Raw genomic sequence first — 57671 nt, forward strand, 5'->3', positions numbered from 1 at the left:
GCGCCGAGGGGAACAGCTCCGTCAGGTCGGCGATAAAGGGAATGGACCCGCCCATTCCCGATTCCACCGGTTCGACGCCGCCCCAGGCTTCGCGCAGTGCCCACAGGGCGGTGCGCGCCGCCGGAGCGGAGGTGTCGGTGGCGAACGCCTGCCCCTGCTCCCCCGGGGTGAAGGTGACCTTCGCGCCAAACGGGGCATGTGCCTGGACATGGCGCTCGACGGCGGCCATGGCCGCTGCGGGGTCCTGTCCCGGCGCCAGGCGGAGACTGAACCTGGCACGCGCCTTGGGTGCGATGGTGTTGGAGGAAACGTCCACGGGCGTCACGTCCATTCCGATAATGGCCAGGGCGGGCTTGGTCCAGAGCCGGGAGGCAATGGATCCGGTGCCGGCCAGCCGGACGCCGTCGAGCACTGAGGAATCTTCGCGGAAGTCCGCTTCCTCGTATTCCACGGCGGCGGTGTCGGAGGCCACCAGGCCCTCAACGGCCACGTCGCCGGCGTCGTCGTGGAGGGTGGCAATCAGGCGCGCCAGCAGGGTGGGCGCATCCAGCACGGGTCCGCCGAACATGCCCGAATGCACGGCATGGTCCAACACCTGGACTTCGAAGGTTCCGTCCACAACTCCGCGGAGGCTGGTGGTCAGCGCAGGAACGCCCACCTTCCAGTTGCCGGAGTCTGCCACCACAATGACGTCCGCTTCGAGCAGGTCGCGGTAGGTTTCGAGGAAATCGCGGAACGTGGGCGATCCCGCTTCTTCCTCCCCTTCGATGAAGAGCGTGATGCCGACGCCGGAGTCCTCCCCCAGCACCGTATCCAATGCCCGGAGGGCGCCAATGTGGGCCATGATGCCTGCTTTGTCATCGGCCGCTCCGCGACCGTACAGCCGCCCGTTGCGTTCGGTGGCGACAAACGGTTCCGTTTCCCAGAGGGACAGGTCCCCGGGGGGCTGGACGTCGTGGTGCGCATACAGCAGCACGGTGGGCAAGCCGTCCCTGGCCGGACGGCGGGCGACGACGGCGGGGCCGCCGGGCTTGCCGTTGTTGTCCACCCGCAGGATCTGCACATCCGTGAGCCCGGCCCCGCGGATCAGCGCAGCCACTGCTTCGGCACTCTCATTGAGGCGTTCCGGATCAAAGGAGTCCCAGGCGATGCCCGGGATCGAGACGAGGGACTTGAGCTGCTCGACCGTGCGGGGGAAATCGGCCGCCACGGCGGAGCGCAGGGCATCCACATCGACTGACGGCGAAGGGGTTTCTGGTATCAAAGTCATAACAAAACAGTACATGCGCAACGCCGGGCCGCGCAGGGACGGTGAACAGCCTCCGCACGCGGCCACCATCCGCCGGCGTCAAGGTATCCTAGAGGGGTGTTCGGACGAAAGAATGAAGCGCCCACCGCGCAGGAAACTGTGGACCAGGCTGCTGCGGCAGCCCAGACCAGCTCAGCCCGCACGGCCGCGGGGAAGGGAGTTCCCACCCCCAAGCGCCGGGACCAGGTCGCAGCGCGCCAGCGCCCGCTGGTTCCCACGGACCGCAAGGCGGCCAAGAACGCAAGCCGCGAAGCCATGCGCGAGGAACGCCTGAAGACCCGTGCCGCGCTCGACACCGGCGACGAGCGCTACCTTCCGCTGCGTGACAAGGGACCGCAGCGCCGGTTCATCCGCGACGTAGTGGACTCCCGCTGGAACCTCGGCGAATTCGTCATGATCGCCGCCCTCGTGTTTGTGGTGGTCAGCTTTATCCAGAACCTCACCGTGCAGAGCATTGTCATGCTGGCCTTCTGGGTATTGATCCTGGCGGTCATCCTCGACAGCTTCATCCTGCGGGCACTCATCCGCCGCCGCCTGACCGACAAGTTCGGCGGCCCCAATTCCGGTGACGTCTGGTACGGCGTCTCCCGCGCCCTGCAGCTGCGCCGCTTCCGTCTTCCGAAGGCACAGGTCAAGCGCGGCGAAAAGCCCGCATAGGCACTGCCTTCAAAGGCAGTTTAGGACTGCACAGTACTTCAAGATTGAACACAGGAAGGGCTGCTCCCCCGGATCTCCAGGGGAAGCAGCCCTTCCTTTTGTGTTGCTTCCGGCCTTTGGCGTTACCTCCGGGTGCGGGCCAGTTCCCGGTTGATCCGGGCGGCCCAGAACGGACCTTCATAGAGGAAAGCGGTGTAGCCCTGCACCAGGGTTGCCCCCGCTGCCAGGCGTTCGCGCACGTCCGCTGCGGTTTCCACACCGCCCACGGAAATGATGACGGGACCGTTGGGACCCAGAGCCGCGTGCAGCCGTTGAAGCACTTCCACGGACCGGCGGCGCAGGGGTGCACCGCTGAGTCCGCCCACTCCACAGTCCGTGACCTTGTGCGGATCAGTCACCAGGTTTTCGCGGGTGACGGTGGTGTTGGTGGCGACCACGCCGTCGAGGCCGAGATCCAGGGCCAGCCGGGCGACGTCGTCAATATCCTCATCGGTGAGGTCGGGCGCAATTTTCACCAGCAGGGGCACATGCCGTCCGGCCGCGTCGTCGGCTGCGGCAGCCACGGCTGACAGCAGCGGCCGCAGCGACTCAATGTTCTGCAGCAGGCGCAGTCCCGGCGTATTGGGCGAGGACACGTTGACCACGAGGTAGTCGGCCTGCGGGGCGAGTTCCCGCGTGCTGGTCAGGTAATCGTCCACCGCATCGGCCAGGTCCACGGCCTTGGTTTTGCCGATGTTGACGCCAATGACCGGCCGCTTGGCACCCCAGGCCCGCTCGAGCGCGCGCCGGGCACGCGCCACGCGGGGGGCGACGGCGGCGGCGCCGTCATTGTTGAAGCCCATCCGGTTGATCACGGCACGGTCCTCCACCAGCCGGAACAGCCGAGGCTTGGGGTTTCCCGGTTGGGCGCGCCCGGTCACGGTGCCGATTTCCACGTGGCCGAAGCCCATGTTGCCCAGCGCGACAATGCCCGAGCCTTCCTTGTCGAAACCGGCAGCCAAACCAAACGGGGAGGGAAAATCGAGCCCGAGGGCCTGCACACGCAGCTCCGGCGAAGGTTTCATCAGGCGGCGCATCAGCGGCGCGGCAGGGGTGAACGCCGCAGCCTTGATCAGGTCGAAACCAATTTTGTGGGCCTTTTCGGGATCCATGCCGGCAAAAACGACACGGAAGAAGGCGGGGTAGACGCGCATGATTTCATGCTTCCACTGCGGGGACGCTGCACCAAATTCCGGGTCGGTACACCGTCTCGGGTTACGCTCCGGACCACTCCGCCGCAGATGGACGCCGCCGGCTCCTGTAGGAAGATGGAGGGATGGATGCGCAGTGGAGAACGGATTTTCTGGGGACAGGCTACCAGTGCCTGACCCTGGAACTGGGTGAAGACGACGAAGGTCCCATTGTCGCCACTCTGGTCTCCCACGCTCCCAAGCCGCCGCCTCCGCCCACCGTTGCCGGCCGCGCACGGGAACTCCTGCACCGACTGCGCGCTCCCGTTGCGCCTGAACCGGTGCAGGCCGTCCTGTACATCCACGGGTGGACCGACTACTTTTTCCAGACCGAGCTGGCGGACTTTTGGGCCGGACTGGGGGTGGCGTTCTACGCACTGGATTTGCGCAAGTACGGCCGCAGCCTCCGCCCCGGGCAGACCGCGGGGTACATCACTGACCTGCAGGAGTACGACGCTGACATCGAGGCGGCGATGGCTGCCCTCACGGACCACATACGGTCCAGCCGGGAAGCGGACACCCCGGTGCGGATCAGCCTGATGGCCCATTCCACCGGCGGGCTGGTTGCCTCGCTCTGGGCGCACCGTCACCCCGGACGCATTGAGGCACTGATCCTGAACAGCCCCTGGTTGGAGCTGCGGGGTTCGTGGATCGTGCGCACTGCCACCGCCGGACTGCTGGAGCCGCTGGCGCGCCTGCGGCCCAAGGCTCGGCTGAAGGTGCCCGAGCTCACCAATTACTGGCGCAGCATCAGCCGCCAGGGCGACGGTGAATGGGACCTGGATCCGCAGCTGAGGCCGCCCTCCAGCTGGCCGATCCGGGCCGGCTGGATCAGTGCGGTGCTCAACGGGCATGCCCAGGTGGCGCGGGGGCTGGATATCCGGGTGCCGATCCTGCTGCTGGCCTCAGCCACGTCCACGGTGGCCGTCTCCTGGACTGAGACGATGAAAACCTCGGACAGCGTCCTGGACGTGAACCTCATGGTGCAGCGGGGACTGCTGCTGGGGCCGCAGGTTACCGTCTGCCGGTTCGACGACGCCCTGCACGATGTGCTGCTCTCTTCGCTGCCGGTGCGTCGGCGGGTGTACGGCAAGCTCGAGCAGTGGGCGCGGGCGTTTGTCCTGAAGCCGGAGAGAAGCGCACGGTCCTGACAAAAACAGCGCAGGCCTAGGCCGGAGCGGCCTGATCCACCGCTCCTCCATACCGCCGGTCCCGGCGGGCGTAGATTTCCACCGCTTCCCAGAGGGTGCGGCGATCCACATCCGGCCAGAGGGTGTCCATGAACACCATTTCCGCATAGGCGGACTGCCAGAGCATGAAGTTGGACAGCCGCTGCTCGCCGGAGGTCCGCAGGAACAGGTCAACGTCCGGCAGGTCCGGTTCATCCAGATATTTTTGGATGGTCTTTTCCGTGATGGAGCCGGGGCGCAGCTTGCCGCGCGCCACGTCGGCGGCAATCGCGGACACGGCATCGGTGATTTCGGCCCGGCCGCCGTAGTTTACGCACATGTTCAAGGTGCACACGGTGTTGTCTTTAGTGGCCTCTTCGGCGATTTCCAGTTCCTTCACCACGGACTGCCAGAGGCGCGGACGGCGCCCCGACCAGCGGATCCGCACCCCCCACTCACTGAGCTGATCCCGTTGCCGGCGCAGCACGTCGCGGCTGAAGCCCATGAGGAAGCGGACTTCTTCCGGGGAACGCTTCCAGTTCTCGGTGGAGAAGGCGTAGACGGACACGTGCCGGATGCCCATCTCCACGGCGCCGGCCATCACGTCCAGCAGCGCCGCCTCGCCTGCCCGGTGCCCTTCGGTGCGCGGCAGTCCGCGCTGGTTGGCCCAGCGTCCGTTGCCGTCCATCACGATTGCCACGTGCCGGGGCACCAGATCGGCGGGCACGGCCGGGGGCACCGCACCGGAGGGGTGCGGTGCGGGACGGACCGGTGCTGGGGACTTTGAACGCACGTTCAGACACGCTCCACATGTTGAAGGGATTTGACGACCCGTTCCAGGTGCCATTGAAGGTAGCCGCCCACGAGGCCGGCGGATTCACGGCGGGCCTGCTGTCCGGCGGCATCGGCGGTTGGCCAGTCCCCGGAGAGCAGGGCAGCCAGCAGCACCATGGTGTCGGGCGAGGGTGATGCCGATCCGGGCGGACGGCAGGCGGAGCAGACGGCCCCGCCCAGGGCGGCCGAAAACGCAGTGTGCGGGCCCGGCGCACCGCAGCGGGCGCAGACGGTGAAGCTGGGTGCCCAGCCGGCGGTGGCCAGGGCCCGCAGCAGGTAAGAGTCAAGGATGAGTTCCGGAGCGTGGGCTCCGCGGTTCAGTGCCGCCAGGGCGCCGATGACCAGGCGATAGTGGGCGTTGGCTGACTCGCCGTCGACGTCGGTCAGCCGCTCAGCAGTTTCCGCAATGGCGGCCGCCGCAGTGTAGCGCGCATAGTCCGAGGCAATGCCGTGCCCGTAGGCGCCCAGCGTTGTTGCCTGAGTGACGATATCCAGGTTGCGTCCCGAAGAGAGCTGCAGGTCCGCCACCATGAAAGGTTCCAGCCGGGCACCGAACTTGCTGGAGGTGCGGCGCACACCCTTGGCCACCGCCCGTACCTGTCCGTGGCTGCGTGTGAGCAGCACCAGGATCCGGTCTGCTTCGCCCAGTTTGTGGGTGCGCAGGATGACGCCCTCGTCCCGGTACGTCCGGGATGCAAATGATTTTCCTGCCACGGACCCTATTTTCCCACGTTTAAAGGCTGCAGCGGCGCACCCGGGCCCACAGGCTCCGGGCGCGCCCGCTGCAGGGAGTGCGTCAGGCCCGGTCGCGGATGGCCCGGTTCACGGCAGAAATGACTGCCTTGAGCGCTGACATGGTGGTGTTCGCATCGATTCCGACGCCCCAGAGCACCCGCTCCCCCACAGCCAGCTCCACATAGGCTGCCGCCGCCGCGTTGCCGCTGGCGGAAAGCGCGTGCTCGGTGTAGTCGAGCAGCCGCACGTCGATGCCGTCCTCGCTGAGGATCTCCAGCAGGGCGGCAATCGGGCCCGTGCCGGATGCGGTGCGCTTCTGCTGCAAGCCGCCGTTCATCAGCGAGGCCGTCAGCTTGAAGGTGCCGTCCTCAGCAGTGTCCGCGTTGACCGACGAGAGGGCGTAGTGTCCCCAGGGTTCGCCGTCGGCCTCCGGGGTGGTGGGCAGGTACTCGTCCTGGAAGACCTTCCACAGCTCGGCGCCGGTGATCTCGCCGCCGGCGGTGTCGGTGCGGCGCTGGACCACGCCGGAGAATTCGATCTGTGCACGGCGGGGCAGGTCCATGTTGTGCTCGTTCTTGAGCAGGTAGGCCACTCCGCCCTTGCCGGACTGACTGTTCACGCGGATTACGGCCTCGTAGGTGCGGCCGATGTCCTTCGGATCGATCGGCAGGTACGGCACGGCCCACGGGATGCCGTCCACGGTGGTGCCGGCAGCGGCGGCATCCTTTTCCATCGCCTCGAAGCCCTTTTTAATGGCGTCCTGGTGCGAGCCGGAGAAGGCTGTGAAGACCAGGTCACCGCCGTACGGGGAACGCTCGGGGACGGGCAGCTGGTTGCAGTATTCAACGGTCCGGCGGACGTGGTCGATGTCCGAGAAATCAATCTCGGGGTCGATACCCTGGCTGAACATATTCATGCCCAGCGTCACCAGGTCTACGTTGCCGGTGCGCTCTCCGTTGCCGAAGAGGCAGCCCTCAATGCGGTCGGCGCCTGCCAGGTAGCCGAGTTCAGCGGCGGCGACGCCGGTGCCCCGGTCATTGTGCGGGTGCAGGGACAGGATGATGGAGTCCCGGTTGGCCAGGTTGCGGTGCATCCACTCGATCGAGTCGGCGTACACGTTCGGAGTCGCCATCTCCACCGTGGCGGGCAGGTTCAGGATCATCTGCCGGTCCGGGGAGGCTTCCAGGACTTCGGCGACGGCGTTGGAGATGCGCAGGGCGAACTCCAGTTCGGTGCCGGTGTAGGACTCGGGCGAGTATTCGTACGTGACATCGATGCCGCGCAGCTGCTCTTCGTATTTTTTGCACAGCCGGGCGCCGGAGAGCGCAATGTCAACGATTCCGTCCTGGTCCGTGTTGAAGACGACCTTGCGCTGCAGGACCGAGGTGGAGTTGTACAGGTGGACGATGGCCCGGTCGGCGCCTTCGAGGGAATCATAGGTGCGTTCGATCAGGTGTTCCCGCGACTGGGTCAGGACCTGGATGGTGACGTCGTCGGGGATCCGGTCGCCTTCGATCAGCTGGCGCACAAAGTCGTAGTCCAGCTGGGACGCGGACGGGAAGCCGACCTCAATTTCCTTGTAGCCCATCTTCACCAGCAGGTCGAACATCTTGTGCTTGCGTTCCGGGCTCATGGGGTCGATCAGGGCCTGGTTGCCGTCCCGAAGGTCCACGGCGCACCAGCGCGGGGCCTTGGTGATGAGCTTGTCCGGCCATGTGCGGTCCGGCAGTTCAAAAGCGATCTGCTCGGAGTAAGGAACGTATTTGGAGATGGGCATTCCCGAGGGCTGCTGTGCATTTCGCATGTCTGGTATGGCCTTTTCTAGGAGTTCAGAAGAGCGGCCGGGCAACACAAACTCCGCAGCGAGGGGTCGGCCTATATGTTGAGCATGGCCTCGCCGCGGCAGCTAAGGAGAAGAAGCTCTGCGCGCACGTGACCACCCTAACAGCGGGGCAGGGGGCAACCCAATTGTTAATTGCCGAACGCGCTCTGGCACGTAACCTGGGCGGCTGTCTGTCCGGTCAGGCCGCCGACGTCGCCGGCATCGGGCATGGTGTTTCCGGTGGCGAAGTCCTGGCCGACCTGCACGCTCACGCCGTAGACCAGGTTGCTGGCAACCACCTGGACAGCCGGAACCGCGAGGGCGGCGGCCACCTGCTCGGCCATCTCCTGATAGCCGGGCGCGTAGAAGATCTGGGTGGCCGGGCTGGCTGCTGCTGTCTGTCCTCCGGCGGATGCCTGGGCGTAACCCAAGGAGAGCAGATGGGCGGCCAGCGCCTGGTCGCGGCTGTCGGTACCGGTGTCTGAGGTGCTTCCGGTGGCATCGAGGATGGTGACCGGGATGGCCGCTGGGTCAATGGCGGGAGCAGGGTCGGACGGCGCAGCCGGATCGGTGGTTCCATCCGGAGACGTGCTCTCCGGCTCCGGCGCGGGTTCGGTGATGTCGCGGTCCTCCGCCAGTGCGGCGAACAACGGTGCGGAAAGGGCTTCGTCCAGGACGAGGCGGTTGTTGTCGTATTCGTAGGGAACCACCGGCGCCGTCACGAAGGCCACGCGGCCCAAGTCAACGTCCTTCATCCTGCCGGCCAGGGCAATCAGCGAGGAGACTTCGGTCAGTTCCTTGTCCACCGTGAGGTTGCGGGTCACGGTTTCCGCGATGGAGTACAGCTTGGGCAGGTTGTTCAGCGTGCCCTCCTCGTTGACCTTGCGAACCATGGAGGCGAGGAAGCTCTGCTGGGCACGGATGCGGCCCTCATCTCCGCCGTTTCCAAAGCCGTGGCGGGTCCGCAGGAAGGCAAGGGCCTGGTCACCCTGGACGCTGCTGACTCCGGCCGGAAGGCTCAGCCCGGACAGCTCATCTTCCACCGGCTGGTTCACGCAGACCTCGACTCCGCCCAAGGTGTTGGACAGTTCCTTGACTGCGTTGAAGTCGGCCATCATAAAGTGGTCGATGCTCAGCCCGGTGAGCTCGTTGATGGCGGCCACGGTGCACCCGGGACCTCCGTTGCCCAGCGCTCCGTTGAGCTGCCCCAGTTCCATGGCCGGGTAGACGGCACCGGTTTCCGGGTCCAAACACTCAGGCAGCGGCACCAGCAGGTCGCGCGGGAAGCTCACCACCGTTACATGGGACCGGTCGGCTGCCATGTTGACGAGCATCATGACGTCGGAGTTGTTGCTGTCCTGTCCCTCGCGGTTGTCCGTGCCCAGGACGAGGATCTGCAGCGGATCGGTGTTGGCGTCCACCGGCAGGGCGGACTCCTGTTTCGAGCCAAGGTTCAGCGGACGGGTCTCGAAGTTCTGCTGCAGCCGGATCGCCTGCACTGCCACGAAGACCAGACCCGAGACAAGGGTCAGCGACAGCGTCAGGGCGATCGCCCGCAGCACCGGGTGTCCGACGCTTCCATGGCCGAGGTGTCGTCCGCCCGGAGCGGTTGCCCGGGAGGGTACGGAAGATGAGTTCCCGGAGGGACCGGCACCTGTGTCGGCACGGCGAGATGACATGAGCCGGTCCCCTTCAATAATTCGTGATTCAGCAGTTCAATAGGTGATGCCAACGGTTGCACTCCCGTTGGCGGCAGTTCAAAGTGTACGCGGCGCCCCTGAGAATCGTGTCCAGTGGTGCTGCGGTGGTGCAGTGCTAGAAGCCCAGCTTTACCAGCTGCTTGGGGTCGCGCTGCCAGTCCTTGGCGATTTTCACGTGCAGGTCGAGGTAGATCCGCGTACCCAGCAGCGCTTCGATGGCCACACGGGCATTGGTGCCGACCTCCCGCAGCCGGGCGCCTCCCTTGCCGATAATGATGGCTTTCTGTGAGGAACGTTCCACGTACAGGTTCACCCGGACGTCCAGCAGCGGGTTGTCGTCCGGACGGCCCTCGCGGGGAACGATTTCATCCACCACCACGGCCAGGGAGTGAGGCAATTCATCCCGGACGCCTTCCAGGGCAGCCTCGCGGATGAGTTCGGCAACCATGACGGCTTCCGGCTCATCGGTCAGTTCACCGTCCGGGTACAGCGGCGGAGAGGACGGCATGAATCCGGCGAGCACTTCAGCCACGGTGTCCACCTGGAAACCGTCGGCGGCGGAGACGGGAACCACGTCCGCCCAGCCTGCTTCGCCCAGGACCTCATTGCCCAGAGCTGTGACCGACATCAGCTGTTTGGCCAGTGCGGCGCGGTCCACCAGGTCCGTCTTGGTCACCAGCGCCACGACGGGCTTCTTCTTCAGTGCCGCCAGCTGCTTGGCAATGTAGCGGTCGCCGGGACCCACGGCTTCGTTTGCCGGCAGGCAGAAACCAATGGCATCCACTTCAGCCAGGGTGTCTGCGACCAGGTCATTGAGGCGCTTGCCCAGCAGCGTGCGGGGACGGTGCAGCCCGGGAGTATCCACGAGGATCAGCTGGGAGTCTTCGCGGTGCACAATGCCGCGGATCGTGTGCCGGGTGGTCTGCGGCTTCGCCGAAGTGATGGCGACCTTCTGGCCGACCAGGGCGTTGGTCAGCGTGGACTTGCCTGCGTTGGGCCGGCCCACCAGAGAAACGAAGCCGGCTCGGAACTGTGGATCAGTCATTACGTGGTACCAATTCTGTTGAGGAGACGCGGGAGAATGATGTCCTGCCGTCGTCGGAATGTGTTTCTGGTTCGGCGGCGTCGTCGGGCTGTTTCCAGGCGATGATGTGGGACACCCTGTTGCGGCGGCCTTCGAGGCGCTCGGCGTGCAGGACGATGCCGTCAACCACCACTTCGCTGCCGACGATGGGCACGCGGCCCAGCGCCTTGGCGAGCAGGCCTCCTACGGTGTCCACTTCGTCGTCCTCGAGGTCGACGTCGAACAGCTCGCCCAGGTCATCGATGCCGGCACGGGAGCTCACGCGGTAGCGGCCTCCGCCGAGGTTTTCGATTTCGGGCCGTTCGGAATCGTACTCGTCAACGATCTCGCCCACAATTTCTTCAATCAGGTCCTCGAGCGTGACCAGGCCGGCGGTGCCGCCGTATTCGTCGATAACCACGGCCACGTGGGTGGATTCCCGCTGCAGTTCCTGCAGCAGTTCACTGACCGCCTTCGATTCCGGAACGTAGCGGACGCCGCGGGCGAAGTCCTCCACGCGGAGGGTACTCGGATCTCCGGAGCCGGAATGCATCTGCGCCGCCACGTCCTTGAGGTAGAGGATCCCCACAATCTGGTCCGCGCTGTCCTCGATTACCGGCACCCGGGAGTATCCCGACCGCAGGAAAAGGGACATGGCCTGGCGCAGGGTGGATCCGGCCTCGATGCATACCATGTCGGTCCGCGGCACCATCACGGACCGCACCTTGGTGTCCCCGAGCTCGAAGACCGAATGGATCAGTTCGGCCTCGGTATTCTCGATCATGTCGGCCTCGGAAGCGCGGTCCAGCAGTTCGCGGAACTCTTCTTCGGTGAAGAACGCGGCGTCCGGTCCCTGGGTTCCGGGGGCGACGGCGGTGCCGAGCCGAACGAGCCATCCGGGAATCGGGCCCAGGACAACACGCAGGAAACGCACCAAACCGGCGGTTAGGACGACGACGGCGGTGACGTGCTTGCGGCCGATTTGGCGGGGAGAGACTCCCACCAGGACAAATCCGATGCCTGCCATCACCACGGTGGCCAGCAGTCCTGCCAGCCAGATGTTGTCCAGGAGCATCTGGAACAGGGTGGCCACAGTGACGGCGGTGGCCATTTCGAACCAGACACGCCAAAACCGGAGGGCGTGCATGTGCGCCACCGGATGCTGCAGAATCCGGCGCAGCGGCTTGCCGGCCTTGCCCTGCAGCAGTGCTTCGGCCTCATGCCGCGGCAGGTATCCGTAGGCAGACTCCGCAGCAGTGAGCAGTCCGGCCAGGACCATGAAGGCCACGGCCATAAAGATCAGCAGGGCCACGCTCAACTGCGCGTCTCCTTCGGAGCCTCACGGCCCAGGTAGGCGGACAGAAGGTCGCGCTGCAGGCCAAACATTTCCTTTTCCTCTTCGGGTTCGGCATGGTCGTACCCGAGCAGGTGCAGCACACCGTGGGTGGTCAGCAGCAGCAGTTCTTCCTGCATGCCGTGGCCGGCCGTTTTTGCCTGCACGGTGGCCACCTGCGGGCACAGGACAATGTCGCCGAGCACCCCTGCGGGTGTGGGGCGCCCGGGAACTCCGGGCCGCAGCTCGTCCATGGGGAAGGACAGCACATCGGTGGCGCCGGGAATGTCCATCCATTCGATGTGCAGTTTCTCCATGGCTTCCTCGTCCACCAGGATGATGGACAGATCCGCTTCCGGATGCACGTAGAGGTTTTCCAGGAGGTAGCGTCCCAGCCGGGACAGCTCCTCTTCGTCGACCGCAATGGTGGATTCGTTGTTCACTTCAATGCTCATTTGGCGGAGCTCCGTCCTGCACCGGTGCGGGGGTTGCCTGCCGGCGGGGCACTGCGCCGGGACTCGTCCCATTCGCTGTACGCCGTCACGATGCTGCTCACGAGGGAATGCCGCACCACATCGGAGGCATGCAGTTCGGAGAAGGCCACGTCATCGATGTCGCCAAGAATGTCGTGGACGATGCGCAGGCCGGAGGCCGTGCCGCCCGGCAGGTCCACCTGTGTCACGTCACCGGTCACCACCATCTTGGAGCCGAAGCCCAGGCGGGTCAGGAACATTTTCATCTGCTCGGGAGTGGTGTTCTGCGCCTCGTCCAAAATGATGAACGCGTCGTTGAGCGTGCGCCCGCGCATGTAGGCCAGCGGAGCTACCTCGATGGTCCCGGCTGCCATGAGACGGGGAATGGAATCCGGGTCCATCATGTCGTGCAGGGCGTCGTAGAGGGGCCGCAGGTACGGGTCGATTTTGTCGCTGAGCGTCCCGGGCAGGAAGCCGAGCCGCTCTCCGGCCTCGACGGCAGGGCGGGTCAGGATGATCCTGTTGACTTCCTTCTGCTGCAGCGCCTGCACGGCTTTTGCCATGGCGAGGTACGTCTTGCCGGTTCCCGCTGGGCCAATCCCAAAAACAATGGTGTTCTGGTCGATGGCGTCGACGTAGTTCTTCTGGTTCAGCGTCTTGGGGCGGATGGTGCGGCCGCGGGTGGAGAGGATGTTCTGGGTCAGGACTTCAGCCGGGCGCTGGGCACTCTGGTCCCGCAGCATGGTGATCAACTGTTCCAGCAGCTGCGGAGTGACCTTGGTCTGGCTCCGGGCCAGGATCCGGACTTCGTCGACAAGGCGGAGGGTCAGTTCAACTACCGCAGCCGGTCCCGAAATGGAAAGCTCATTGCCGCGCACATGAAGGTTGGCCTGCGGATATGCGGACTCGATAATCTTGAGCGCCTCGTCGTTGGCACCCAGCGACTGGACCATGTGTTCCGTGGAATCAAAGATGATGGTCTGGTGATCCAGCCCGATGGTGCCGGTTCCTGAGGATTCAGTCATATATTCGGCCTTCCCAGGCCTTTCATCGCCCCTTTGCAGAGTGAGTTCCGTGTCTGCACCCACAGAGCCGGCGGCCGAGCGAGTTAAGACAGACACTTCAATATTACTTGATGCCGCCGCGGCCGTCTCGCTCCGTTGGCGGCGGTTTCCGCCCGCTCACCTGCGGGATCCGGTGCATCCGAGGGCCGCTGCGGGCGCCCCGCCGGGTCCGGCGGCTGGTCTCAATCGGGTCTCAGTCCGGTAGCAGGACGGTTAAGACTGCAAATCCGGTGTTTCCCGTGTGCCAAGCTGGGAAGCGAGCTTTCAGCGAAAGGAGGACAGAAATGGGCGAAGCCCCGCAACACCGGCACCTGCCTCACCGCCGGAACATCCTGGGCCTGCTTGCTGTTTCTGCACTTCTTCTCAGCGGCTGCGGCGTAGTGGCCGCCACCCCCACCACCTCCATGCCCACGCCGTTCGACGAGGCTGCAGGGTCATTGTCCGCCTCCCTGAGCGTCACCGCCCCCGCTGAAGGAAAGCCTGCGCCTGGACGCCTCCCGGTCTACTGGCTCGGAATCAACGGTTCCAATGTGCACCTTTACCGGGAATTCCAGCCGTCCGAAACGAGCGGCGACCCCATTGTTGAAGCGGTCACGGCGATGACCGCGGGCAAGCCGTCGGATCCGGACTACTTCAATCCCTGGAGCAAGGCCGGCAGCGTCACCGCCTCGATATCCGGCAAGAACGTCATCACCGTTGATATTTCCTCGGATGCCTTCAAGACCTCACTTGATGCCGGCATGGCACACCGCGCCGTTCAGCAGCTGGTTTATACGGCCACTGCGGCGGCGTCAAACGCCGGACTCATCACAGTGGGGCACGCACCCTCCGTGGTGCTGCTGGTGGACGGCAAGGCCGGCTATCAGGCCTTCGGGCAGGAACGCCTGGAAGGACAGCTGGAGCGCGACGCTTCCCTGGTGGCCCCCATCTGGATCATTGACCCGCAGGAAGGCGGCGGAACCCAATCGGTCCTCACCGTTTCCGGATCTGCGGTGTCGGAGGGCGGGCAGCTGTCCTGGCGGGTGGAACCGATTGTCGACGGCCGGCCCGCCGAGGATGCCGTCCAGACCGGCTACGCCGAACTGGAAGCACCCACCGGCGGAACGTCCCTCTACAGTTTCGCTGTTGACCTGGCCCCCGGCGAATACAGCGTGAGCGTATTTCACGGAACTGACCGGGCGGATGAAGACTCCAAACGCGTGACCGTGTACTCCGACGCGCACTAGTCGGATAACCGTCCGGCCCGCAGTCCTACCAGCGGCCGAGTGCGGAATTCAGGACCGCAAGGGCAGCCGGCCCCGCCGTGGAAGAACGCATGATGTGCCGGCCCAACCGGACCGCCACCGCCCCTGAAGAGCGCAGCTGCTCGACCTCAGCGCCGCTGATTCCTCCCTCGGGCCCCACCACGACGGCGATGCTCAACGGTCTGCCGCCGCAGCGGCGGCGCGCTTCAGCCAGCGCCGGCACCAGTGCGCCGTCGGCCTCTTCATGCAGCACCAGCACCAGGTCAACGTCCTTCAGCCGGCTCACCAAAGCTTTGGAATCCAGCATTTCTTCGGCCACCGGGACCTGCGACCGGCGGGACTGCTTTGCCGCAGCCGTGAGGATGCCCTGCCATTTGGCCTGGCCCTTTGCCGCCTTGTCGGCGCGCCAGCGGACGATGCTGCGCTCGGACTGCCAGGGAATGACGCGGTCCGCGCCGAGCTCAGTGGCAGCTTCGATGGCCTGCTCGTCCCGGCCGCCCTTGGCGAGGGCCTGAACCAGCATCAGGGTGTCAGCCGCTTCATTTTCCTCGGCGACAGACTCCACTGAGAGCTCCAGCCGTGCGGGGTCCGCAGCAATAACCGAGCCCGTGAGCCGGCGTCCGGCCCCGTCCACGATATCCACGGATTCCCCCGGGGCCAGGCGCTTTACGGCGACGGCGTGGTGAGCCTCGGCTCCTTCAAGCACAAAAATGGAACCAACCCCGGCGGCCCGGACAGCGTCCGGGTCGCCGAAGAAAATCGGGTTGGTCATGTCAGTGGTTGCCCAGGCGGTCCCGCAGCCGGGCGAAGACGCCGGTGCCGCTGCCTGCCAGGCGGCCTTCGGCGTATTCCTCGCCGCGCAGCTGCGCCAGTTTGCGCAGCAGTTCTTCCTGCTCTGCATCCAGCTTCTGCGGGGTCTCCACGTGCAGGTGAACCAGCAGGTCTCCCCTGCCGTAGCCGCGCAGATGCGTCACGCCCAGGCCCTTGAGGGTGGTGATCTCACCGGACTGGGTGCCGGCCTTGACCGCAATTTCGCGGTCGCCGTCGAACGTCTCGAAATTGATCGTGGAGCCCAGCGCCGCGGCCGTCATGGGCACCGTCAGCGTGGCGTGGAGGTCATCGCCCTCACGGACGAACGTGGGATCGGCATTAACCCGGATTTCCACGTACAGGTCACCCTGCGGTCCGCCGGCCGTGCCGGCTTCGCCCTGTCCGCCCAGCTGGATGCGGGTTCCGGTGGCTACACCGGCGGGGATCTTGATGTTCAGGGTGCGGCGGCTGCGGACGCGGCCTTCGCCGGCGCATTCGTGGCAGGGGTCCGGAATGACAGTGCCGTAGCCCTGGCAGGATCCGCACGGAGCGGTGGTCATGACCTGGCCGAGAATCGAGCGCACCGCACGCTGCACCTGGCCGGAGCCGTGGCAGATGTCGCAGGTCCGCGGCGAGGTTCCGGGCTGGCAGCAGCTTCCGTCGCAGGTGGGGCAGGTGACCGCAGTGTCGACGTCGATCTTCTTGTTGGTGCCGAAGACGGCGTCCTTCAAGTCGATGCGCACATTGATCAGGGCGTCCTGGCCGCGGCGCGTCCGTGATGCCGGACCCCGCCCGCCGCCTCCGCCGCCACCGAAGAAGGTGTCGAAGATGTCCTGGAAGCCGAAGTTCTGGCCGCCGAACCCGGCGCCGCCGCCGAAGCCGTTGTCATTGCCGTTCTCATTGCCGGTGGTGTCATAAATGCGGCGCTTCTGCGGATCCGCCAGGACCTCGTAGGCATGGGTGACGGCCTTGAATTCTTCCTGTGCTCCGGGAGCGGAGTTAACGTCCGGATGAAGCTTGCGGGCAAGCTTCCGGTACGCCTTCTTGATTTCTTCGCCCGTGGCGTCGCGTCCGACACCCAAGACCTGGTAGTGATCGCTCACTCGTGCACATCGCTTCCTGTAATTCGCAGTATCCGCGTTGTCCGCGGCACCCTCCGTCCGAGGGCGTCCGCCGGCCGCGACCGCCCGCTGGCGGCTGGAGCCGGTGTACTGCTGGTGTATTCATCTAACGGTTGTCTAGTTGTTCAGTATCCGGGACAGATAACGGGCCACGGCACGCACTGTGGCCATGGTGTTGGGGTAATCCATGCGGGTTGGTCCAAGGACGCCCACCTTTGCCGAAGAATCGGGCCCGTAGCCGGTGGCCACGACTGATGCCTCTGAAAGGGATCCGTGCGGGTTTTCCCGCCCGATCCGCACCGAGACGCCCCTGGCATCCTGCTCCATCTCCGACAACAACCGAAGCATGACCACTTGTTCCTCGAGTGCTTCCAGGATGGGACCGATCGTCAGGGGAAAGTCTACTGTGGAGCGGGCCAGGTTGGCGGTGCCGGCCATGACCATGCGGTCTTCACGGTTGATTCCGGCCAGCTGCTCCAGGCTGTGGGCCAGCGCGCCGGCATTCCGCCGCTTCCGGGCCGGCACCAGAGCCAGGCAGTCGGCCAGCTGTCCGGTGATGCGGGTCAGCGGCGTACCGCTGAGCGTGGACAGGAAATGCTGCCGCAGCTCCAGCAGCTCCGGTTCGCTCACCTGGTCGGGAACGGTGATGACCCGCTGCTCCACCCGGCCGGTGGTGGAAATCAGCACCACCAGCACCTGGGAGGGTGCGAGCAGAACAAATTCGATGTGGCGGACCTTGGCGTTGCCCAGGTGCGGATACTGCACCACCGCCACCTGGTTGGTCAGCTGGGAAAGCAGGCGGACCGTCCGCTCCATGACGTCGTCGAGATCCTCGGCCCCCTCGAGCAGGGTCTGAATGGCCCGGCGTTCGGCGGCGGACAGCGGCTTGACGTCCGATATCCGGTCCACGAACAGGCGGTAGCCCTTGTCAGTGGGAATGCGGCCGGCAGAAGTGTGCGGCGCAACAATCAGGCCCTCTTCTTCCAGGGCTGCCATGTCGTTGCGGATGGTGGCGCTGGAGACTCCCAGCTGGTGGCGCTCTACCAGTGCCTTGGAGCCAACGGGCTCACGCGAATGCACGTAATCCTCAACAATGGCCCGGAGCACCTCGAGTCTGCGTGGTTCACTCATGGTTTTCCCTCCCTTGCTGACGTCCTGCGCGGCGGTGATGTCCTGACTGCGGTGCCGGACAGGCATGTGGATTGGCGCCGGGCTGGTTAGCACTCACCATACCCAAGTGCTAAGTCTAATACGGATCAACGGCGTTGCTAGCATTGAGGAGCCCGTGCCCGCCCACCGGTGAACCGCGCGTGCACCAGCCAAGCAACCAGAGTGAGGACTACACCCGTGTCGAACTTTTCGTGGGGACCGCAGGACATCAGCGCCCCGGCCCGGCGGGTGCTGCCGAAGGTCGGCGCCGAAGCAGGCCTGGTGCTTGAAGACGTGCAGAGCGGCTGGGTTGGCGCCGTGGTGCGGGTGGAGAAGTCCGGCGGGCTGCATTTGATGGTGCTGGAGGACCGGCGCGGCAAGACGAAGTCCTTCGAGCTCGGGTTTGGCTTCCTGCTGGACGGGGAGCCCGTGGAGGTGGTTCCGGCGGTCAAGGCAGCTGCCCCAGTGTCCCGGCGGACGGCGTCGGGCTCGGTCCGGGTGGACAACGTCCGGGCACGCACCGCCAGGGCAAGCCGCATCTGGGTTGAAGGAAAGCACGACGCCGAACTGGTGGAGAAGGTGTGGGGGGATGACCTGCGTGTGGAGGGCATCGTCGTCGAGCCGCTGCACGGTGTGGACGACCTGTACTCCGCGGTGCGGGAATTCAGCCCGGGACCCGGCCGCCGGCTGGGAATCCTGGTGGACCATCTGGTGGCCGGGTCCAAGGAGTCCCGAATAGCGGCCGAAGCCATGGCCGTCCCCGGAGCCCGGGGGAACGTGCTGATTGTGGGCCACCCGTACGTGGATGTGTGGCAGGCCATCAAGCCGCAGACCATCGGGCTGACTGCCTGGCCCGTGGTGCCCCGCCACGAAGACTGGAAGACCGGCATCCTGAAGGGCCTCGGGTGGCCGCACCGGGACCACACCGACGTTGCCATGGGTTGGAAGAAACTGCTGGGCAGCGTCAATTCCTACGCTGATTTGGAGCCGTCGCTGCTGGGGCGGGTGGAGGAAGTGATCGACTTCCTGACCGTCCCTTAGGGGCTGCACCGCCGTGCCGTTGCGGGCTGCGGGCGCTCAACCCAGTACCCTAGATGAGATATGCAGCAGTCGGACGGTCCCAATCCGCACCGGCTCACCGGGTACCGGAAGTCACAAGCAAGTGACCTTAAGGCAAGACCACGGCGTCCAGAGGCAAAAGGAAACAGCAGTGTCGAACATCCGTCAGAATGACCAGCCCCGCCCCGATGACCGGGGTCCGGGCCAGCGTCCCCCCTATCAGGGTGCACCGGCCAACGCGCTGCCCCTGACCGCTTCCGAGGACCGGCAGTGGGCAACCATGGCGCACTTTGGCGGCATCCTGGGATTCATCCCGTCGATGATCATCTACCTGGTATTCCGCGACCGCGGCCCGTTCACGGCGCAGGAATCCAAGGAAGCGCTGAACTTCACACTGCCTCCCACCATCATCGCCATGGTGGCCTGGCTGCTGTCCTTCATACCGGTGATCGGCTGGGTCTTCGCCATCCTGAACGCCATGCTGTGGGTTGTCATCGCCGTCTCTTCGGTAGTGGCCGGCATTGAGTGCAACCGCGGACGGCCCTACCGGTACCCGCTGAACCTGCGCCGCATCCAGTAACGCCGGGCTGGAATCAGTCCGGGAGCAGGCGGCGGACGACGGCGTCCGCCAGCAGGCGTCCCTTGGTCGTAAGCAGCACGCGGCCGGTCAGGGCGGCCCTGGCATCCACCAGGCCGTCCGCCATCAAACCGGCCACGGCGAGCCGGCCTGATTCCTTCAGCCGGGACAGCTCCAGGCCTTCGGCCAGCCGGGTGCGCAGCATGATGTCCTCCACATACCGGGTTTCGGCATCAAGGGTTTCGCGCCCGACGGCGGGCGACTCCCCCGCCCCGATCCGCTGGGCGTAGGCGGTGGGGTGCTTGGCGTTCCACCAGCGCACGCCGCCCGCATGGGAGTGGGCGCCGGGGCCGATTCCCCACCAGTCGTCGCTGCGCCAGTAGGCAAGGTTGTGCCGGCACTGGTCCGCGGGTGTCCGGGCCCAGTTGCTGACCTCGTACCAGGACAGGCCGGCCGCGGCCATCATCTCGTCGGCCACGAGGTATTTGTCCGCGTGGTCGTCGTCGTCGATCGGCGGAACTTCGCCGCGGCGCATCCGGGCCGCGAGCTTGGTGCCGTCCTCGATGATCAGGGCGTAAGCGGAAATGTGGTCCGGTTCGTAGCTCAGGGCTTCACGGACCGATACCTTCCAGTCCTCCAGCGACTCCCCCGGCGTGCCGTAGATGAGATCCACGCTCACGTTCAGGCCGGCGTCGCGCGCCCACTTCACGGCCTCGGGAACCCGCGACGGCGTGTGGGTGCGGTCCAGCACTGCCAGGACGTGCGGCACGGCGGACTGCATGCCGAAGGAGACCCGGGTGAACCCGGCATCAGCCAGCAGCTGCAGTGACTGCGGAGTGACCGAATCCGGGTTGGCTTCGGTGGTGACCTCGGCGCCCGGTTCCAGGCCCCAGGCGTCAATGGCCGTCTTTAGGATGGACGCGAGGTCCTCCGCGGGCAGCAGGGTGGGTGTGCCGCCGCCGAAGAACACGGTTCCCATCTTCCGGTCGGGCAGCCCTGAGGCTTTCAGCGCCCGGGCGGCGAAGCGTACTTCCTGTTCCGCCGTGCCGCCGTAGGCCGCCTGCGATGCCCCGCCGCCCAATTCCGTGGCGGTGTAGGTGTTGAAATCGCAGTAGCCGCAGCGGACGGAGCAGAACGGAATGTGGACGTACAGACCAAACTTCCGCTCCGCCGCTCCCTCCGCCGCCTGCGCGGGCAGCAGACCATCGGCGGGTGCCGGATCCCCGAGGGGCAGTGCGCTGGGTGTCACTTCTTGGCTTTGTCCTTGGACTCGTCGGAGGAAAGTGCTGCCACGAAGGCTTCCTGGGGAACTTCCACGCGCCCCACCATCTTCATGCGCTTCTTGCCTTCCTTCTGCTTTTCCAGCAGCTTGCGCTTACGGCTGATGTCGCCGCCGTAGCACTTGGCGAGCACGTCCTTGCGGATGGCACGGATGGATTCGCGGGCAATGATGCGGGAGCCGATGGCTGCCTGGATGGGGACTTCGAACTGCTGGCGCGGAATGAGTTCGCGCAGCTTGCCGGTCATCATCACGCCGTAGGAGTAGGCCTTGTCCTTGTGCGTAATGGAGCTGAAGGCGTCCACCTGTTCGCCCTGGAGCAGGATGTCCACCTTGACCAGGTCGGCGACCTGTTCGCCGTCGGCCTTCCAGTCCAGCGAGGCGTAGCCGCGGGTCTTGGACTTGAGGATGTCGAAGAAGTCGAAAACGATCTCGGCCAGCGGCAGGCGGTACCGGATTTCCACCCGGTCCTCGGAGAGATAGTCCATGCCGCCCAGGACGCCGCGGCGGGCCTGGCACAGCTCCATGATGGCACCGACAAATTCGTTCGGCGCCAGGATCGTGGCCGAGACCATCGGCTCGCGGACCTCTTTGATCTTGCCTTCGGGGTACTCGCTGGGGTTGGTCACCGTGACCACCTTCTTGTCCTCGAGCGTCACCTCGTACTCCACGTTGGGCGCGGTGGAGATCAGGTCCAGGTTGTACTCGCGCTCGAGCCGTTCACGGGTGATTTCCAAGTGCAGCAGGCCCAGGAAACCCACGCGGAAACCGAAGCCCAGCGCCGCCGACGTCTCGGGTTCGTAGACGAGCGCGGCATCGTTGAGCATCAGCTTCTCCAGCGCGTCGCGCAGCACCGGGTAATCGGCGCCGTCGATGGGGTACAGGCCGGAGAACACCATGGGCTTCGGGTCGGCGTAACCGGGCAGCGATTCAGCGGCAGGCTTGGCCAGGTTGGTGACGGTGTCACCGACCTTGGACAGCCGGACATCCTTTACACCGGTGATGAGGTAGCCCACCTCACCGACCCCCAGGCCCTTGGACGGGGTGGGTTCCGGCGAGCTGACACCGATTTCGAGGAGTTCGTGGCTGGCCCGGGTGGACATCATCTGGATCCGCTCGCGCGGAGACAGCGAGCCGTCGATCACGCGGACGTAGGTGACCACGCCGCGGTAGGTGTCATAGACGGAGTCGAAGATCATGGCACGGGCCGGAGCGTTGGGGTCACCCTGCGGTGCCGGAATCTCACGGACAATCTGGTCCAGGAGGGCTTCGACGCCAACGCCGGTCTTACCGGAGACCCTCAGGACGTCCGCCGGATCGCCGCCGATCAGCTTTGCCAGTTCCTCGGCGTACTTCTCCGGCTGCGCTGCCGGGAGGTCAATCTTGTTGAGGACCGGAATGATGGTGAGGTCGTTCTCCATCGCCAGGTACAGGTTCGCGAGGGTCTGGGCCTCGATGCCCTGGGCAGCGTCCACCAGCAGCACGGCGCCTTCGCACGCGGCCAGGGAACGGGATACCTCGTACGTGAAGTCCACGTGGCCGGGGGTGTCGATCATGTTCAGCGCGTAGGACTCGCCGTCAACCTCCCACGGCATGCGCACGGCCTGCGACTTGATGGTGATGCCGCGTTCGCGCTCAATGTCCATGCGGTCCAAATACTGGGCCTTCATGTTCCGGTGCTCGACGACGCCGGTGGACTGAAGCATGCGGTCGGCCAGGGTGGACTTGCCGTGGTCGATGTGGGCGATGATGCAGAAGTTTCTGATGATCGCCGGATCCGTCGCGGCAGGCACCGGTGAGAAGCGGGCCATAGGTGACACTGTGGCGGTTCCTTTACTGTTCACAGGACTTCACGGCGGCCGCAGCGGCGGAGGCCGCGTGCCGGAACCGGACAAGGCGCGGTTCTTCGTTTTTCCTGGTGGTTTTAACTGCTGAATTAACAGTCTCCCACGAATGCCAGCCCGCACTGGAACCGCAGAACGTAATAGCGTGGGCTCATGTCCTTCTCCAACCGCTCCCTTCTTTCCCTGGCCCGCACGGCCATCCGACTGCTGACGCGCCCCTCTGCCGCCGAATCCCCCGCCCGTAAGTCTTCACCGGCGTCCTCCGCCCGGAAACCTGCCGCACCGGGCGCTTATCCCGGCGACTACCGGGGCAAGGTCACCCCCGTTTACGCTCCGTCGCCGGACGGATCCCCCGACCCGGGCGAGGTGGTGTGGGCCTGGGTTCCCTATGAGGACGACTATTCGCAGGGCAAGGACCGCCCGGTGCTCCTGATTGGCCGCAGCGGCTCCCGGCTGCTGGCCCTGATGATGACCTCCCGCGACCGCAACAACGGCCGGGAGTCCGATCCTGACTATGTGGATGTGGGCACCGGCCCCTGGGACAGCCAGGGCCGGCCCAGCGAGGTCAAGCTCGACCGGGTGCTGCAGCTGGACCCTGCCACTGTGCGGCGGCAGGGAGCCGTCATGCCTCCCGCCGCATTTCAGCGCGTCGCCACCCGCTTTTCCGCCCGGAACTGAGTTCCTGCTCCCCCGCCAAACCCCCGCCAAACCCCGGCTGCGCACCAAGGACAGCCGCGCCGTCGGCCGATGGGCGCCGCCAATGGGCCTTCGGGCCGAAGTTCTGCTAACATTTATTGCTGTGTGTCCGCGCAGGTCGACGGGCACTTCAGTTCAGGCGCCATTACGGTATCCCCACGCCGCTCAGTCAATGTCTGGGCTGAAATTCCCTCACCGACCAAGTCCGCAATACAAAGAGAGTTTATATAAGTGGCCAATATTAAGTCCCAGAAGAAGCGCATCCTCACCAACGAGAAGGCGCGCATGCGTAACAACTCGGTGAAGTCCGAGCTGAAGACCGCAATCCGCTCCGTTGACGTTGCCGTCAAGGCCAGCGACAAGGATGCAGCAGTCGCAGCGGTGGCCACTGCCAGCCGCAAGCTGGACAAGGCTGTCAGCAAGGGTGTTATCCACAAGAACAATGCAGCCAACCGCAAGTCGGCCATCTCCAAGAAGGTCAACGCGCTCTAAGCTGTTGTTCTTGCATTAGTCTTATCGGCCTGGCCGGTCCCTTCGGGGGCCGGCCAGACTGCTTTAAGCGGCGTGGCACCCCAGCTTCAGCCGGGGCGGAACCAAGGACCGGCGGTTGTCGCCGGTCCAGCAGCCTCTTAGCGGCCGGCCGCAGCCAGCGAAATCACGGTAACCGCGTGCTCGACGGCGTACACGGGATCACGTCCGGCCCCCTTGACCTGCGCATCGGCTTCGGCCAGCACCTGCACGGCCTTGATGAGGGATTCCTGCGACCAGTGCTGGGCGTCGCGCCGCGCCTGATCCACCTGCCACGGCGCCATGCCCAGTTCCTTCGCCATGGAGGCCGAGGAGCCGCGCAGGTTCGCCACCTTGGCCACGGCCCGGACCTTCATGGCCAGCGCGCCCACCAGGGGCACGGGATCGACGCCGGTGTCCAGGGCATGGCGCAGCATGGACAGCGCCTGTCCCCCGCGTCCGGCCAGCGCCGCATCAGCCACCTTGAACGCGGTGGCCTCCACCCGGCCGCCGTAGTATTTTTCGACGAGCTCTTCGCTGATTTCCCCGGTGGCATCGTTGATCAGCTGCCGGCAGGCGGCTGCCAGGTCCGCCAGTTTGGAACCTACTGCGGCAACGAGGGCCCGTGAAGCGGCCGGGTCGATCCGCCGTCGGGCCGCCTTAAATTCCTGGGCGACAAAATCCAGCTTCTCTGCGTCCTTCTTGAACGGCTGGCACTCCACCACCGGGGCTCCGGCGGCCTTCACCGCGTCCAGCAGTTTCTTGCCGCGGTTACCGCCGCCGTGGCTGAGCACCAGCACCGTGTCGGGTGCGGTGTCCGTGAGATAGGCAAGGGTGTCGGTCAGGAACTCATCGTTCATGGCGGCCAGGTTCGAGGCCTCGATGAGCTTGGCCTCGCCGAACAGCGAAGGGCTCGAATGCAGCATGAGTTCGCCGGCGGCATAGGTTGCCGCGTCCAGGCGGACAATTTCCGTGTCCGGCTGGTCCTGACGCAGGGTGGCACGGATTCGTTCCATGGCGCGGCCGGCCAGATAGTCTTCGGGGCCGCTGAGCAGGACCACCGGAGCGGGTTCCACCTCACGCCAGGAGACAATTTTTCCCGCGGACTTGCCGGTGGACTTCGCGGCACTGCGCTTACTGGACGGAACGGCCGGATTCACAGCGAACAGACTCCTGGGGTGGTGGCAACGAAAACGGGTTAGGCGACTCTTCAACACTACCCGTCCGCTGGTTCGAACGTCGTGTTTCGGCCGGCTGCCCATCTAGGTTGCTCCTACCGGTGTCACGCATCGGGGTGAACTGGCTCGACATTCTTGTTGTTATTCTGCCCCCATGTTTAAAAGCTAGGTATCCACGGCCTCAAACGCCTCGCGAACTGAAAAATGCAGCCTCTGCGCGGCACCTACCTTGAGGTACGTCGCGCGAGCCGGGGCCATCACTCCCTGCCTGCCGCGCATCTTGAGGCGACCCGGTAGACGCAGTGGTTCGCTGGGAGGCCGGTGGGGCGCGCTGGGCGACATGTTCCGGGAAACCCGGATCGCAAAAGGATTGACACCCCCTGGCACGTGTGACTAGTCTCACATGCAGCTCGATGATTGAATTCAGAATTCGGAAGGCGGCAATGGGGCCGCTTCAACACGAAGGATGTTCACATGAGATCACGTAAAACACTCGCCACGGCGGCACTTTGTGTTCCACTTTTGGGCCTTACTGCCTGTGCGGGCGCCGCAGGTACCGCCAGCGACACGACAGAACTTAAAATCGCGCATGTTTGGCCGGAATCATCCCCAGTAAATGACGCCGCCAAGTCAATTTCCAAATCAATCTCGGCAAGCACCGATGGTTCCCTTACAGCGAAAGTCTTTCCCGCCGGGCAATTGGGGGGGGACGTTGAGCTTAATGAGGGCCTCGTGAATGGAACGCTCGATTGCGCCCTTGTGAATCATACGACTGCGGGAATCGATCCACGGTTAGGCGTTGGTTTCCTTCCGTACATCGTCGATTCATTTGAGGATGCGGACAAGGTCTTCTATGGCGACGGCCTTATCGCGCACCAAAACCGCGAAGTGCTGGAAGAACACGGAGTAGTAGCCCTCGAGTTCTTTGAAAACGGATTCCGCAGTATTTCAAATGATGAAAAAGCGGTTTCCTCTCCTGGTGATCTTCAAGGACTGAAAATCCGGCTGCCGGAGATCGCGGTCCTGCTGGACACTTTCAAAAATTGGGGGGCACAGCCTCTCGCCATGCCCCTCCCGGAGCTCTACACCGCTTTGCAACAGGGCACAGTTGACGGACAAGATAACGGCGTAGTCCTGACCGCTGATTCAAAGTTTCAGGAAGTACAGGACCATGTCTCCATCACAAACCATGTTTATGGTGCCGGAGTCATCGCCTGTAGCAAGGGAACTTGGGACAAGCTGACCCCAGAGGAGCAAACGGCCCTCAAGCAGGCTGCCGAAGAGGCCAGCCTAGAGCAGCGGGAGGCAAGTAGGGGGGACATAGCCTCAAGTATTAAAGAACTTGAGGATGCAGGGGTAGAGGTCACAGAGCTCACCGCTGAGCAGATGGATGCGTTTCGTACAGACAGCATGAATATCTGGAACGATTATTCCGATACTTTCGGAACCGAGTTGATAGAGGAACTGCGCGCAGTATCCGAGGATGAAAATGGCTAAGAAAGTCATTGGGAACCACGAAAAAGCCCTGAAGACTATTAGTCAATACCTCGACACGGTAGATCGTGGCCTTTCTGCGATGCTCATATCAGCAATGGCAGTCATGCTTATGGCCGCGTTGGTGCAGGTAGGTGCCCGCCATTTGACTACAGAAACCGTCATCGGCCCGGACGAGATAGCCAGATACATGATGACTGGATCTACCTTTCTTGCAATCCCGGTTCTTGCACGACGACGCAATCACATCGCTGTAGATGCTCTCGCACATTACCTTCCCCGAGGTGCCAAGATCTGGCTGCAGCGCCTCTTACTGACCGTGGAACTAGTTTTTCTAGTGATATTTGCCTGCTTGGCGATAGAGGTGTTCTTGGCTTCCAATGAGGCTGGCCAAAGATCCGTTGGACTGGGAATTCCGTTGTCTTGGCCACTGTTTCCGGTTGTCGCTGGAGCAACGATTGGAGCAGCCGTTACTGCCGCACTTCTTCTGGAATCAATCCTAAAAACGGGTCAGCCTTCCGTGGCTGAGCTGGAGGAGCAGGTAGACGTTGGAGGGATGAAGCCATGATTATTGCCGCGGCCCTGACCCTGATCATGATCGTGCTCGGAATCCCCGTAGCCTACGCATTTGGAATCGGTGGACTATTCGCCTTTGCGTCTTTCGGGGATGTATCTCAGCTCCCTTCAGTCACCTATCACGCGATAGATTCCTATCCCCTACTTGCCATTCCCTTCTTTCTCCTGGCCGGAGAAATCATGAAGAGTGGGGGAGTTACACGTCGCTTGGTTAACTTTGTCGCCATTTTTACCGGTTGGATTCGTGGCGGCATGGGTTTGAATCTTCTGGGTGCTTCTGCAATCTTCGGTGCTATTTCTGGTTCCTCCATCGCAACCGTATCCGCCATAGGGTCGATCATGACACCGGAAATGGTCAAGCGGGGATACCCTCGGAATTACATCGGCGGCATCACTTCCGTGGCGGGTCTGCTTGGAATTCTCATCCCTCCGAGCATCCCCATGATTGTCTATGGAATGACGGCAAATGTATCGATCAGTCAGCTATTCCTCTCCGGTATAAGCGCAGGGATATTGCTGTTCCTCGCTATGGCCATCGTCAACCTCTGGTGGGCACGCAAACGCGTGGATCTTCGAGACCGGGTGGAAGAAGACCAAGAAGAATCGCCCACAACCACTGGTGGCACGATAAAGCCATCAGGATCGCTCCGAACCCTGCAAAAAGCCCCAGGCACCACTCGCGTTCGGGTGTCCCCCCTGCATCGCATAGGTGTGGCCATACCCGCGCTCCTCATGCCGATCATCATCCTTGGAGGAATCTACTCGGGCCTGTTGACGCCCACCGAATCCGGCGCCGCAGCGTGCGTATATGGGCTGCTTGTTGGACTGCTTATTTACCGTGAAATTAAACCGAACAATGTACCGCAGATCCTGTCACGCAGCATCCTCGCCGCCGCACCGATCATGCTAATTATTGCATTGGGGGGCGTCTTCTCACGGGCCCTCACACTCTCAGGAGTTACTACCGAGCTGACCATGTGGATCGAGTCTCTCAATACACCTACCTGGGTAATCCTTGTGGCCATGAACATTCTTCTCCTTTTGGTGGGATGCTTCGTTGAGGAAAATACAGCCATCATTATCCTTACTCCTTTGTTACTCCCCATCGCCGTAGGCATAGGCGTCGATCCTGTTCACTTCGGCATGATCATGGTCCTGAACCTAGGAATGGGTCTAGCAACGCCGCCCATGGCACCTAACATCTTTGTTGCCGCACGGGCGTGCCAAGTGCCATTCCACAAAATCATAGGAACTGCCGGATTTTTCCTGCTAACAGCCGCCCTCCCTGTGCTTATCATCATCAATGCGTTTCCGGCCTTGTCGCTCTGGTACAGGTGACCTCAAAAATTTCGTGAGCAGTCAGTTTTGTTTGTTTGGCTCATCGTGCCGGCGAGCCCGCATATGCAATAGAAAGGGAAGCCCTCATGTCTTCATTCTCCACGCCACCCAAAGAGGTATCGACACTCATTGCTGAGTTCTTGAAACGTAGAGGTGTACATACAGTTTTTGGACTACAAGGAGGGCACATTCAGCCTATCTGGGACCAAGCGGCTCGATTAGGCATCCGCATCGTCGATGTACGCGACGAACGCGCAGCCGTGCATATGGCCCAAGCGCATGCCGAGCTGTCCGGTGAACTTGGGGTAGCCATGGTCACCGCTGGACCTGGCGTAACAAATACTGTAACGGCTATTGCCAATGCTCATATCTCCGGAACCCCGCTCCTATTGATAGGTGGTTGTCCACCCCGACCTCAAATCAATATGGGGCCGCTGCAGGACGTTGCCCACACAGAGATCCTTCGTCCAATCACCCGGCAGTCACGAACAGCTCGAGTAAGCGAGCAGGTGATACGGGAACTAGACGAGGCTGTTGCACGTGCTTTCGGTGACGGTGGGGAACCCGGCCCGGTTTACCTGGAAATACCAACAGACGTCCTCCGCGAGTCAGTGCCGGCTGCGCTGGTTTTGGATGAACATATGGCCCCCAAAAACCGCCGCTCATCATTCGCCAATCCTGAAGACCTCAAGGCGGCGGCAAGCATGATAAGCGAGGCCAAGAGACTTGTTGTCGTCACCGGCCGCGGAGCACGACGAAGTACCAACGCTCTGGAAGCATTCTTGAAGAGTACCGACTGTGTCTATCTGGATACACAGGAGACGAAAGGCCTGCTATCAGAGAAAAATGCAGCTCATGTAGGTGCAGTTCGTGGCCGAGCCATGGCCGAAGCGGACTTGGTCTTGGTTGTGGGACGGAAACTCGACTATCAGCTCGGATATGGCTCACCGGCGGCTTGGCCGAATGCGCGCTTTATCCGGATCGCAGATACCGCTAGTGAACTCATTGATAACCGGCGGGGAGGAGTCGAAATCCTAGCCGATGTGAGCGTTGCATTGGACGGCCTCACCGCTATCGTGGGTTCTTTGCAGCGGGAGTCCGATGAGGTATGGGCAGCCGAAATGCGTACCGAGCATGCCCGGCGTGTGGAAAGTTCAAGGACGAGCTTGGGTGACAGCCCCGCTGGGGCCGATGGTTCGATGCATCCCAATCGAATTTTTGATGCCTTGCATAAATTAAACCTACAGAACCCCATTCTGATTGCAGACGGGGGGGACTTACTGAGCTTCGCGCGGATTGGTTTGCCTTCCGGCAAGTATCTTGATTCCGGAGCCTTTGGTTGCTTGGGTGTGGGAGTTCCCTACGCCATCGCTGCATCGCTCGAGTTCGAAGACACCCCAGTGGTGTGCGTCAGCGGGGATGGGGCCTTTGGTTTCAATGCCATTGAACTCGACACCGCCGTCCGACACGGGGCTAGGGCCGTTTTTATTGTTGCCAACAATTCAGCTTGGAACATTGAGCGCTATGACCAGGAAACCAATTATGGCCTCGTCGTAGGAACCGAACTCGGAGCAACTGACTATGCAGCTTGGGCACGAGCCGCCGGCGCCTACGGCGAAAGGGTTGAAAACCCCGAGGACCTATTGCCTGCTCTGCGCCGCGCCATGGAAGCCGCTCCGGCAGTACTGGACGTCGTCGTCACCCGTGAGGCGGTTTCTTCGGATGCAACGAAAGGCTTGGGTTTCGTGCCCGACTACCAAGCCCTAATGCCATGGAACGATGCTGAAATCCGACGTCGTTCCTCCGATGAACCCGCTTCCGGTCTCTGCACTTAAGAAGAAAAGAGAGTTGATCACAAATGGAATCATGGAATTTTCCCGCTCAATACGACAACAACTACTTCCCCGATCCAGCGGAACGCTATTGGTTCAGGGAACGAGAAACGATGGATCCAGAGCTGCGCGATGAACATATTCTTGGACGAATTCGCGATGTAATGCATTATGCGTACAGAACTTCAGGCTTTTACCAACGAAAATGGGACAGCGCAGGATTGCACCCTTCAGACATCAAATCTCTGACTGACTTTGAATCTGTTCCAGTTATGACCAAAGCCGAAATGCGTCTTTCGCAGGCTGAACATCCCCCCTTCGGTGACTATCTGTGTGTCCCCGACTCAGACATCCATCACATTCATGGAACATCCGGTACGACGGGGCGCCCGACAGCGTTTGGTGTTGGACGGGATGACTGGAACGCAATCGCCAATAATCACGCCCGGGTCCTGTGGGCAATGGGTCTCCGTCCAGGGGACACCATCTTTGTTGCGGCAATTTTCAGCCTGTATCTGGGTTCGTGGGGGGCACTGGCCGGGGCAGAAAGGCTACACTGCCGCTCCTTCCCATTCGGGGCGGGCGCGCCAGGAATGACTGCACGTGCCGTACAGTGGCTTGAAACAGTCAAACCTGCCGGTTTCTACGCAACACCTTCATACGCGCTGCGACTAGCCGAAGTCGCAGAGGCAGCGGGGGTCGATCCACGGTCGTTCGGCATCCGCGTCATGTTCTTTTCCGGTGAACCTGGTGCGTCCATTCCCTCAGTACGAAACAAAATTACCAAGCTCTATGGAGCAACCGTGATTGATACCGGAACAATGGCCGAAATGACACCTTTCATGTCCGCAGCAGGAACTGCGGAGTCACCTGAAGGCATGTTGTTGTGGCAGGACATTGTTTACCACGAGGTCTGCAATCCATCCGACTACAAGCGAGTTCCCTTCGGGGACCAGGGAACCCCTGTCTATACACACCTAGAAAGAACATCACAGCCGATGATTCGACTGGCTTCAGGGGATTTGACGAGATGGGACATGACTGAAAACGCATGCGGGAGAACCTATCCTCGGCTACCCGACGGTATCTACGGGCGCATCGACGACATGTTCCAAATTCGGGGTGAAAACGTATACCCCTCAGAAATTGACAACGTACTTTCAGGACTTGATGGCTACGGAGGCGAACATCAGCTAGTAATTTCGCGAGAAGGATCCATGGACGAGCTGGTGGTCAGGGTAGAGTACAGTTCCGAACTCTCGACTGCTTCTGAGTCGGCAGTCAACGACTTCTCCCGTCGGACCGGAGACGAATTACAACGCCTATTGGGGCTGAGGGTTGGCGTCGATCCGGTTCCTCCACAAACGTTTCCGCGTACGGATCATAAAGCTCGGCGAGTAGTCGATGAGAGAAAATTGTTTGCCCACCTCGAGCGTCGGGCACCGATGATTTCTTGAGTATTCTTGCTAAACACCCGATATTCGTCCCATATCTCGTGTACGAAAGCCGTGACACGCGTCGCTCATGCAGGGATACGGGAAACAAGGCGGAGGAATGAAATATGAGCAACTTGGTTACAGCGCCATCCTTGACAGATCAGGTCTACAACGTCATGGTGAATGACATCTGTTCCGGCAAACTGCCCACTGGAACCCGTTTGCGCCAGGAAGTTTTAGCCGATGAATACCAAGTCTCAAGGCAGCCAATCCAACAAGCCCTTATGCTCCTACGTAGTCAGGGGTTCGTCCGCGAAGTGGGGCGTAGAGGGCTCGAAGTAGCTCCGATGTCTTTAAGCGAAGTGGACAGTCTCTACAAGACACGAGCCGTGATTGATGGCTTTGCCGCCCGTTCTGCTGCAGAAAATGCTAATCCAAATGCAGTTGAAGAAGGGAGACTGCAACTCATGAACGGCGACAGGGCACTGGCGAACGAGTCTCTCTCAATGATCATTGCGGCAGACATTGAATTCCACCAGTTCGTCGCTTCGCTATCCAATAACAAGGTGTTGGAGGAGATAGCGGATGTGGTTCTGCTCAAGGTGCGAAGGGTAATGGGCGAGATCATTCTTCTAAGTGGGTTCGATCTTGCATGGGACGAACACGAGAGAATCCTTGAAGCAATCCACAGTGGCGATGGCGATCTAGCGGAAAAACTCGCACGCCAGCATGCAGATCGAGGAAGGAATTTGGTTTTGGGTCGTCCTACTCCGTTGCGATAGCACTATTGGGCTGTTTCAGGAGTCATATCATCATCGATCTGCAAGACGCGGACCACAGAGATTCGACGGAGGAACTCCTTGTTCTCTCATAGTCATACCTAGCCCGCGCTGAAACGCATCTCATGACTAAGCTCATCACCTCCAGTGGCAAGAATGTTAGGACCCGTCGGTTGGAAGGCCCCACCGCCATTGTCACCGGTGCCAGCCGGGGCATTGGTTTGGCCATGGCCAAACAGCTGGTGGCCGAGGGGTCCAGAGGCTGCATCACCGCATGGAAGACGGAACCCTTGGATAAGTTAGCTCGGTAGCTGCAGCGTCGAGGAGTTTCTTGCCGCGGTTGCCTCCGCCGTGGCTGAGCACCAGCACCGTGTCGGGTGCGGTGTCCGTGAGATAGGCAAGGGTATCGATCAGGAACTCATCGTTCATGGCGGCCAGGTTCGAGGCCTCGATGAGCTTGGCCTCGCCGAACAGCGAAGGGCTCGAATGCAGCATGAGTTCGCCGGCGGCATAGGTTGCCGCGTCCAGGCGGACAATTTCCGTGTCCGGCTGGTCCTGACGCAGGGTGGCACGGATCCGTTCCATGGCGCGGCCGGCCAGATAGTCTTCGGGGCCGCTGAGCAGGACCACCGGAGCGGGTTCCACCTCACGCCAGGAGACAATTTTTCCCGCGGACTTGCCGGTGGACTTCGCGGCACTGCGCTTACTGGACGGAACGGCCGGATTCACAGTGAACAAACTCCTGGGATGAGAACAAGCGGAATGACGTTTGGGAACACTCCAACATTACCTGCCTGTCCCCGGCCGCCGTCCGTTCAGGCTGCATCACGGCCGAGGCTCACTCGCCGTCCAGACGAGCCCATGCCAACGAGCCTCCCTTCATTCCCAGCGTGACGGAACCAAGTTCATCAGTCCGCGCGACCGCAGTCCCGGAGCGCTGCAGCGCGTCCAGGATTTCCGGTGCGGGATGGCCGTAGTCGTTGCCGGCGCCCACCGAGATCAGCGCCAGGCGGGGATTGAGCTCCTCAACCAGCGCAGTACCGCCGTTACGGGCTCCGTGGTGGGGCACTTTCAGGACGTCCACTCCGGCATCGCGCAGCCACGCATGCCGGGACAGCAATGCCCCGGACGCATCTTCCTCGATGTCACCCGTGAGCAGCATACTGAAGCCGGGGCCGGCGGGCGCTGGCCGCCCAGGTTCCGATGCTGCTGGGCCCACCGTCATCAGGATCACGGAACTCGCGTCGTTTTCATTGGCCTGTCCGCCGCGGGCGGGCGGCCACAACACCTCCCATCTCACGGCCCCGCTTTGGGCGGTCATTCCTTCGGTCATCGGGATCAGTTCGGCACCGGAGGCCGTCAGCACTGACTGCAGGGTTTCGGGAAGATCCTCGTCCGCCGTTGAGTAGGCGATCCGCTGCACTTGGCGGCCGCGCAGCACTCCAGCGGCGCCGCCGTAGTGGTCCAGATGGGCATGGGACAGGATGAAAAGGTCCACGGTCTCCACCTGCAACCGTTTCAAGCAGCGGTCGATCGCGTCCGGATCGGGTCCGGAATCGATCACCACGGCACGATGTGCTGCCGTCCGCACCACCAGCCCGTCGCCCTGACCGACGTCGCAGACAGCGGCCGCCCAGCCGGCCGGCGCCGGACCTGGCCGCAACTGCATCCATGCAGCGGCTCCGCCGGAGGGCAGAATCAACAGGGCCGCCGCCACGACCCAGTATCGGCGCCGACCTGCTGCAGGACGGACAGCTGGGGTTCCCTCCGGCGGCGGACCCACGCGCCACAGGAGCCAGACGCCGGCGCCGGCAGCCAGTACCATCAGGATCACGCCCGCCGTTCCGGCCGGCCACGGCACCAGTGAACCGGGAAGCCCGTCGAAGAAGCGGGCCACGCCTGCCGTCCAGGCCGCGCCGGCGCCGGAAATAAGCACGAACGGTCCAGCGGTGACCGGTACCGTGGCCGCCAGGACGGCCGCCAGCATTCCGACCACAGTTACCAGAGGAACGACGGGCGCCACGGCCACATTCGCGGGCAGGGAGAACGCCGGGACCTGCGGCTGCAGGAGCACCAGGACCGGTGAACAGAAGAACTGTGCCGCCATCGGCACGGCCAGAGCTGCTGCCAAAGGCCAGGGAAGCCGTCTGGCCAGCAGTTCCGTCAGCCGCGGACCCAACAGGATCAACCCGGATGTGGCCAGCACCGAGAGGATGAAGGCGTAGCTTCCGCTGAGCCAGGGATCCACCGCCAGGAGGACCGTGATGGAAAGACACAGCAGGGCCGCCGGCAGCTTCCCCCGTCCGGACAAGACGGCGATGGTCCCCAGGCTGCCCATGACCGCAGCTCTCAGGACACTGGCGTCGGGGCGCACCACCAGCACGAATCCCACCAGAGCTGCTACCCCGGCCGCTGCGGCCCAGCCTCGCGGCAACCGGACAGCCCGTGCCAGCAGGAAAACGAAGGCCAATAAGTAACCACAGTTGGCCCCTGAGACCGCCGTAATATGCGTCAGTCCGGTGTTCTTCATGGCTGTTTCCACCGCGTTGTCCAGCGTGCTGCGGTCCCCCAGGACCATTCCGGGCAACAGACCTGCTGCGTCCTTGCCCGTGAGCCCGGCGTGTTCACCCGCCACAGCTGAAAAGGTACGGCGAATGCGCGCGGTTTCCCCGTACCACCCGCCTGCGGCTTCGACCTCAGGCTGACCATTCGCGTACAGAAGGGCCACCGAGCGCTCACCGGGCTCGGTGGGCTGCAGCGATCCGGCCGCAGAAAACCGGTCTCCCAGCTGCACGTCCGCATAGCCGCTGCCGCCAATTACGAGAAGCGTTGCGGCAGCGGAAAACCGTTGGCCATCACTCGTTGCTTCCAGAAGCACGGCCTCGGTGACGTAACGGGAGTCACCGCTGAAGCGGTCGGCAGCCACGGCACGGGCATCCGTTGAGGCCAGGAAGTCCCCGGTGATCGTCCTGCCTTCGGCGATGACTGATGCGACCGGTCCGGCCGTTCGTTCCATGGTCAGGATGCCGGCACAAACACTTACCAGTGCTGCTGCGGCGAGAGGAACCGCGGCCGCGCGGGCAAACATCCCGGCGAACTTCCGACCCCGGCCCCCTCGTTTTCTCATCCGCCGCAGTGCCGGGACCACAAGGACGATTGAGCAAAGAGCCAGGATGGTCCCGAGCATTGCCGCTTCACCGCCGGAGACCCGCACCGCCAGGACGGCAGCGGCCCACGATGCCGCTGCCACCGGCACCAGCCGGAACTCCAGCAGCGGATGAATCCCCGCGTCGACGGGTCTTTGCGGTACCAGGGCCCGGATCCGCTCTCCCACTGCTCTGACCCGGGCAGCAGGGTGTCCGTGCGGAGGCGCGGCGGGGTGGTCCGCCGTCGAATGCCGGTGATTGCCAGGCTGCCCCGGATTCAGTGCCTGTCCCGAACCGGCACGCTCAGATGCATCGGTACCGCCGCCGGGTTGAAAATTCCCCCGCAGCGCCGCGGCCGTGTACCGGTGCCATCCGCGCTCCTGCCCGGCAGTCCGTCCGATCCGCGGAGGAGGCTCTGATGCCGGTCCACCGGCGGATCCGCTCCCGTCCATCGTCAGGCTAGACGGTAATGAGCGGCAGGAGGGTCGAGCAGTCGAAGCCCATCAGGAGACCAACGCTGCCTGGACGGGGGCGCCGCCTGTTGCTTCGGCTTGTTCTTCGGTGTGATCAATCTTCATGGTCTGCCAGGTCTTCCCTCAGCGCCCTGTGCCCTGTTTGCTACAGCGAACTGTGCAGCCCGGTCCGCCTCAACGGTGGTCGACCGTACTGTGGATAACCTTTAAAGGTCGGGAGATATGCGAAGAGACTTGCGTGAGAGGGCGGTACCGATCGCTGCAGGTGCCGCCAGGGCGGACAGCTGACAGGATGGTCCAATGAACACGCTTGAAGATGCCATTGCGCTGGCCGCCTCCCACGGCCTGCAGGTGTCCGCCGACGGTGCGACCCTAAACGAGGCGGGCTTGGACTACCGCGTTGTCATGGCCTCTGATGCGACCGGCCGCCGCTGGGTACTGCGGATTCCGCGTCGTACGGACGTGTCCCAGTCAATGGCCGGCGAGGTCCGCATCCTCAATCTGGTGGCACCGGTTCTCGCGGCTGAAGGGATAGCGGTTCCGGATTGGCAGATCATAGCCCCGGACCTGATTGCCTACCCGGCTCTGCCCGGAGCCCCGGGCTTGACCCTGTCCGGGACCGGGGAGATCCTCTGGCACATGGATCCGGCCAGCCCGGACTACGCTGCCCGTCTGGGCTCCCTGCTGGCCTGTCTACACTCTCTGGGTGCGGCGGAGGCCAGGGCTGCGGGCGTAGAGGTCCGATCGCCCGGGCAAGTCCGCCAAGCATGGCGGGACGACATCTCCCGGGTCAGTGCAGAGTTCACCGTCGCCCCGGCTTTGTCCACGGCATGGCAGAACTGGCTCGAAGACGATACCTGCTGGCCGGAGGAGACCGTGATGACCCACGGGGAGATCTACCCTGCACACGTCCTCTTCGACGAAAACGGCGTGATCACGGGGATCCTGGATTGGACGACAGCCCGCGTAGACGACCCCGCCCGGGACCTGGCCGCCCAATACGGCGCCGCCGGGGAGGAAATGCTGCAGGCTACCCTCACCGCTTACGAGCAGGCCGGTGGACACCTGCACCCGGGTCTGGCCGCCCAGGCCCGGCACCTGTGGGAGGCTGCGCCGCTCGGGTATGCGATGTATGCGCTGACCACGGGCGCTGAGACCGACCGGGCCACAGCGGCCGCCATGCTCAATCCGGAAGCCTGACCCCGGGTCCGTGGGTCATCGCCTACCGGACATCGCTTACCGAATATGGCCGTGATACGCCGGAACAATCTGCCGGCGGATCCGTTCCCTTCGGAGGCTAGACGGTAATAAGCGGCAGCAGGGCGGCGAGCATGGTCTCGCCGATACCGGGCACAGCGTCCAGATCCTCAGGCCGGGAGAAGCTGCCGTGTTCCTCGCGCCAGTCAATAATGCGCTGGGCGATGACGGGTCCGATCCGGGGCAGGGAATCCAGCTCCTCCAGTGAAGCGGAGTTGATGTTGAGCAGCGCTCCTGGACTGCCTGCTCCCCCGGAGCCGGTTGTTCCACCGCCACTGGACCCGGCGGCATTCTGCCCGTTTCCCGCCGTCCCCGCACCCAGATCCGGGCCCGACACCGGTGGCGGGTTTCCAGCAGGTTCTCCGATCCGGGGAACAACCACCATCATGCCATCCTGCAGTGGAGCCGCCAGGTTCACCGAGGCAAGATCGGCGTCGGTTGCCGTTCCTCCCGCTGCATCCACTGCGTCACCGGCCCGGCTGCCGGAGGGAACCTGCACCACGCCCGGACGGACCACGGCACCGGCCACATGGACAACCAGGACCGAGGGTGCCGCAGCAGGATCCGAAGTGCCTGGTGAGGCGGTCTCTGACCCCGGACCGCCGTCGGTCCGGTCAGCGACACTACCGTCCGTGCCGTGTCCTCCGGCAACACCTGGCCCTTCTGGCTCAGGGCCTTCATCGCGTCCGGACTCAGGATGCGCGGTGGAGTCCGCTCCTCCCTCAGCCAGCTCGACGCTGCCGACCTCCACATTTGTTCCACCGCCACGAAGCACGGTGACGCCTGCCGTGAGGCCGATCAGCAGACAGACGGCAAGGACAGCACCGCGCAAGGACATGAGCCAGCGCCGCCGGGGCGTTCGCGTTGCGGTGGAGGATGCCGTGTCCCAGCGGTGTTCTGCCATGAGACAAAAGCTAACGCAGCGCCGGAACGGGTTCGGAAGAACCTCCTGGCTCTGTGCAGAACTGCTGCTGCTCCGCGCTTTCCATCCACCCTGTGCAGGAAGGTTCAGCGGATTACCGCAATGGGGTCACGGAGAAGATTCCGAAGTCGGGGCATCAACAGGGACGGGCCAGCGGCCGGTGGCCTCACGGTAATCAATGGCCCGCAACAGGGGCCGCAGATCGTAGGCGGTGGTGTTCATGCTGAGCTTCACTCCGTGAACGGACCTCACGTCCACGAATTGCTGCCCTCTCAACCGGTACACGCTGTAATGCACAATCTCCCGGTAGTGGATGACCTGCTCCTTGCCGAGCACACTGCGGAAAACCACCTGATACGGTCCAGTCACCATGTAGAAATTGCGGTACATGGCGATGAAACCGATTCCGGCTGCAAGAGTCGCCGCCGAAGCGATTCGGGCATCGAGCTGGCCCTCTGACGAGCCAAAGGCCCATATCCCCATAAGAAGCCCCACCAAGACGAAGAGCCATCCAATAAAGGCAATGAACTTGGGCATCCTCACCCGCTCCGGATAATCCTTGGCTCGGTTGGGGAACTTCCTCGCCCACCAGGCAAGTGCTGCAATTGCCAGGGTCATGGCTATGTTGAGAGCGGCCTCCAGGGACATCCTTGATCTGCCTATCGTTCGTGTGTCCGGGGAGCGGGAGCAGTTCCACCCCGGATGATGCTTGAAATAATCTACCGCCTATTGCGCCGGCGGCCACTGTTCGCTTGCTGTGTGCCCAAGGAGCGGCCCGGTAAGATTGACGGTGCGCATGACCCGATCTCCGGGCCTGCGTACGCCCCCACCCCTATCCAGGAGCCCGAACCCGTTGAATAAGAAGTCCCTCCAGACCGACGGGTTCACCGGATTCCGGTCCGTGAACACCCTGGACATCAATCGGATCCCGCAGCGGCAGGGACTCTTCGCTGTTGTGAGGCCGCAAGGCTTTGAACCCCGGTTCCTCCGTACCAGCACGGCCGGCGTCTTCAAAAAGAAAAACCCTTCTCTGCCCAAGGACAAGCTCGCCGCTGAGTGGGTGCCGGAAGCGGACATACTGTTTATTGGCAAGGCCAGCCCCGGCAGCACAGGCAACCGCGGGCTCCGGCGCCAGATCTCTGAATTTGTGGACTTCGGAAACGGCTTGCCGCCGGGACACTGGGACGGCCGGCTGATCTGGCAGCTGGCGGACTCGGAAGACCTTCTCCTGGCCTGGAAGGAGCGGCCGGCTGAACAGCTCAACCCGGCGCTGGCGGCATACCACGCGCAGTTCCTGCAGGCTTACGGCAAACTGCCGTTCGCCAATCTTGTCCAGGCCCGGCTTTAGTTCCCGCCGGAACTGCTTCCCGGTCCGGCCTCCGGCCCGGAAACCTGCACCTGGGGCGCAGCTCCGGAATCGCCGCTCACTGCCACCGCCAACACGCCAAGGCCGGCATGTGCGGCCAAGACCGCGGGCAGCGAGCAGATCATCAGCTCGACATCGGGTGCGGCGTCCGCAATGGCTCCGGCCAGACGCTCGGCCTCCACTTCATTGCCAAAGTGATGCACCGCCACCCGCACCCGCCCGGTGCGTGCGGTGATGTTCTGCCGCACGAGTTCGGTGAGCCGGGCCAGCGCCCGGGGCGCGGAGCGCACCCGCTCCAGCGGGACCACCTTGCCCTCACGCACCACCAGGATCGGCTTGACAGCAAACAGGGTGCCAAACCAGCCGGCGGCGGCGCTGATCCTGCCGCCGCGGCGCAGCTGCTCCAGGCTGGGAACGTAGAAAAGTATGCTGGCGGACTTCGCCGCGGCGCGTGCCGCATCGGCCACGGCCGCCGCTGTTCCGCCGTCGCGCGCCGTTTCCGCAGCGGCGGCGACGGCGAAACCCACGCCCATCGCCACACTGGCCGTATCGATGACGGTCACGGGAATGGCAGCGGTCCGGGCCGCCAGCCGGGCGGAATCCACGGTTCCGGACAAGTGGCCGGAGAGATGCAGCGAGACAATCGAGGAACAGCCCGCCGCAGCCAGCTCTGCATAGGCCGTCTCGAACTGTCCCGGCGCGGGACGGGAGGTCCGTACGTCGGACCCCTGCGCCAGAGCCAGCGCGAGGGCGCCGATCATGCGGTCGGTGCCCTCGCTGTAAATCTGGTCGCCGATCATGACCGGCATGGACACCACGCGCACCAGGTCGGTGACCTCGGCGGAAGAAGCCCAGTTTTCCGGCAGCGCAGCGGCGGAGTCTGTGACCACGCCGACCCGGGGTGCGGGGGCGGTCCCGGTTTCCCGAAGCCGCCCCCGTTTGGCGCGCGCGGACAGCTTGTCCAGCCAGTCCACGTTCATAGGTCCCCCGAATCGGCGTGCACGGTGTTCTGTCGTGAGCGCCAGCCTACGCCGGAACGATGTTCACGAGCTTCGGAGCGCGCACGATCACAGTGCGGATGCCGCGGCCGTCGAGCGTTTTCTGCACGGCGTCCGAGGCCAGGGCCAGTTCGCGCAGCTCCTCCTCGCTGATGTCGGCGGGCACCTCCAGGCGGTCGCGGACCTTGCCCTGCACCTGGACGACGGCGGTGACCGTGTCCTGGACCAGCAGCTTTTCGTCCACGGCAGGCCAGCCGGCGTTCGCCACGGAGGCCGGACGGCCCAGCAGCGCCCACAGGTCCTCGGCGGTGTACGGGGCGAACAGGCTCAGGATGATCGCCACGGTCTCGGCGGCTTCGCGGACCGCGGGGTCCGCTCCGCCGACGCCGGAGTCGATCGCCTTGCGGGTGGCGTTGACCAGTTCCATGGTCCGGGCCACCACCACGTTGAACTTGTTGTTCTCCAGCAGCTCGGTGGCGTCGGCCACCGTGCGGTGCGTCAGGGCGCGCAGCTTCTTGTCGCCGGCGGCGAAGTCGACGCCGGGTTCGCTGGTGACGCCCTGGCCCAGGCGCCAGGCGCGGGCCAGGAATTTCGCGGAGCCCGACGGCGAAACGTCCGCCCAGTCGACGTCGTCCTCCGGCGGGGAAGCAAAAATCATGGTCAGGCGCACGGCGTCCACACCGTACTTGTCCAGCTGCTGGCCCAGGTCAACGCCGTTGCCCAGGGACTTGGACATGGCCTTGCCGCCGTTGAGGACCTGGCCCTGGTTGAGCAGCGAGCTGAAGGGTTCGCTGGTTTCCAGCAGGCCCATGTCATGGACCACCTTGGTGAAGAAGCGCGCGTAGAGCAGGTGCAGGATGGCGTGTTCCACGCCGCCCACGTACTGGCCGACCGGCATCCAGTTCTTCGCGGCCTCCGGATCGAACGGTCCGTCGGTGTAGTGCGGGGAAACAAAGCGCATGAAGTACCAGGACGAATCCACGAAGGTGTCCATGGTGTCGGTGTCGCGCTTGGCCGGGCCGTCGCAGTTGGGGCAGGAAACGTTGACCCAGTCCTCGGCGGAAGCCAGCGGGGAGGTGCCCTTCGGCGCCAGTGCCTCACCCTTCAGCCCGGTGGGCAGCGTGACCGGCAGCTGGTCATCGGGAACCGGAACCTCGCCGCACGTCTCGCAGTGGATGATCGGGATGGGCGTGCCCCAGAAGCGCTGGCGGGACAGCAGCCAGTCGCGCAGGCGGAAGTTCACGAACTTCTCGCCCGTGCCCTGTTCCTCGAGCATTTCGATGGCAGCGGGAATGGCTTCGGACTTGGGCAGCCCGTCCAGCTTGCCGGAGTTGATCAGTGTGCCTTCACCGGTGGTCGCGATGCCCGTCTCCGCCGGATCCTCTTCGCCGGTGTCCAGGACGGCCTTAACCGGCAGGTTAAAGGTCTTGGCGAAGTCCAGGTCGCGCTGGTCATGCGCGGGCACGGCCATGATGGCGCCGGTGCCGTAATCGGCCAGCACGTAGTCGGCGGCCCAGACGGGCAGCTTCTCGCCGTTGAGCGGATTCACGGCGTAGCGGCCGGTGAAGATGCCGGTCTTGGTGCGCTCGGTGGACTGGCGCTCGATGTCCGAGAGGGCCTTCACCTGCTCGCGGTAATCCAGCAGGGCGTCCATATTCTCGTCGGTGGTCAGCTCAACTGCCAGCGGGGCGTCGGCGGCGACGACAAAGAAGGTGGCGCCGGCCAGGGTGTCCGGGCGGGTGGTGAAGACGGTGACCTGCTCGGCCGGCTTGTCGCCGTCGGCCTCGATGGTGAACCGGACGTGCGCGCCTTCGGAGCGGCCGATCCAGTTCTTCTGCATCGCCAGCACGCGCTCGGGCCAGTGGCCCTTGAGCTGGTCCATGTCATCCAGCAGCCGGTCGGCGTAGTCGGTGATCTTGAAGTACCACTGGTTCAGCGACTTCTTGGTGACCTGCGTGCCGCAGCGCTCACAGGCGCCGTTGACAACCTGCTCGTTGGCCAGCACGGTCTGGTCCTTGGGGCACCAGTTGACCGGGGAGTTCTTGCGGTAGGCCAGGCCGCGCTCGTAGAAGCGCTTGAACAGCCACTGGGTCCAGCGGTAGTACTCCGGATCGGAGGTCTGGATCCGGCGTGACCAGTCAACGCTGATGGCGTAGCGCTTGAACGACGCGGCCTGGGTGTCGATGTTGCGGTAGGTCCAGTCGCTGGGGTGCGCGTTGTTCTTGATGGCCGCGTTTTCAGCGGGCAGGCCAAAGGAGTCCCAGCCGATCGGGTGCAGCACGTCGTAGCCGAGCTGGCGCCAGTAGCGCGCGACGACGTCGCCCATGGCGAACGCTTCGGCGTGGCCCATGTGCAGGTCACCGGAAGGGTACGGGAACATGTCCAAGACGTAGCGGCGTTCCTTGGAACCGTCGTCGGCGGGCTGAAACACACCGAGCTCGTCCCAGACCGCCGGCCACTTCTGCTCAATGTCCGCAAAACTGTATACGGCCTCTTCAGACTCATCCGTCTGTGACTGCGTACTCACTGTTGTCGCCTCTGTCCTCAAAGAAATCCTGTTGATCCGCGGTTGCCGGTCCGTGCCGGTCCCGCCGCTTAAAACTCAAGTTTCGCCACGCTCTTCCCCAGACACACAAAAGCCCCTCGGCAGGCAAGGGGCTGAGCCACGCACGGACGGTGCGCGGCTACCTAAGGAGGAGGAAAGCGTTCATCTTTCCACTTTACAACAGCCGCCCCGTTGCGGCAGCCGCGCCACAGCCTCATGACGGACTGATCGCATACAGCAGCGAATCCTCCCACTGGCCGCGGATCAGCTTGTGCGCGGGCAGGCGGGCTTCCAGCGCCATTCCGGTTTTCTCCAGCACCCGGGACGAAGCGGCGTTGCCCGGCCGGCAGGTGGCGCGGATGCGGTCCAGTCCCAGCACTGTAAAACCAAAGTGCACGACGGCGGCCGCCGCCTCGGTCGCGTAGCCGCAGCCCCAGCGGTCTGCGGCGATGACATAGCCGACCTCGCCGGTGCCGGCGTCGTCAAGTGTCAGCCCCACGGAACCGAAGGGCGGACCCGCAGCCGGTCCCCCGCCGTCGTGGTCGGACACGGTATCGGACGCGGTGATGGCAAAAGTGAACGCCCGCCGGGGATCCTGTTGTGTCTCCGCCAGGCAGGCAGCGAGGAAATCCCGGCTGTCCTGCGCGGTGTTGGGACCCCATTCGACGTATTCGGTCAATCGCCGATCGGATGCAAAGCGGTGCACGGCAGCTAAGTCTCCGCGGCGGTAGCTGCGCAGGAGCAGGCGGGGCGTGTGCAGTTCCATCCGCTGATTCTGCCGTATCCAGGCGGTATTCTCGGCCGCGACGTATCTTTTGGGCGTGCCCGTGCGTCTACCGGGTAAGGACATGGCGCAATGCCATGCTTTTTATCCAGGCACCGCCTTGGGCGGGGAGAACGAGGGGAAACGGCAATGGCACTCAGGACAGGCACGGAAGTCGAATCGGCAACGGCCTTTGAAGCCCGCACAGCAACAGAGACACCGGCATTGGCGGACAACAGGAGCCGTCTGCGGCAGGCCCGGCGCGACTTCCTGGTGGAGTTGGAGCCTGCGCGGGCCTCCGTATACGCGTATTGCCGCAGCCTGACCTCCACCGTCTGGAATGCCGAAGACCTGCTGCAGGAAACCCTGACGAAGGCCCTGGCGGAAGCATCCCAGCGGCACGAACCCATCCTGGACACTCAGGCGTGGCTCGTTCGGATTGCCACGAACACCTGGATAGATTCACTGCGCCGCAGCAGCCGGCTGGCTCTGGAGTGGACCGATTCCGCCCCGGAACTCCCGGACGAGACCGCTCCTGATCCGCTGGCGAACCTGGACGTAGAGTCTGCCCTCCGTCAGTTGCTGCACCTCCTGCCCCCGCGGGAGCGGGCGTGCGTGGTCCTCAAGGAAGTGTTCTCCTATTCCCTGGCCGAGATTGCCGGCATGCTGGAGACGACTCCGGGCGCCGTGAAGTCTGCCCTGCACCGCGGGCGCACCACCCTCCAGGAAACCCGCAGCGGTTCGGATTTGGGTGCGTCTTCTTCCGCAAATCCCGGGACTGAAACCGGCGCCGTGCAGCCGGCGGAACACGCGCTGCTGCTGCGCCGGCTGGCGGAGGCCTTCAACGCCTATGACATTGATGCCATGGTGGACCTCTTCCTGGCGGGCGGGCGGTCCGAGGTAATCGGCAATGTCAGTGAAACCGGACACGAACAGATCCGCACCGGGTCCATGACCCACACGTTCGGCCCGGACGCCGCCGAACTTTACCGGGCAACTGTCCATCACTTCGGCGGTGAGGACATCATCCTGCTGTGGGAGCGGCCGAAGGAAACGCCGGAGGCCCCCGGGGTGGTGGCGGATGTCCTGCGCGTGCGCGCTGCCCACGGTGCGCCGCTCATCGCGGAACTGAAGTGGTACTTCTTCTGCCCCGAAGTTCTGGCCGAGGTGGCCGGCGGGCTGGGGCTGCCGTTCAAGACCAACGGGGTGAGCTACTTCTAGCCTCAGCCGCGGACCTGTTGCCGGCCGCGGAATCTAGCTGCGGCCGGCAGCAGCCTCGTCGGCGTTTACCTCGGCAGCGGCAGCGTCCCTCGCGGCCCGGAACTCCAGAAAGGCCTCCCTGCTGGTGCGCGAGGGCGTAAAGCCGAACTCATTCTTGAGTGCCGTATTGTCCAAAACCGGCCGGTAGCGCAGGAAACGGAGCTGCTCCGGTCCGTGCACGGTCAGCTTCAGCTTGTGTCCCAGCCACAGCCCGGCGGCCAGCAACGGGGCCGGCACGCTGATGGTCCGCTTTCCCATGAGCGAAGCAATCTCGCGGACCGTCAGTGCGCCGTCGCCTGCCACGTTGTAGATCCCGCTGCGGCCGGTGAGTACGGCCCGCACCATGGCGTCAGCGACGTCCTCATCCCAGATGAAGACAAACGGCGAGTCGCTGCCGGCCACCCGCAGCAGCCGGGGTGCATCAAAAAGGGCGGTGATCTGGTTACTCACCCGCTTCCCCAGAATGGTGCCGATCCGGAAGATGGTCTGCTTTAGTTCCGGATGGTCGCTGCGGACCCGGGCGAGCTCCTCTTCCACCAGCCGTTTGTGCCGGGAGTAGGCGAACTCGTCATTGCCGCGCAGCGGATGCCCTTCGGCGAGCCAGGGGGCGTTGTCAGGGTGATAACCGTAGGCCGCCCCCGAGGAGGAAATGACCACATGCTGAACCCCGGCGGAAATGCAGGCGGCCAGGACATTCCGCGACCCAACCACGTCCACCTGGAACTCCTGTTCCCTGCTGGTGTCTTTGCCCGGGTTCACGATGGCCGCCAGATGAACCACGGTGTCGATCCGGTGCGCCTGCAGCAGCCGGCCGACGTCCGGCGAGCAGACATCGGCCAGCGCGTAGTCAACGCCGTCGAGTCGGCGCTCAGCGGCGGGTTCGCGGATGTCCAGGCTCAGGACGGAGCCGATCCCGGGGTCCGCTGCCAGCCGGGCAACGACGGCGCTGCCCAGGAATCCATTGCCGCCGGTCACACACACCCGGTTCACAGTGCCGCCTCCCGGGGTTCCCCCGCGGCAGCAGCCCGCCGGGCATCCCTCCGCCGCCACCATGCGGCCAGCAGCAACCCGGCCAGGATGTCCCAGATCCCCCACCACGCTGCGACCATGGCCATGCCGCCCAACCCGGAGAAAAACGTTAGGGTCAGTCCCAGTCCCAGCCCGGTGTTGCGGGCGCCCACCTCGAAGGTGACAGCCCGCCTGCTGGCTTCATCCAGCCTGACGGCCGCAGCGCTCCAGTAGCCAACGGCCAGCGCGATGGCGTCATGGAGCAGCACCACCAGGAAGATCGTTCCCAGATGTTCTCGCAGCGGTTCCAGATTGCTGGCCGTTCCCGCGAGGATAAAGGCCAGGAGAGCTATCAGCCCGATCCGCTGCACCCAAGGCCGGAACCGGTCCGTTATCCCGGGGAAGCGGCGGGCCAATGGCATTCCCACGGCAAACGGAACTCCGATAATCAGCAGCACCTGAATCAGCATTCCGCCGCGGTCCAGCGAGAAGTCGCGCATCAGCGAGGCAGTGGACGGACTCAACGCCGCCCAGAAAGCCACATTCAGGGGCATCACGATGATGGCCACCAGGTTGGACACCGCAGTCATGGACGCCGAGAGCGCGACATCGCCGTGTGCCCGGTGGGTGAGGACGTTGGAAATTCCGCCCGGCGGACAGCAGGCCACCAGGATCATTCCAAGCGCAATGGACGCCGGGACCTGCAGGGCCAGAGCTATGCCAACCGTGACCGCCGGCAGCAGCAGATACTGTGCCGCGATGCCCAGCACCACCGCTTTCGGGCTGCGCAGCACGGTGCGGAAATCCGACGGCCGGACCTCCAGGGCGATCCCGAGGATGATGACGGCCAGGACCACGTTCAGGATCACCAGCGAGCCGGGAGAAAAGTTCAGTACGACGTCGTCAATGGGCATCAGCGCTGCACCTCCGCCATGGCGGGCACGGCGGCCCCGGCAGTTCCGGCGGGTCCGCCTGTTCCGCCAGGTTCGGTAGGTCCGCCAGGTTCGGAAAGCTGGGCCAGATGTGCTGCCAGCTCCGCCCGGTAGGCATCCTTGTTGACGTAGTAGCTCATCCGGTCCAAGCCAAGGTAGCGGTAGCCGCCGGTGACATCCGGCGAGGGTCCGCCGATGGTGTTGCCGAAAGCCTCGGCGGCAACAGGCGCGTCCCGCTGCGCAGCGAGATACGCAGCCACCAGCTCGGCCTGGCGGTACCGCCCCTCCCAACCGAGGCCGGAAGCTTCCACCATGCCCACCACCATCAGGTTCTTGGCCGCGCGGCTGAAGATGTTCAGGTAGAGATCCGGTGACGGGCCGTGCCAGCCCAGCAGCTCCGGCTTCAGGAACGGGTAGTCCAGGATGTAGCCCGTGGCACAGAGCAGCAGGTCATACTCCTCCGACCTGCCGTCCCGAAAATGCACTGTGCTGCCCTCCAGCCGGTCAATATCCGGCTTTACGGCAAGATCGCCATGACCGAGATGGTGCAGGATCAGGGAGTTGACCACCGGATGGGATTCGTAGATCCGGTAGTCCGGCTTCGGGAAGCCGAACCGGGCCGGGTCCCCGGTGAACATCCGCAGCAGCCGCTTGTCGATGAACTGCTTGAGCGGCCGGGGCAGCGGTTTGCCCTGGTTCAGCGTGTCAGTGGGCCGGCCAAAGACGTACTTCGGCACAAAGTAATAGCCGCGGCGGACGCTGATGTCCACGGCGGCGGCGTGGTGGACGGCGTCCACCGCAATGTCACAGCCGCTGTTTCCGGCGCCCACGATCAGCACGCGTTTGCCGGCAAAATCGGTGGCCTTCTTGTACTGTGCCGAGTGCCGGATTTCGCCGGCGAACTCCCCCTTGAAGGAAGGCAGGAAGGGTGTGTGCAGGGTGCCGGAGGCAACGACGACGGCGCTGAACCTCCCGCGGCCCGCTCCGTCCGGCCCTTCCCAGGCAACAGTCCATTCTCCGTCCCCGGAGGGAACCGCGCTGGTGACCCGAGTGGAAAAGCGAATGCGGCGCTGAAGGCCGAAGGTCTTCGCATATCCGCGGAAGTACTGCCGCAGATGGCTGTGGCCGGGATAGTCCGGTGTGCCGGCCGGCATGGGGTACTCGGCAAACTCGGTGGTGGATCTTGAGGAAATGAGATGTGCCGATTCGTAGACCGTGCTCGCCGGATTGTCGATGTTCCACAGTCCACCCACGTCCGTGAACTGTTCAAAGCCGATAAAGTCCAGCCCCTGGCGGGCGAGTGCCCGCATGGTGGCCAGACCGCTCGGTCCGGATCCGATGACAGCGACCGGCAGTCCGCCGCCCCCTGCTGCTGTGGAGAATTCCAATACCCGCGCCCGCTTTCGTGACCTGCATCACCTTTGATGCTGCTGGAACGCTACCGAAGTGTTCACAGCGGGTCAAACCGCCTCACCGGCCGGCGGCAGATCCCTTGACGCATGAAAAGGGCCCCGGCGTTTTGCCCGCCGGGGCCCAATCCTCACTTGGCGTCCGGAGACGCCCAGTTGCCGTCCGAAGACGCCGCGTGCTGGTTACAGCACGTCGTCGTCAACCCAGTCGAAGGTCCGCGTGACGGCCTTGGACCACAGGCGCATCTGACGCTGGCGTTCGCTGTCTTCCATCTGGGGGGTCCAGCGCTTGTCTTCGGCCCACTTGGTCTCGAGCTCGTCGGTGTCGTTCCAGTAGCCCACTGCCAGGCCTGCCGCGTAAGCAGCACCCAGGGCTGTCGTCTCCACGATCTTGGGGCGGACCACGTCCACCCCAAGGATGTCGGCCTGGAACTGCATGAGCGCCTCATTGGCCACCATGCCGCCATCCACGCGCAGTTCGGTGAGCGGAACTCCGGAGTCGGCGTTGACGGCGTCGAGCACCTCGCGCGTCTGGAAAGCCGTGGCTTCCAGGGCCGCACGGGCGATGTGGTTCTTGTTCACGAAGCGGGTCAGCCCGACAATCGCGCCGCGCGCGTCGGAACGCCAGTGCGGAGCGAAGAGCCCGGAGAAGGCCGGAACAATGTAGACGCCGCCGTTGTCGGTGACCTCGTTGGCCAGACGCTCAATCTCCGGTGCGCTCTGGATCATGCCGAGGTTGTCGCGCAGCCACTGAACCAGCGACCCGGTGACGGCGATGGAACCTTCCAGTGCGTACACCGGCTTGGAATCGCCGATCTGGTACGCAACGGTGGTGATCAGGCCGTTCTCGGAACGGACAATCTCCTCACCGGTGTTGAAGATGAGGAAGCAGCCGGTGCCGTAGGTGTTCTTGGCGGCACCCTGGCCAAAGGCGGCCTGGCCGAACGTGGCGGCCTGCTGGTCGCCGAGGATGCCGGCAACGGGCGTTTCGCGCAGCAACTGCGAGGTGTGCACCGTGCCATAGACCTCGGAGGAGGACTTGATCTCCGGCATCATCGACAGCGGAACACCGAAGTCCTTGAGGATGTCTTCGTTCCAGGTCAGGCTGTCCAGGTTCATGAACAGCGTGCGCGAGGCGTTGGTGACGTCGGTGATGTGCACGCCGCCGTCGGTTCCGCCGGTCAGGTTCCAGACAATCCAGGAGTCGGTGTTGCCGAAGAGCAGGTCGCCGGCTTCGGCACGTTCCCGTGCACCCTCAACGTTGTCCAGGATCCACTTGATCTTGGTGCCCGAGAAGTACGTGGCCAGCGGCAGGCCAACGCGGTCCTTGTACCGGTCCAGGCCGCCGTCATTGGCCAGCTCGTTCACGGTGGGCTGCGTGCGGGTGTCCTGCCAGACAATGGCGTTGTAGACCGGCTTGCCTGTGGTCTTGTCCCAGACCACTGCCGTTTCGCGCTGGTTGGTAATGCCGACGGCGGCAATATCGTGCCGCGTCAGGTTCGCCTTGGACAGTGCGGTACCGACGACTTCGCGGACGTTGGTCCAGATTTCCTCGGGATCGTGTTCCACCCAGCCGGCGCGGGGGAAGATCTGCTCGTGTTCCTTCTGGCCGGTAGAGACAATGTTGCCGTCGTGGTCAAAAACGATCGCACGGCTGCTGGTGGTGCCCTGGTCAATCGCAATGATGTAACTCTGGTCAGGCATGGTTCGCTCCTTTTACAGGGGGACGTACAGGGATGCGGCGGAAACAGACCGCCCGGGGAAAAGCCTTAGACAGCAGGCATCGGAATGCCGTTGAAGACAATGCCGGCCAGCGCCCCGCCAATGATGGGCCCGACAACCGGCACCCATGCGTAAGCCCAGTCGCTCTTGCCCTTGTTGGGAATGGGCAGCAGCGCGTGGACGATGCGCGGGCCGAGGTCACGCGCAGGGTTGATGGCATAGCCGGTGGGGCCGCCCAGGGAAGCGCCAATGGCAAGCACCAGGAGGGCGACGGCCAGCGGGCCCAGTTCATTGGGGGTTCCACCGAAGGACAGAATGACGAACACCAGCACGAACGTGCCGATAACTTCCGTCACGACGTTCCAGCCGTAGGAGCGGATGGTCGGGCCGGTGGAGAACACGCCCAGGATGTTCTCTGCATCGGGTTCGTCGTCGAACTGTTTCTTGTACGCCAGCCAGGCCAGCACGGCACCCAGCATTGCGCCAAGCAGCTGCGCAACCAGATAGACCATCACGGAGGCAAAGCTGGTCTCCACTCCGGGTGCCAGGTCTGAACCGTTGAAAAGCAGACCCATCGTCACTGCCGGGTTCAGATGCGCGCCTGATTGAACCGCCACGAACACACCGGCAAACACGCCAAGTCCCCAGCCGAAGTTCACCAGGAGGAACCCTCCTCCGTTGCCCTTCGTCTTGCGCAGGGCCACGTTCGCGACCACACCACAACCAAGCAGGATCAGCATTGCCGTTCCCGCAAACTCACTGAGGAATACCTCACCGAGAGTCACCATTGACTTCTCCATCCTTTGATTGGAAACCAGCCGATTGCCCGCTGGCCTGTCTCAACTGTGCCATGGCTCCCTCCCCGGGTGGACCCACAGCCGGCAGCAGCGCCGCCGTCGCATTTGCGAAATACTGCTGTTCTGCATTAGTGCGTTCCAGCGTTGCCCCACACACCGTATCTGCCGGATCGGGAGGCGGTGCGCGAAGACAGAACGTTTCCGCGGTCAGACTTACCGGCCAACCGTACTCGGGCTGAATTCACTCGGCAACCATCATCCTCGGTAGAGTCTTGTGCATGGAACCGGCACCCAAACTTACCCTCAACAACGGCGTCCGCATGGATCAGGTGGGCTTCGGCACCTACAAGGTACCCGCTCCTGACGCGGCGGATCTCGTCACTCTGGCCCTCGGCACCGGATACCGCCATGTGGACACGGCGGCGTTGTACGGCAATGAAGAGGGCGTGGGCGAGGCGGTACGAGAGTTTGTCGCAAACGCGAATGTCAACCGTAATGAGATATTTCTCACGTCAAAAGTCTGGAACACGGACCAAGGTTACGACTCCACCCTGCGTGCCTTCGACGCCACCATGGCACGCCTGGGTCTGGACACCCTTGACCTGTACCTCATCCACTGGCCCTGCCCCGAGCGGGGGTTGTTCATTGACACGTACCGGGCTTTGGAGGAGCTGTACCGCTCCGGCCGGGTTCGCGCCATCGGGGTGTCCAACTTCCAGCCGGACCACCTGCAGCAGTTGATGGACGCCACCGACGTGGTCCCTGCCGTCAACCAAGTGGAACTGCACCCCTGGCTGCAGCAGCGTCCGCTGACCAAGCTGCACCAGGAGCTGGGCATCCGCACCGTTGCCTGGAGCCCGCTGGGCCGCGGTGCCGTCCTCGCCGATCCGGTCATCACCTCCATCGCCGCAGACCTGGGAGTCTCGCCCGCCCGCGTGATCCTGCGCTGGCACATGGAACAGGGGAATATCGCCATTCCCAAGGCCAGTTCCGCCGAGCGCATCGCGGAGAATCTGGACGTCTTTTCATTCGAATTGACACCCGAGCAGCAGGCCGCCATCGCCGGTTTGGACCGGAACCAGCGCTCCGGATCCCATCCGGACAAGGTCAACTAATGCGCACAGCACCACGGGACAGGCAGGTGGCAGACATTAGGCTGACGCGCAGCGCGGATGTCCGCACCCTTGCGGTGGACGGCACCCTCCAGCGCTGCTGGGACTTTCCGGCAGTCCCCGGACACCCCTCGGGTTCCCCGATCTTCATGGTCCATGGGTTCCGCGGCGACCATCACGGCCTGCTGCGCGTGGTGGAGGCACTTCCCCAACACCGGATCCTGGTGCCCGATCTGCCGGGCTTCGGATCCGGGCAGCCGCTGCCGGGAACGCACGACGTCGGGGCGTACGCCGGCTTTGTTGCCGCTTCGCTGTCCTCCGAGATACTTGGCCTCGGCCCGGATACGGTTTTGCTGGGCCACTCCTTCGGCTCCATCATCGCGTCCCGGGTGGCCGCGGAACACCCGGAGCTGCTCAGCGAACTGGTCCTGGTCAATCCCATCTGCGAACCGGCATTGGAAGGCCCCAAAGGCATCACCAGCAAAGCCGCCGAACTTTACTATCTGGCCGCTGCCCGCCTGCCCGAGTCGCTGGGCATGGCCCTGCTGCAGCACCCGGCCATTGTCCGGGGCATGAGCATCTTCATGGCCAAGACCCGGGACCCTGCACTGCGGAGCTGGATCCACGGACAGCACTCCGCCTACTTCAGTGCCTTCGCCAACCGCGACGTGGTGCTGGACGCCTTCCGTGCCTCCATCTCCACGACCGTCCGGGACAGCGCCGAACAGCTGGCCATGCCCGTCCTCCTGATCGCCGCGGAGCGCGACGACCTCGGCTCCGTGGCCGGACAGGAGCGGTTGGCCGCGCTCATCCCTGATGCCGAGCTGCACGTCCTTCCCGGCGTTGGCCACCTGGTCCACTACGAAGCGCCGGCCGAAGCAGCACGGCTGATTTCCGATTTCCTGCTCCGGAGACACGCATGACACTGCGCATAGCCGTGGACGCCCGTTTCACCCGCATCGATCACCATGACGGAATCAGCCGCTACGGCGCCTCCCTGATCGAAGCTGTGTCCCGGCACGCTTCTGTACTGATGCTGATTTCCGATGAACGGCAGCTGGCCCTGCTGCCGGACCTGCCCTGGGTGAAAATCAACAGCCCGCTCTCCCCCGCCGAGCTCCTGGTGGCCCTGCGCGTGAACCGGTACAGCCCCGACGTCGTCGTGTCTCCCATGCAGACCATGGGCAGCTGGGGACGACAGTATCCGCTGATCCTGACCCTGCATGACCTGATCTACTATTCGAATCCGACGCCGCCCGGTTTCCTGCCGCTGCCGGTGCGGGCACTGTGGCGCCTGTACCACCTCGCGTACTGGCCGCAGCGGCTGCTGCTGAACCGGGCCGACGTCGTCGCCACCATCAGCGACACCACCCGCGCGCTCATGCAGCAGCACCGGCTCACCCGGCGTCCGGTCCGCATTGTCGGCAACGCTCCCCAGCCCGGTGCCCTTGTCCGGGATCCCGATGAAGCCCCGGACAAGAGCCTGCTCTACATGGGGTCCTTCATGCCCTACAAAAACGTGGAAACCGTGATCCGCGGCATGGAGCACCTGCCCGGCTACACGCTGCACCTGCTGAGCCGGATCACCCCGGAACGGCGCCGTGAGCTCGAAGCACTCGTGCCGCCGGGGACCGACGTCGTGTTCCACAACGGGGTCAGCGACGAGGAATACGAGGACTTGCTGCGCACCTCCACCGCACTGGTGACGCTGTCCCGGGCCGAAGGGTACGGGCTGCCGATGATCGAGGCGATGGCGCTGGGAACGCCCGTGGTGGCCAGCGACATTCCGATCTTCCGTGAAGTTTCGGGCGGGGCAGCCCTGCTGGCGGATCCGGACAGCCCCAAGGAGTTTGCGGATGCAGTGCTCACGCTGGCGGATCCGCAGCGCTGGCGGCAGGTCTCGGAGGCCGGACTGCGGCGCGCCGCGGAGTATTCGTGGGACACCTCTGCCGTGCAGCTGGTGGAAGCAGCACAGGAGGCCGTCCGGCAGCATCAGGCCGGCCGTTCAGGCAGGTAGTCCGCCCGGCGGCTTACCTGCCTGAACCGATCAATTCTCGCAGCCGACCCCATCGCCGTCGCGGTCAAACTTGGACTGCCACCCCGGGTCTCCTGCCCGTATCGGTGCAGCACCGGCAGCCTTCACGGCATCGCAGTTCTCATAGTGGACATCCTCCGGGGCGGCCGGCACCGGATCAGGTGCGGGGGCCGGATCAGGTGCGGGGGCTTCTGCGGGGACCTGCACTGTCGCGGGAGCAGGTTCCGGTGCGACGATGACACCGCCGTCGGCAGGAACCGGCTGGTCTGGGCACGATGAGGTGAGGATCCCGCGGATCGCGTCGGATTCAGCCTGTGTCATCCACAGCCCGTATTTGGCCTTCACTGCAGTCTGAAGGGCCACGTACTCACACCGGAATCCCTTGTTCGGTGGAAGCCACGTTGCAGCGTCACCGTCGCCCTTGGCACCGTTGGCGGGGCCGTCCACGGCGAGAAGATTCAGCGGGTCATTGGCGAATGCTTCACGCTGGTTTTGTGCCATCTGCTGGGCCCCCTTCTGCCAAGCGTCGGAGAGAGCCACCACATGGTCGATCTGGACAGCGTTGGAAGTGCCTTCCCCGCGCACGAAGTTGATCACAGACCCCGTGAACGGATCCAGCAGGGTGCCGGCGGCGACAACACAATTGTTCGTCCCCGGCTTGACGCTCACCGATTCCAGGTCGCGCCGGAGGATATCGTTGCGCTGGTCGCAGCCGTTGCGGTCAATGTCCTTCCACGCGGGCCCAAACAGTTCCCGGTCGTAACCGGTCTTCGGAGCCCGGCCCTTGATCGGGATGGTGTCCAGCTGGGCCAGGGCGGTGCCGGCCGCTGCAGGCGCCGGTGCAGCCGCTTCAGGCTCAGGCTCCGGTTCGGGCACCGCCTCGGTGGTCACCTCGGGAGTCGGCTGGGAGGTGGGCTCGGGTTCAGGTGTTCGGACCGGGGCCGGTGTTGCCGAAGCCGACGGCGATGAAGCAGGTGCCGGATCAGAGGCCGGCGAAGGATCCTCGAGCTCGGCGGTGGGAGCAAGGGTGGCGGCCACGATCAGCGTTACGACCGATGCGGCCACCGCGATGGCTCCGCCACGCCGTCCGGCAGGGATCCGGGCCCAGGACCGCCGGCCGGTGACGAGGACGTACAGACCGGTGAGCAGACCGGAGAAGGCCAGCAGTGCCAGGCCGGTGGTGACGTTGTCGGTCATAGGGCTCCTTTCCAGGGATCACTTCCCCACTAAAAAGGTTAATCCGAGTGCGGCAACCGCCTGAATCACGCGGCTCCGGACAGTCCAAGGCTCATTCACTCGCACGGGTCCCGGGCACAGAAACAGGGAAGGGGCGGAACCCGAAAGTCCCGCCCCTTCCCGCTGGCACCAAGGGTTTGGCTACCGCAGCAGATCAGGCCTGCAGTGTCACGATCATTTTGCCCTTGTTGGCGCCCTTCATCAGGTCGATGAAGGCCCGGGGAGCGTTCTCGAGTCCGTCCACGAAGGTCTCGTCGTAGCTGACCTTGCCGTCCTGAAGCCAACCCGACATCAGTCCGGCAAACTCATCGGCGTACTGGTTGTAGCTTCCGACGATGAAACCGCGCAGCGTCAGTTCCTTGCCGATGGCAAGGGCGAGGTTGCGCGGGCCGGTGGGTGCGTCAGTGGCGTTGTACTGGGAAATGGCGCCGCACATGGCAATCCGGCCGTACTTGTTCAGCACCGCAATGGCTGCTTCGAGGTGCTCGCCGCCCACGTTGTCGAAGTACACGTCGATGCCGTCCGCACCGGCGGCCTTTTTCAGTGACTCCTTGACGGGTCCGTCGTGGTAGTTGAACGCCTCATCGAAGCCCAGGTCCAGCAGGTGCTGCACTTTTTCCGCTGATCCTGCGCTGCCGATGACCTTCTTGGCGCCCATGGCCTTGGCGATCTGGCCCACCAGTGATCCGACGGCGCCGGCGGCACCGGAGACGAAGACGACGTCGCCTTCCTTGAACTCTGCAACCTTGGTCAGCCCTGCATATGCCGTCAGGCCGGTCATGCCCAGCACGCCCAGGTAGGCGGAGGCGGGGGCCGCCTCTGTGTCGATGACGCGGGCGCGCTTGCCGTCCAGGACGGCGTAGTCCCGCCAGCCGAGGCCGTGCAGGACTTTGTCGCCGGGCCGGTGTCCCTCGGAACGGGACTCCACCACCTCACCGATGGCACCGCCGTCGAGCGGGGCGTCGATCTGGAAGGGAGGAACGTAGGATTTTACGTCATTCATGCGCCCGCGCATGTACGGATCCACGGACATGTACAGGTTGCGCACCAGCACCTGTCCCTCCTCCAGCTCGGGTACGTCCGTTTCGGAGAGGCGGAAATTCTCGTCAGTGGGCCAGCCTTCGGGGCGGGAAGCGAGCTGGATTTCGCGGCTGGTCTGGGGGTAGTTCGTCATGGACGTACCTTCCTTTGCTGGGCCCGGGGGCCCGGTGGGAGTAGGGAAATTTCAGTGGTCAGCGTGCCGCTGTTCGGAGGGCCTTGGTCACTTTTGTGAGTGTTTCCTGCAGTGCGCGCAATTCTCCGGACTCCAGTCCGGCAGCTTGGGCCACCTGCTGCGGGAGGTGCCGGGCTTTCTCCTGCAGGGCGCGGCCTTCCTCCGTCAGATGGACTTCGACCCGGCGCTCATCGGCAACCGAACGGAGGCGCTGTACCATCCCGGCGGCTTCGAGCCGCTTGAGCAGGGGCGAGAGCGTGCCCGAATCAAGCTCGAGGGATCGTCCGAGGTCCCGAACGGTCACGCCGTCGTTTTCCCACAGCACCGTCAGCACCAGGTACTGGGGATAGGTCAGGCCAAGTTGCTCCAGCAGCGGCCGGTACACCGCGGTGGCAGCCCGGGACGCCGCGTACAGTGCAAAGCAGACCTGCCGGTGGAGGGAATCACTCATCCGCCCAACGTAGCCCACAATTGAGTTGTGCACAACCAATCTTGGGGATCGGTTTTCACGTTTGCGTTCCGGTTTCCCGCCGGATGCCTGCAGGATGGCCCGGCCCGTTGACTGCATCCGGCTCCGGGGGCAGAGTCGGCCACATGCCGCCTCCAAACCCGACAGATCCGCCTCCAACACCGGCAGGTTCGCCAACAGACGCTCCAGCCATCCACGCGGCCGGACTCCTGGTGCGGCGGGGCGGAACCACCGCATTGGACGGCCTGGACGTCACTGTTCCCCGCGGACAGGTCGTAGGACTTTTAGGTCCCAGCGGCAGCGGCAAAACCACCTTTATGCGGGCTGTCGTGGGTACCCAGCGGATCACAGACGGTTCGGTTGAGGTGCTCGGTTCCCCCGCGGGCAGTCCGGGACTGCGCCGCAAAGTCGGCTACCTGGCGCAGGGAGCCGGCGTCTATGACGATCTGAGCGTCCTGGAAAACCTGCGCTACTTCGCCCGGATCGTGGGAGCCCCTGCCACTGACACGGACCGGGTGATCCGGGAAACCGGTCTGGGCGGGCAGGCCGGACAGCTTGCCGGCAGCCTCAGCGGCGGCCAGCACCGCCGGGTCTCGCTGGCCGTGGCCCTGCTGGGCGCCCCGGAGCTGCTGATACTCGACGAGCCCACGGTGGGACTGGACCCGGTCCTGCGGCGGGATCTGTGGAACCTTTTCGCGACG

General features: G+C 64.0%; 52 protein-coding genes (2 of these 52 only partly in view). 21 read left to right on the forward strand and 31 right to left on the reverse strand.

Going from position 1 to position 57671, the window contains the following annotated elements; genetic code table 11:
* Window positions 1-1270: the 5' portion of a dipeptidase gene (locus tag MUG94_RS09600; RefSeq protein WP_227889953.1), read on the reverse strand. Its footprint begins 140 nt before the window's first position; 1270 of the gene's 1410 nt are visible here — the first part of the coding sequence; it begins with the start codon at window positions 1268-1270; its stop codon lies beyond the left edge, outside the window.
* 96 nt (window positions 1271-1366) lie between these two features.
* Here MUG94_RS09600 and MUG94_RS09605 point away from each other — a divergent pair, with 96 nt between their 5' ends.
* Window positions 1367-1966 carry a DUF3043 domain-containing protein gene (locus MUG94_RS09605; RefSeq protein ID WP_227907667.1) on the forward strand — a complete coding sequence of 200 codons (600 nt, stop codon included), beginning with the start codon at window positions 1367-1369 and terminating at the stop codon, window positions 1964-1966.
* Between the two features lie 122 nt (window positions 1967-2088).
* Here the strand turns inward: MUG94_RS09605 and MUG94_RS09610 are convergent, their stop codons facing one another.
* Window positions 2089-3159, reverse strand: a complete 1071-nt coding sequence (locus tag MUG94_RS09610; protein WP_227907666.1) for a quinone-dependent dihydroorotate dehydrogenase — start codon at window positions 3157-3159, stop codon at window positions 2089-2091.
* 122 nt (window positions 3160-3281) lie between these two features.
* Between MUG94_RS09610 and MUG94_RS09615 the strand changes: the two genes are divergently transcribed.
* A complete protein-coding gene (locus MUG94_RS09615) occupies window positions 3282-4346 on the forward strand; it encodes an alpha/beta hydrolase (RefSeq protein ID WP_227907665.1) in 1065 nt (354 codons plus the stop codon).
* A 16-nt stretch (window positions 4347-4362) separates the two neighbouring features.
* On the opposite strand, the gene MUG94_RS09620 is transcribed toward MUG94_RS09615, so the two are convergent.
* From MUG94_RS09620 to MUG94_RS09655, 8 genes are all read right to left on the reverse strand, one after another.
* Complete coding sequence (locus MUG94_RS09620) at window positions 4363-5157, reverse strand: isoprenyl transferase (RefSeq protein WP_227889957.1); 795 nt, start codon at window positions 5155-5157, stop codon at window positions 4363-4365.
* Between the two features lie 2 nt (window positions 5158-5159).
* Window positions 5160-5912, reverse strand: a complete 753-nt coding sequence (gene recO / locus MUG94_RS09625) for a DNA repair protein RecO (protein ID WP_227907664.1) — start codon at window positions 5910-5912, stop codon at window positions 5160-5162.
* A gap of 82 nt (window positions 5913-5994) precedes the next feature.
* Window positions 5995-7737 (reverse strand): 2-isopropylmalate synthase, encoded by a 1743-nt coding sequence (gene leuA, locus MUG94_RS09630; protein WP_227907663.1) that lies wholly within the window; start codon window positions 7735-7737, stop codon window positions 5995-5997.
* A 167-nt stretch (window positions 7738-7904) separates the two neighbouring features.
* On the reverse strand, window positions 7905-9434 hold the full coding sequence (locus tag MUG94_RS09635) for an LCP family protein (protein ID WP_227907662.1): 1530 nt from the start codon (window positions 9432-9434) through the stop codon (window positions 7905-7907).
* Between the two features lie 136 nt (window positions 9435-9570).
* Window positions 9571-10500 carry a GTPase Era gene (era, locus tag MUG94_RS09640; protein WP_227889961.1) on the reverse strand — a complete coding sequence of 310 codons (930 nt, stop codon included), beginning with the start codon at window positions 10498-10500 and terminating at the stop codon, window positions 9571-9573.
* The gene (locus MUG94_RS09645) at window positions 10493-11836 is read right to left on the reverse strand and encodes a hemolysin family protein (RefSeq protein WP_227907661.1); all 1344 of its coding nucleotides are present in this window, start codon (window positions 11834-11836) and stop codon (window positions 10493-10495) included. The genes era and MUG94_RS09645 overlap by 8 nt, the downstream gene beginning before the upstream one ends.
* The gene (gene ybeY, locus MUG94_RS09650) at window positions 11833-12306 is read right to left on the reverse strand and encodes an rRNA maturation RNase YbeY (RefSeq protein WP_227889963.1); all 474 of its coding nucleotides are present in this window, start codon (window positions 12304-12306) and stop codon (window positions 11833-11835) included. Before ybeY ends, MUG94_RS09645 begins: the two co-directional genes overlap by 4 nt.
* Window positions 12303-13349 (reverse strand): PhoH family protein, encoded by a 1047-nt coding sequence (locus tag MUG94_RS09655; RefSeq protein WP_227889964.1) that lies wholly within the window; start codon window positions 13347-13349, stop codon window positions 12303-12305. Before MUG94_RS09655 ends, ybeY begins: the two co-directional genes overlap by 4 nt.
* A 323-nt stretch (window positions 13350-13672) precedes the next feature.
* Between MUG94_RS09655 and MUG94_RS09660 the strand changes: the two genes are divergently transcribed.
* On the forward strand, window positions 13673-14614 hold the full coding sequence (locus MUG94_RS09660; RefSeq protein ID WP_227907660.1) for a GerMN domain-containing protein: 942 nt from the start codon (window positions 13673-13675) through the stop codon (window positions 14612-14614).
* A gap of 25 nt (window positions 14615-14639) precedes the next feature.
* On the opposite strand, the gene MUG94_RS09665 is transcribed toward MUG94_RS09660, so the two are convergent.
* The 3 genes from MUG94_RS09665 to hrcA form a co-directional block, all read right to left on the reverse strand.
* Window positions 14640-15404, reverse strand: coding sequence for a 16S rRNA (uracil(1498)-N(3))-methyltransferase (locus tag MUG94_RS09665; protein WP_227907659.1), 765 nt, complete (start codon window positions 15402-15404; stop codon window positions 14640-14642).
* A 1-nt stretch (window position 15405) separates the two neighbouring features.
* The gene (gene dnaJ, locus MUG94_RS09670; RefSeq protein WP_227889967.1) at window positions 15406-16545 is read right to left on the reverse strand and encodes a molecular chaperone DnaJ; all 1140 of its coding nucleotides are present in this window, start codon (window positions 16543-16545) and stop codon (window positions 15406-15408) included.
* Window positions 16546-16680: 135 nt separating this feature from the next.
* Entirely contained in the window at window positions 16681-17694 is a 1014-nt protein-coding gene (gene hrcA, locus MUG94_RS09675; RefSeq protein WP_227907658.1) for a heat-inducible transcriptional repressor HrcA, read from the reverse strand.
* 216 nt (window positions 17695-17910) lie between these two features.
* On the opposite strand from hrcA, the gene MUG94_RS09680 reads away from it, so the two are divergent.
* Window positions 17911-18753 carry a DUF3097 domain-containing protein gene (locus tag MUG94_RS09680; RefSeq protein ID WP_227907657.1) on the forward strand — a complete coding sequence of 281 codons (843 nt, stop codon included), beginning with the start codon at window positions 17911-17913 and terminating at the stop codon, window positions 18751-18753.
* 178 nt (window positions 18754-18931) lie between these two features.
* Window positions 18932-19351 (forward strand): DUF4870 domain-containing protein, encoded by a 420-nt coding sequence (locus MUG94_RS09685; RefSeq protein ID WP_227890296.1) that lies wholly within the window; start codon window positions 18932-18934, stop codon window positions 19349-19351.
* A 13-nt stretch (window positions 19352-19364) separates the two neighbouring features.
* On the opposite strand, the gene hemW is transcribed toward MUG94_RS09685, so the two are convergent.
* Window positions 19365-20597, reverse strand: coding sequence for a radical SAM family heme chaperone HemW (gene hemW / locus MUG94_RS09690; protein WP_227889970.1), 1233 nt, complete (start codon window positions 20595-20597; stop codon window positions 19365-19367).
* Entirely contained in the window at window positions 20594-22447 is a 1854-nt protein-coding gene (gene lepA / locus MUG94_RS09695; RefSeq protein ID WP_181032291.1) for a translation elongation factor 4, read from the reverse strand. The genes hemW and lepA overlap by 4 nt, the downstream gene beginning before the upstream one ends.
* A gap of 177 nt (window positions 22448-22624) precedes the next feature.
* On the opposite strand from lepA, the gene MUG94_RS09700 reads away from it, so the two are divergent.
* Both MUG94_RS09700 and rpsT read left to right on the forward strand, forming a co-directional pair.
* Complete coding sequence (locus MUG94_RS09700) at window positions 22625-23149, forward strand: type II toxin-antitoxin system PemK/MazF family toxin (protein WP_227889972.1); 525 nt, start codon at window positions 22625-22627, stop codon at window positions 23147-23149.
* 249 nt (window positions 23150-23398) lie between these two features.
* Window positions 23399-23659, forward strand: a complete 261-nt coding sequence (rpsT, locus tag MUG94_RS09705; RefSeq protein ID WP_227889973.1) for a 30S ribosomal protein S20 — start codon at window positions 23399-23401, stop codon at window positions 23657-23659.
* Window positions 23660-23796: 137 nt separating this feature from the next.
* On the opposite strand, the gene holA is transcribed toward rpsT, so the two are convergent.
* Window positions 23797-24834 (reverse strand): DNA polymerase III subunit delta, encoded by a 1038-nt coding sequence (gene holA / locus MUG94_RS09710; protein ID WP_423724332.1) that lies wholly within the window; start codon window positions 24832-24834, stop codon window positions 23797-23799.
* A gap of 492 nt (window positions 24835-25326) precedes the next feature.
* Here holA and MUG94_RS09715 point away from each other — a divergent pair, with 492 nt between their 5' ends.
* From MUG94_RS09715 to MUG94_RS09745, 7 genes are all read left to right on the forward strand, one after another.
* Window positions 25327-26349, forward strand: coding sequence for a TRAP transporter substrate-binding protein (locus MUG94_RS09715; protein WP_227907656.1), 1023 nt, complete (start codon window positions 25327-25329; stop codon window positions 26347-26349).
* Complete coding sequence (locus tag MUG94_RS09720; RefSeq protein WP_227907655.1) at window positions 26342-26914, forward strand: TRAP transporter small permease; 573 nt, start codon at window positions 26342-26344, stop codon at window positions 26912-26914. Before MUG94_RS09715 ends, MUG94_RS09720 begins: the two co-directional genes overlap by 8 nt.
* Window positions 26911-28260 carry a TRAP transporter large permease gene (locus MUG94_RS09725; protein WP_227907654.1) on the forward strand — a complete coding sequence of 450 codons (1350 nt, stop codon included), beginning with the start codon at window positions 26911-26913 and terminating at the stop codon, window positions 28258-28260. The genes MUG94_RS09720 and MUG94_RS09725 overlap by 4 nt, the downstream gene beginning before the upstream one ends.
* 86 nt (window positions 28261-28346) lie before the next feature.
* Window positions 28347-30095, forward strand: a complete 1749-nt coding sequence (locus MUG94_RS09730) for a 2-hydroxyacyl-CoA lyase (RefSeq protein WP_227907653.1) — start codon at window positions 28347-28349, stop codon at window positions 30093-30095.
* 23 nt (window positions 30096-30118) lie between these two features.
* On the forward strand, window positions 30119-31549 hold the full coding sequence (locus MUG94_RS09735) for a phenylacetate--CoA ligase family protein (protein WP_227907652.1): 1431 nt from the start codon (window positions 30119-30121) through the stop codon (window positions 31547-31549).
* Window positions 31550-31653: 104 nt separating this feature from the next.
* Window positions 31654-32310, forward strand: coding sequence for a GntR family transcriptional regulator (locus MUG94_RS09740; protein ID WP_227907651.1), 657 nt, complete (start codon window positions 31654-31656; stop codon window positions 32308-32310).
* Window positions 32311-32432: 122 nt separating this feature from the next.
* Window positions 32433-32618: an SDR family NAD(P)-dependent oxidoreductase gene (locus MUG94_RS09745; protein WP_341482154.1), complete on the forward strand. Its 186-nt coding sequence runs from the start codon at window positions 32433-32435 to the stop codon at window positions 32616-32618.
* On the opposite strand, the gene MUG94_RS09750 is transcribed toward MUG94_RS09745, so the two are convergent.
* Both MUG94_RS09750 and MUG94_RS09755 read right to left on the reverse strand, forming a co-directional pair.
* Window positions 32575-33036, reverse strand: a complete 462-nt coding sequence (locus MUG94_RS09750) for a DNA polymerase III subunit delta (RefSeq protein ID WP_227907650.1) — start codon at window positions 33034-33036, stop codon at window positions 32575-32577. The two genes, MUG94_RS09745 and MUG94_RS09750, sit on opposite strands and share 44 nt — an antisense overlap.
* A gap of 109 nt (window positions 33037-33145) precedes the next feature.
* On the reverse strand, window positions 33146-35641 hold the full coding sequence (locus tag MUG94_RS09755) for a ComEC/Rec2 family competence protein (protein WP_227907649.1): 2496 nt from the start codon (window positions 35639-35641) through the stop codon (window positions 33146-33148).
* 585 nt (window positions 35642-36226) lie between these two features.
* Here MUG94_RS09755 and MUG94_RS09760 point away from each other — a divergent pair.
* Window positions 36227-37126: a macrolide 2'-phosphotransferase gene (locus MUG94_RS09760; protein WP_227907648.1), complete on the forward strand. Its 900-nt coding sequence runs from the start codon at window positions 36227-36229 to the stop codon at window positions 37124-37126.
* A gap of 97 nt (window positions 37127-37223) precedes the next feature.
* Here the strand turns inward: MUG94_RS09760 and MUG94_RS09765 are convergent, their stop codons facing one another.
* Together MUG94_RS09765 and MUG94_RS09770 are read right to left on the reverse strand one after the other, a co-directional pair.
* Window positions 37224-38087 (reverse strand): helix-hairpin-helix domain-containing protein, encoded by an 864-nt coding sequence (locus tag MUG94_RS09765; RefSeq protein ID WP_227907647.1) that lies wholly within the window; start codon window positions 38085-38087, stop codon window positions 37224-37226.
* Between the two features lie 126 nt (window positions 38088-38213).
* Window positions 38214-38753 (reverse strand): hypothetical protein, encoded by a 540-nt coding sequence (locus tag MUG94_RS09770; protein ID WP_227907646.1) that lies wholly within the window; start codon window positions 38751-38753, stop codon window positions 38214-38216.
* Between the two features lie 205 nt (window positions 38754-38958).
* On the opposite strand from MUG94_RS09770, the gene MUG94_RS09775 reads away from it, so the two are divergent.
* Window positions 38959-39453 carry a hypothetical protein gene (locus MUG94_RS09775; RefSeq protein ID WP_423724331.1) on the forward strand — a complete coding sequence of 165 codons (495 nt, stop codon included), beginning with the start codon at window positions 38959-38961 and terminating at the stop codon, window positions 39451-39453.
* Here MUG94_RS09775 and MUG94_RS09780 read toward each other — a convergent pair.
* From MUG94_RS09780 to MUG94_RS09790, 3 genes are all read right to left on the reverse strand, one after another.
* Window positions 39450-40451 (reverse strand): DegV family protein, encoded by a 1002-nt coding sequence (locus MUG94_RS09780; protein WP_227907644.1) that lies wholly within the window; start codon window positions 40449-40451, stop codon window positions 39450-39452. The genes MUG94_RS09775 and MUG94_RS09780 overlap by 4 nt on opposite strands.
* 46 nt (window positions 40452-40497) lie before the next feature.
* Complete coding sequence (gene leuS, locus MUG94_RS09785; protein WP_423724329.1) at window positions 40498-42996, reverse strand: leucine--tRNA ligase; 2499 nt, start codon at window positions 42994-42996, stop codon at window positions 40498-40500.
* A 232-nt stretch (window positions 42997-43228) separates the two neighbouring features.
* The gene (locus MUG94_RS09790; protein WP_227907643.1) at window positions 43229-43780 is read right to left on the reverse strand and encodes a GNAT family N-acetyltransferase; all 552 of its coding nucleotides are present in this window, start codon (window positions 43778-43780) and stop codon (window positions 43229-43231) included.
* A 147-nt stretch (window positions 43781-43927) separates the two neighbouring features.
* Here MUG94_RS09790 and MUG94_RS09795 point away from each other — a divergent pair, with 147 nt between their 5' ends.
* Window positions 43928-44998: a sigma-70 family RNA polymerase sigma factor gene (locus tag MUG94_RS09795; RefSeq protein ID WP_227907642.1), complete on the forward strand. Its 1071-nt coding sequence runs from the start codon at window positions 43928-43930 to the stop codon at window positions 44996-44998.
* A gap of 33 nt (window positions 44999-45031) precedes the next feature.
* Here MUG94_RS09795 and MUG94_RS09800 read toward each other — a convergent pair whose 3' ends face one another.
* The 5 genes from MUG94_RS09800 to MUG94_RS09820 form a co-directional block, all read right to left on the reverse strand.
* Complete coding sequence (locus MUG94_RS09800; RefSeq protein WP_227907641.1) at window positions 45032-46027, reverse strand: SDR family oxidoreductase; 996 nt, start codon at window positions 46025-46027, stop codon at window positions 45032-45034.
* Window positions 46024-46959, reverse strand: coding sequence for a bile acid:sodium symporter family protein (locus tag MUG94_RS09805; protein ID WP_227889983.1), 936 nt, complete (start codon window positions 46957-46959; stop codon window positions 46024-46026). Before MUG94_RS09805 ends, MUG94_RS09800 begins: the two co-directional genes overlap by 4 nt.
* Window positions 46959-48365, reverse strand: coding sequence for a flavin-containing monooxygenase (locus MUG94_RS09810; protein ID WP_227907640.1), 1407 nt, complete (start codon window positions 48363-48365; stop codon window positions 46959-46961). The genes MUG94_RS09805 and MUG94_RS09810 overlap by 1 nt, the downstream gene beginning before the upstream one ends.
* A gap of 204 nt (window positions 48366-48569) precedes the next feature.
* Complete coding sequence (gene glpK, locus MUG94_RS09815) at window positions 48570-50090, reverse strand: glycerol kinase GlpK (protein ID WP_227889985.1); 1521 nt, start codon at window positions 50088-50090, stop codon at window positions 48570-48572.
* Between the two features lie 65 nt (window positions 50091-50155).
* Entirely contained in the window at window positions 50156-50893 is a 738-nt protein-coding gene (locus tag MUG94_RS09820) for an MIP/aquaporin family protein (RefSeq protein ID WP_227907928.1), read from the reverse strand.
* A 290-nt stretch (window positions 50894-51183) separates the two neighbouring features.
* On the opposite strand from MUG94_RS09820, the gene MUG94_RS09825 reads away from it, so the two are divergent.
* From MUG94_RS09825 to MUG94_RS09835, 3 genes are read left to right on the forward strand one after another with little or no spacing between them, the layout of a single operon-like run.
* Window positions 51184-52020 (forward strand): aldo/keto reductase, encoded by an 837-nt coding sequence (locus tag MUG94_RS09825; RefSeq protein ID WP_227907639.1) that lies wholly within the window; start codon window positions 51184-51186, stop codon window positions 52018-52020.
* Window positions 52020-52940, forward strand: a complete 921-nt coding sequence (locus MUG94_RS09830; RefSeq protein ID WP_227907638.1) for an alpha/beta fold hydrolase — start codon at window positions 52020-52022, stop codon at window positions 52938-52940. Before MUG94_RS09825 ends, MUG94_RS09830 begins: the two co-directional genes overlap by 1 nt.
* 2 nt (window positions 52941-52942) lie before the next feature.
* Complete coding sequence (locus MUG94_RS09835) at window positions 52943-54034, forward strand: glycosyltransferase family 4 protein (RefSeq protein WP_227907927.1); 1092 nt, start codon at window positions 52943-52945, stop codon at window positions 54032-54034.
* A 30-nt stretch (window positions 54035-54064) separates the two neighbouring features.
* Here the strand turns inward: MUG94_RS09835 and MUG94_RS09840 are convergent, their stop codons facing one another.
* From MUG94_RS09840 to MUG94_RS09850, 3 genes are all read right to left on the reverse strand, one after another.
* On the reverse strand, window positions 54065-55249 hold the full coding sequence (locus MUG94_RS09840; protein ID WP_227907637.1) for a GmrSD restriction endonuclease domain-containing protein: 1185 nt from the start codon (window positions 55247-55249) through the stop codon (window positions 54065-54067).
* Between the two features lie 193 nt (window positions 55250-55442).
* Window positions 55443-56462 carry an NADP-dependent oxidoreductase gene (locus tag MUG94_RS09845; protein WP_227907636.1) on the reverse strand — a complete coding sequence of 340 codons (1020 nt, stop codon included), beginning with the start codon at window positions 56460-56462 and terminating at the stop codon, window positions 55443-55445.
* Between the two features lie 58 nt (window positions 56463-56520).
* Window positions 56521-56952, reverse strand: coding sequence for a MarR family winged helix-turn-helix transcriptional regulator (locus tag MUG94_RS09850; protein ID WP_227907635.1), 432 nt, complete (start codon window positions 56950-56952; stop codon window positions 56521-56523).
* A gap of 143 nt (window positions 56953-57095) precedes the next feature.
* Between MUG94_RS09850 and MUG94_RS09855 the strand changes: the two genes are divergently transcribed.
* On the forward strand, window positions 57096-57671 hold the 5' portion of the coding sequence (locus tag MUG94_RS09855) for an ABC transporter ATP-binding protein (protein WP_227907634.1). It continues 186 nt past the right edge of the window; only the first 576 of its 762 coding nucleotides appear in the window; it begins with the start codon at window positions 57096-57098; its stop codon lies beyond the right edge, outside the window.

The sequence above is a fragment of the Arthrobacter gengyunqii genome, assembly GCF_023022985.1.
Lineage (GTDB): Bacteria > Actinomycetota > Actinomycetes > Actinomycetales > Micrococcaceae > Arthrobacter_B > Arthrobacter_B gengyunqii.

Excerpts from the sequence above, each read along its gene's own strand:
- MUG94_RS09655 (WP_227889964.1), bottom strand. The coding sequence starts at position 13,349 with ATGACTGAATCCTCAGGAACCGGCACCATCGGGCTGGATCACCAGACC.
- MUG94_RS09795 (WP_227907642.1), top strand. The coding sequence starts at position 43,928 with ATGGCACTCAGGACAGGCACGGAAGTCGAATCGGCAACGGCCTTTGAA.
- MUG94_RS09760 (WP_227907648.1), top strand. The coding sequence starts at position 36,227 with ATGAACACGCTTGAAGATGCCATTGCGCTGGCCGCCTCCCACGGCCTG.
- MUG94_RS09615 (WP_227907665.1), top strand. The coding sequence starts at position 3,282 with ATGGATGCGCAGTGGAGAACGGATTTTCTGGGGACAGGCTACCAGTGC.
- MUG94_RS09770 (WP_227907646.1), bottom strand. The coding sequence starts at position 38,753 with ATGTCCCTGGAGGCCGCTCTCAACATAGCCATGACCCTGGCAATTGCA.
- MUG94_RS09840 (WP_227907637.1), bottom strand. The coding sequence starts at position 55,249 with ATGACCGACAACGTCACCACCGGCCTGGCACTGCTGGCCTTCTCCGGT.
- MUG94_RS09805 (WP_227889983.1), bottom strand. The coding sequence starts at position 46,959 with ATGCCCATTGACGACGTCGTACTGAACTTTTCTCCCGGCTCGCTGGTG.
- hrcA (WP_227907658.1), bottom strand. The coding sequence starts at position 17,694 with ATGAGTGAACCACGCAGACTCGAGGTGCTCCGGGCCATTGTTGAGGAT.
- MUG94_RS09745 (WP_341482154.1), top strand. The coding sequence starts at position 32,433 with ATGACTAAGCTCATCACCTCCAGTGGCAAGAATGTTAGGACCCGTCGG.
- MUG94_RS09740 (WP_227907651.1), top strand. The coding sequence starts at position 31,654 with ATGAGCAACTTGGTTACAGCGCCATCCTTGACAGATCAGGTCTACAAC.
- MUG94_RS09660 (WP_227907660.1), top strand. The coding sequence starts at position 13,673 with ATGGGCGAAGCCCCGCAACACCGGCACCTGCCTCACCGCCGGAACATC.
- MUG94_RS09730 (WP_227907653.1), top strand. The coding sequence starts at position 28,347 with ATGTCTTCATTCTCCACGCCACCCAAAGAGGTATCGACACTCATTGCT.
- leuA (WP_227907663.1), bottom strand. The coding sequence starts at position 7,737 with ATGCGAAATGCACAGCAGCCCTCGGGAATGCCCATCTCCAAATACGTT.
- MUG94_RS09665 (WP_227907659.1), bottom strand. The coding sequence starts at position 15,404 with ATGACCAACCCGATTTTCTTCGGCGACCCGGACGCTGTCCGGGCCGCC.
- MUG94_RS09780 (WP_227907644.1), bottom strand. The coding sequence starts at position 40,451 with ATGAACGTGGACTGGCTGGACAAGCTGTCCGCGCGCGCCAAACGGGGG.
- MUG94_RS09725 (WP_227907654.1), top strand. The coding sequence starts at position 26,911 with ATGATTATTGCCGCGGCCCTGACCCTGATCATGATCGTGCTCGGAATC.
- MUG94_RS09735 (WP_227907652.1), top strand. The coding sequence starts at position 30,119 with ATGGAATCATGGAATTTTCCCGCTCAATACGACAACAACTACTTCCCC.
- MUG94_RS09635 (WP_227907662.1), bottom strand. The coding sequence starts at position 9,434 with ATGTCATCTCGCCGTGCCGACACAGGTGCCGGTCCCTCCGGGAACTCA.
- glpK (WP_227889985.1), bottom strand. The coding sequence starts at position 50,090 with ATGCCTGACCAGAGTTACATCATTGCGATTGACCAGGGCACCACCAGC.
- era (WP_227889961.1), bottom strand. The coding sequence starts at position 10,500 with ATGACTGATCCACAGTTCCGAGCCGGCTTCGTTTCTCTGGTGGGCCGG.
- MUG94_RS09765 (WP_227907647.1), bottom strand. The coding sequence starts at position 38,087 with ATGGCAGAACACCGCTGGGACACGGCATCCTCCACCGCAACGCGAACG.
- MUG94_RS09720 (WP_227907655.1), top strand. The coding sequence starts at position 26,342 with ATGGCTAAGAAAGTCATTGGGAACCACGAAAAAGCCCTGAAGACTATT.
- MUG94_RS09825 (WP_227907639.1), top strand. The coding sequence starts at position 51,184 with ATGGAACCGGCACCCAAACTTACCCTCAACAACGGCGTCCGCATGGAT.
- MUG94_RS09700 (WP_227889972.1), top strand. The coding sequence starts at position 22,625 with ATGTCCTTCTCCAACCGCTCCCTTCTTTCCCTGGCCCGCACGGCCATC.
- MUG94_RS09790 (WP_227907643.1), bottom strand. The coding sequence starts at position 43,780 with ATGGAACTGCACACGCCCCGCCTGCTCCTGCGCAGCTACCGCCGCGGA.
- MUG94_RS09610 (WP_227907666.1), bottom strand. The coding sequence starts at position 3,159 with ATGCGCGTCTACCCCGCCTTCTTCCGTGTCGTTTTTGCCGGCATGGAT.
- MUG94_RS09715 (WP_227907656.1), top strand. The coding sequence starts at position 25,327 with ATGAGATCACGTAAAACACTCGCCACGGCGGCACTTTGTGTTCCACTT.
- MUG94_RS09845 (WP_227907636.1), bottom strand. The coding sequence starts at position 56,462 with ATGACGAACTACCCCCAGACCAGCCGCGAAATCCAGCTCGCTTCCCGC.
- ybeY (WP_227889963.1), bottom strand. The coding sequence starts at position 12,306 with ATGAGCATTGAAGTGAACAACGAATCCACCATTGCGGTCGACGAAGAG.
- MUG94_RS09850 (WP_227907635.1), bottom strand. The coding sequence starts at position 56,952 with ATGAGTGATTCCCTCCACCGGCAGGTCTGCTTTGCACTGTACGCGGCG.
- MUG94_RS09830 (WP_227907638.1), top strand. The coding sequence starts at position 52,020 with ATGCGCACAGCACCACGGGACAGGCAGGTGGCAGACATTAGGCTGACG.